This window comes from Dyadobacter sp. CY327, assembly GCF_021390415.1.
Classification (GTDB): Bacteria; Bacteroidota; Bacteroidia; order Cytophagales; family Spirosomataceae; genus Dyadobacter; species Dyadobacter chenhuakuii.
The window spans coordinates 922,743-980,413 of record NZ_JAJUXJ010000001.1 but is presented as its reverse complement, the minus strand read 5'-3'; the positions used below and the strand labels follow the sequence as shown (position 1 = coordinate 980,413).

At 45.3% G+C, this 57,671-nt stretch carries 49 protein-coding genes and 3 tRNA genes (2 of these 52 cut by a window edge); 36 read left to right on the top strand and 16 right to left on the bottom strand.

Annotated features, from left to right (window positions below):
* From LZG74_RS04190 to LZG74_RS04180, 3 genes are all read left to right on the top strand, one after another.
* Positions 1-178, top strand: partial view of a capsule assembly Wzi family protein gene (locus tag LZG74_RS04190; RefSeq protein WP_233795345.1) — the end only. It extends 1,238 nt beyond the left edge of the window; the window shows 178 of its 1,416 coding nt (coding positions 1,239-1,416); its start codon lies beyond the left edge, outside the window; its stop codon occupies positions 176-178.
* 155 nt (positions 179-333) lie between these two features.
* On the top strand, positions 334-1,668 hold the full coding sequence (locus LZG74_RS04185) for a capsule assembly Wzi family protein (protein WP_233795344.1): 1,335 nt from the start codon (positions 334-336) through the stop codon (positions 1,666-1,668).
* A gap of 112 nt (positions 1,669-1,780) precedes the next feature.
* On the top strand, positions 1,781-3,253 hold the full coding sequence (locus LZG74_RS04180) for a capsule assembly Wzi family protein (protein WP_233795343.1): 1,473 nt from the start codon (positions 1,781-1,783) through the stop codon (positions 3,251-3,253).
* Between the two features lie 23 nt (positions 3,254-3,276).
* On the opposite strand, the gene LZG74_RS04175 is transcribed toward LZG74_RS04180, so the two are convergent.
* The gene (locus LZG74_RS04175; RefSeq protein WP_233795342.1) at positions 3,277-3,669 is read right to left on the bottom strand and encodes an HIT family protein; all 393 of its coding nucleotides are present in this window, start codon (positions 3,667-3,669) and stop codon (positions 3,277-3,279) included.
* Between the two features lie 128 nt (positions 3,670-3,797).
* On the opposite strand from LZG74_RS04175, the gene LZG74_RS04170 reads away from it, so the two are divergent.
* Entirely contained in the window at positions 3,798-4,508 is a 711-nt protein-coding gene (locus tag LZG74_RS04170; RefSeq protein WP_233795341.1) for a DUF1080 domain-containing protein, read from the top strand.
* Here LZG74_RS04170 and LZG74_RS04165 read toward each other — a convergent pair.
* Together LZG74_RS04165 and LZG74_RS04160 are read right to left on the bottom strand one after the other, a co-directional pair.
* Positions 4,503-8,495, bottom strand: coding sequence for an AAA domain-containing protein (locus LZG74_RS04165; RefSeq protein ID WP_233795340.1), 3,993 nt, complete (start codon positions 8,493-8,495; stop codon positions 4,503-4,505). The two genes, LZG74_RS04170 and LZG74_RS04165, sit on opposite strands and share 6 nt — an antisense overlap.
* Before the next feature lie 28 nt (positions 8,496-8,523).
* Positions 8,524-9,588 (bottom strand): TerC/Alx family metal homeostasis membrane protein, encoded by a 1,065-nt coding sequence (locus tag LZG74_RS04160; protein ID WP_233795339.1) that lies wholly within the window; start codon positions 9,586-9,588, stop codon positions 8,524-8,526.
* Positions 9,589-9,950: 362 nt separating this feature from the next.
* On the opposite strand from LZG74_RS04160, the gene LZG74_RS04155 reads away from it, so the two are divergent.
* The 7 genes from LZG74_RS04155 (at position 9,951) to LZG74_RS04125 (ending at position 16,990) form a co-directional block, all read left to right on the top strand.
* A tRNA-Gly gene (locus LZG74_RS04155) sits at positions 9,951-10,023 on the top strand.
* Positions 10,024-10,088: 65 nt separating this feature from the next.
* Positions 10,089-10,174, top strand: a tRNA-Leu gene (locus LZG74_RS04150).
* Positions 10,175-10,281: 107 nt separating this feature from the next.
* Positions 10,282-10,980: a response regulator transcription factor gene (locus LZG74_RS04145; protein WP_233795338.1), complete on the top strand. Its 699-nt coding sequence runs from the start codon at positions 10,282-10,284 to the stop codon at positions 10,978-10,980.
* Positions 10,964-12,340 carry a sensor histidine kinase gene (locus LZG74_RS04140; protein ID WP_233795337.1) on the top strand — a complete coding sequence of 459 codons (1,377 nt, stop codon included), beginning with the start codon at positions 10,964-10,966 and terminating at the stop codon, positions 12,338-12,340. The genes LZG74_RS04145 and LZG74_RS04140 overlap by 17 nt, the downstream gene beginning before the upstream one ends.
* 142 nt (positions 12,341-12,482) lie before the next feature.
* Positions 12,483-12,941: a hypothetical protein gene (locus LZG74_RS04135; protein WP_233795336.1), complete on the top strand. Its 459-nt coding sequence runs from the start codon at positions 12,483-12,485 to the stop codon at positions 12,939-12,941.
* Positions 12,932-13,843, top strand: coding sequence for a bestrophin family protein (locus tag LZG74_RS04130; protein ID WP_233795335.1), 912 nt, complete (start codon positions 12,932-12,934; stop codon positions 13,841-13,843). Before LZG74_RS04135 ends, LZG74_RS04130 begins: the two co-directional genes overlap by 10 nt.
* 207 nt (positions 13,844-14,050) lie before the next feature.
* Positions 14,051-16,990, top strand: coding sequence for a DEAD/DEAH box helicase (locus LZG74_RS04125; RefSeq protein WP_233795334.1), 2,940 nt, complete (start codon positions 14,051-14,053; stop codon positions 16,988-16,990).
* A 257-nt stretch (positions 16,991-17,247) separates the two neighbouring features.
* Here LZG74_RS04125 and LZG74_RS04120 read toward each other — a convergent pair whose 3' ends face one another.
* The 3 genes from LZG74_RS04120 to LZG74_RS04110 form a co-directional block, all read right to left on the bottom strand.
* Positions 17,248-18,543: an adenylosuccinate synthase gene (locus LZG74_RS04120; protein WP_233795333.1), complete on the bottom strand. Its 1,296-nt coding sequence runs from the start codon at positions 18,541-18,543 to the stop codon at positions 17,248-17,250.
* Positions 18,544-18,618: 75 nt separating this feature from the next.
* Positions 18,619-19,119, bottom strand: coding sequence for a Fur family transcriptional regulator (locus LZG74_RS04115; RefSeq protein WP_026630576.1), 501 nt, complete (start codon positions 19,117-19,119; stop codon positions 18,619-18,621).
* Between the two features lie 117 nt (positions 19,120-19,236).
* Positions 19,237-21,528: a bifunctional (p)ppGpp synthetase/guanosine-3',5'-bis(diphosphate) 3'-pyrophosphohydrolase gene (locus tag LZG74_RS04110; protein WP_233795332.1), complete on the bottom strand. Its 2,292-nt coding sequence runs from the start codon at positions 21,526-21,528 to the stop codon at positions 19,237-19,239.
* Positions 21,529-21,699: 171 nt separating this feature from the next.
* Here LZG74_RS04110 and LZG74_RS04105 point away from each other — a divergent pair.
* Positions 21,700-21,781 (top strand) — tRNA-Leu (locus LZG74_RS04105).
* 163 nt (positions 21,782-21,944) lie between these two features.
* Positions 21,945-23,294, top strand: a complete 1,350-nt coding sequence (tig, locus tag LZG74_RS04100; protein ID WP_233795331.1) for a trigger factor — start codon at positions 21,945-21,947, stop codon at positions 23,292-23,294.
* Between the two features lie 56 nt (positions 23,295-23,350).
* Here the strand turns inward: tig and LZG74_RS04095 are convergent, their stop codons facing one another.
* The gene (locus tag LZG74_RS04095; RefSeq protein ID WP_233795330.1) at positions 23,351-23,731 is read right to left on the bottom strand and encodes a helix-turn-helix domain-containing protein; all 381 of its coding nucleotides are present in this window, start codon (positions 23,729-23,731) and stop codon (positions 23,351-23,353) included.
* A 247-nt stretch (positions 23,732-23,978) separates the two neighbouring features.
* Here LZG74_RS04095 and LZG74_RS04090 point away from each other — a divergent pair, with 247 nt between their 5' ends.
* From LZG74_RS04090 to LZG74_RS04070, 5 genes are all read left to right on the top strand, one after another.
* Positions 23,979-24,653 carry a ClpP family protease gene (locus LZG74_RS04090; RefSeq protein ID WP_026630572.1) on the top strand — a complete coding sequence of 225 codons (675 nt, stop codon included), beginning with the start codon at positions 23,979-23,981 and terminating at the stop codon, positions 24,651-24,653.
* A gap of 255 nt (positions 24,654-24,908) precedes the next feature.
* The gene (gene clpX, locus LZG74_RS04085; protein ID WP_233795329.1) at positions 24,909-26,153 is read left to right on the top strand and encodes an ATP-dependent Clp protease ATP-binding subunit ClpX; all 1,245 of its coding nucleotides are present in this window, start codon (positions 24,909-24,911) and stop codon (positions 26,151-26,153) included.
* 106 nt (positions 26,154-26,259) lie between these two features.
* Positions 26,260-27,036, top strand: coding sequence for an SDR family NAD(P)-dependent oxidoreductase (locus LZG74_RS04080; protein ID WP_233795328.1), 777 nt, complete (start codon positions 26,260-26,262; stop codon positions 27,034-27,036).
* 134 nt (positions 27,037-27,170) lie between these two features.
* Positions 27,171-28,130, top strand: a complete 960-nt coding sequence (locus LZG74_RS04075) for a 1-phosphofructokinase family hexose kinase (RefSeq protein WP_233795327.1) — start codon at positions 27,171-27,173, stop codon at positions 28,128-28,130.
* Positions 28,131-28,198: 68 nt separating this feature from the next.
* The gene (locus LZG74_RS04070) at positions 28,199-29,260 is read left to right on the top strand and encodes a 6-bladed beta-propeller (RefSeq protein WP_233795326.1); all 1,062 of its coding nucleotides are present in this window, start codon (positions 28,199-28,201) and stop codon (positions 29,258-29,260) included.
* Positions 29,261-29,287: 27 nt separating this feature from the next.
* Here LZG74_RS04070 and LZG74_RS04065 read toward each other — a convergent pair whose 3' ends face one another.
* Complete coding sequence (locus tag LZG74_RS04065; RefSeq protein WP_233795324.1) at positions 29,288-30,013, bottom strand: hypothetical protein; 726 nt, start codon at positions 30,011-30,013, stop codon at positions 29,288-29,290.
* A gap of 207 nt (positions 30,014-30,220) precedes the next feature.
* On the opposite strand from LZG74_RS04065, the gene LZG74_RS04060 reads away from it, so the two are divergent.
* Entirely contained in the window at positions 30,221-32,542 is a 2,322-nt protein-coding gene (locus LZG74_RS04060; RefSeq protein ID WP_233795323.1) for a TonB-dependent receptor, read from the top strand.
* Between the two features lie 37 nt (positions 32,543-32,579).
* Positions 32,580-33,134 (top strand): hypothetical protein, encoded by a 555-nt coding sequence (locus LZG74_RS04055; protein WP_233795322.1) that lies wholly within the window; start codon positions 32,580-32,582, stop codon positions 33,132-33,134.
* A gap of 1 nt (position 33,135) precedes the next feature.
* Here LZG74_RS04055 and LZG74_RS04050 read toward each other — a convergent pair whose 3' ends face one another.
* Positions 33,136-33,546, bottom strand: a complete 411-nt coding sequence (locus LZG74_RS04050) for a Fur family transcriptional regulator (protein WP_233795321.1) — start codon at positions 33,544-33,546, stop codon at positions 33,136-33,138.
* A 265-nt stretch (positions 33,547-33,811) separates the two neighbouring features.
* Between LZG74_RS04050 and LZG74_RS04045 the strand changes: the two genes are divergently transcribed.
* Positions 33,812-34,204, top strand: a complete 393-nt coding sequence (locus LZG74_RS04045) for a MerC domain-containing protein (protein ID WP_233795320.1) — start codon at positions 33,812-33,814, stop codon at positions 34,202-34,204.
* 3 nt (positions 34,205-34,207) lie between these two features.
* On the opposite strand, the gene LZG74_RS04040 is transcribed toward LZG74_RS04045, so the two are convergent.
* Positions 34,208-35,422: a serine hydrolase gene (locus LZG74_RS04040; RefSeq protein WP_233795319.1), complete on the bottom strand. Its 1,215-nt coding sequence runs from the start codon at positions 35,420-35,422 to the stop codon at positions 34,208-34,210.
* Between the two features lie 151 nt (positions 35,423-35,573).
* On the opposite strand from LZG74_RS04040, the gene LZG74_RS04035 reads away from it, so the two are divergent.
* Both LZG74_RS04035 and LZG74_RS04030 read left to right on the top strand, forming a co-directional pair.
* Positions 35,574-37,292, top strand: coding sequence for an IlvD/Edd family dehydratase (locus tag LZG74_RS04035; protein ID WP_233795318.1), 1,719 nt, complete (start codon positions 35,574-35,576; stop codon positions 37,290-37,292).
* Between the two features lie 41 nt (positions 37,293-37,333).
* A complete protein-coding gene (locus LZG74_RS04030; protein WP_233795317.1) occupies positions 37,334-38,131 on the top strand; it encodes an SDR family NAD(P)-dependent oxidoreductase in 798 nt (265 codons plus the stop codon).
* Here LZG74_RS04030 and LZG74_RS04025 read toward each other — a convergent pair.
* The 4 genes from LZG74_RS04025 to LZG74_RS04010 all read right to left on the bottom strand — a co-directional run bounded on the left by LZG74_RS04025 (position 38,128) and on the right by LZG74_RS04010 (position 42,507).
* Entirely contained in the window at positions 38,128-38,844 is a 717-nt protein-coding gene (locus LZG74_RS04025; RefSeq protein WP_233795316.1) for a hypothetical protein, read from the bottom strand. The genes LZG74_RS04030 and LZG74_RS04025 overlap by 4 nt on opposite strands.
* A 73-nt stretch (positions 38,845-38,917) precedes the next feature.
* Positions 38,918-39,502 carry a gliding motility lipoprotein GldD gene (gldD, locus tag LZG74_RS04020; RefSeq protein ID WP_233795315.1) on the bottom strand — a complete coding sequence of 195 codons (585 nt, stop codon included), beginning with the start codon at positions 39,500-39,502 and terminating at the stop codon, positions 38,918-38,920.
* Between the two features lie 138 nt (positions 39,503-39,640).
* Positions 39,641-41,479 carry a glutamine--fructose-6-phosphate transaminase (isomerizing) gene (gene glmS / locus LZG74_RS04015; protein WP_233795314.1) on the bottom strand — a complete coding sequence of 613 codons (1,839 nt, stop codon included), beginning with the start codon at positions 41,477-41,479 and terminating at the stop codon, positions 39,641-39,643.
* Positions 41,480-41,700: 221 nt separating this feature from the next.
* Positions 41,701-42,507, bottom strand: a complete 807-nt coding sequence (locus LZG74_RS04010; protein WP_026630556.1) for a glycogen/starch synthase — start codon at positions 42,505-42,507, stop codon at positions 41,701-41,703.
* 205 nt (positions 42,508-42,712) lie between these two features.
* Here LZG74_RS04010 and panC point away from each other — a divergent pair, with 205 nt between their 5' ends.
* On the top strand, positions 42,713-43,555 hold the full coding sequence (gene panC / locus LZG74_RS04005; RefSeq protein WP_233795313.1) for a pantoate--beta-alanine ligase: 843 nt from the start codon (positions 42,713-42,715) through the stop codon (positions 43,553-43,555).
* Between the two features lie 203 nt (positions 43,556-43,758).
* Here the strand turns inward: panC and LZG74_RS04000 are convergent, their stop codons facing one another.
* Positions 43,759-45,231 (bottom strand): Gfo/Idh/MocA family protein, encoded by a 1,473-nt coding sequence (locus tag LZG74_RS04000; RefSeq protein ID WP_233795312.1) that lies wholly within the window; start codon positions 45,229-45,231, stop codon positions 43,759-43,761.
* Between the two features lie 192 nt (positions 45,232-45,423).
* Between LZG74_RS04000 and panD the strand changes: the two genes are divergently transcribed.
* The 4 genes from panD (at position 45,424) to LZG74_RS03980 (ending at position 48,117) form a co-directional block, all read left to right on the top strand.
* The gene (gene panD, locus LZG74_RS03995; RefSeq protein ID WP_233795310.1) at positions 45,424-45,774 is read left to right on the top strand and encodes an aspartate 1-decarboxylase; all 351 of its coding nucleotides are present in this window, start codon (positions 45,424-45,426) and stop codon (positions 45,772-45,774) included.
* Between the two features lie 46 nt (positions 45,775-45,820).
* Positions 45,821-46,858 carry a lysylphosphatidylglycerol synthase transmembrane domain-containing protein gene (locus tag LZG74_RS03990; protein ID WP_233795308.1) on the top strand — a complete coding sequence of 346 codons (1,038 nt, stop codon included), beginning with the start codon at positions 45,821-45,823 and terminating at the stop codon, positions 46,856-46,858.
* 82 nt (positions 46,859-46,940) lie between these two features.
* Entirely contained in the window at positions 46,941-47,429 is a 489-nt protein-coding gene (gene rfaE2 / locus LZG74_RS03985) for a D-glycero-beta-D-manno-heptose 1-phosphate adenylyltransferase (protein ID WP_026630551.1), read from the top strand.
* A gap of 7 nt (positions 47,430-47,436) precedes the next feature.
* Positions 47,437-48,117, top strand: a complete 681-nt coding sequence (locus tag LZG74_RS03980; RefSeq protein ID WP_026630550.1) for a zinc metallopeptidase — start codon at positions 47,437-47,439, stop codon at positions 48,115-48,117.
* Positions 48,118-48,279: 162 nt separating this feature from the next.
* On the opposite strand, the gene LZG74_RS03975 is transcribed toward LZG74_RS03980, so the two are convergent.
* Entirely contained in the window at positions 48,280-49,449 is a 1,170-nt protein-coding gene (locus tag LZG74_RS03975) for an FG-GAP and VCBS repeat-containing protein (RefSeq protein WP_233795307.1), read from the bottom strand.
* A gap of 158 nt (positions 49,450-49,607) precedes the next feature.
* Here LZG74_RS03975 and gcvT point away from each other — a divergent pair, with 158 nt between their 5' ends.
* From gcvT to LZG74_RS26480, 8 genes are all read left to right on the top strand, one after another.
* Complete coding sequence (gene gcvT, locus LZG74_RS03970; protein WP_233795306.1) at positions 49,608-50,690, top strand: glycine cleavage system aminomethyltransferase GcvT; 1,083 nt, start codon at positions 49,608-49,610, stop codon at positions 50,688-50,690.
* Between the two features lie 41 nt (positions 50,691-50,731).
* The gene (locus tag LZG74_RS03965; RefSeq protein ID WP_026630547.1) at positions 50,732-51,442 is read left to right on the top strand and encodes a 2-phosphosulfolactate phosphatase; all 711 of its coding nucleotides are present in this window, start codon (positions 50,732-50,734) and stop codon (positions 51,440-51,442) included.
* Between the two features lie 22 nt (positions 51,443-51,464).
* Positions 51,465-53,474, top strand: coding sequence for a hypothetical protein (locus LZG74_RS03960; RefSeq protein WP_233795305.1), 2,010 nt, complete (start codon positions 51,465-51,467; stop codon positions 53,472-53,474).
* Between the two features lie 39 nt (positions 53,475-53,513).
* Positions 53,514-55,331 carry a T9SS type A sorting domain-containing protein gene (locus tag LZG74_RS03955; protein WP_233795304.1) on the top strand — a complete coding sequence of 606 codons (1,818 nt, stop codon included), beginning with the start codon at positions 53,514-53,516 and terminating at the stop codon, positions 55,329-55,331.
* 51 nt (positions 55,332-55,382) lie between these two features.
* The gene (locus LZG74_RS03950; protein WP_233795303.1) at positions 55,383-56,030 is read left to right on the top strand and encodes a uridine kinase; all 648 of its coding nucleotides are present in this window, start codon (positions 55,383-55,385) and stop codon (positions 56,028-56,030) included.
* A gap of 121 nt (positions 56,031-56,151) precedes the next feature.
* Positions 56,152-56,652: a hypothetical protein gene (locus LZG74_RS03945; RefSeq protein WP_233795302.1), complete on the top strand. Its 501-nt coding sequence runs from the start codon at positions 56,152-56,154 to the stop codon at positions 56,650-56,652.
* Positions 56,653-56,735: 83 nt separating this feature from the next.
* A complete protein-coding gene (locus tag LZG74_RS03940; protein WP_233795301.1) occupies positions 56,736-57,434 on the top strand; it encodes a hypothetical protein in 699 nt (232 codons plus the stop codon).
* Positions 57,435-57,542: 108 nt separating this feature from the next.
* Positions 57,543-57,671, top strand: the 5' portion of a protein-coding gene (locus tag LZG74_RS26480; protein ID WP_157486698.1) for a lasso RiPP family leader peptide-containing protein. 33 nt of this gene lie beyond the right edge of the window; 129 of the gene's 162 nt are visible here — the first part of the coding sequence; its start codon is at positions 57,543-57,545; its stop codon lies off the right edge, out of view.

Below are 57,671 nucleotides of genomic sequence, written 5' to 3'. Positions count from 1 at the left end.
TAATAAGCCTTTCAAATCCCGCGTTAACCAGACTTCCCTCCTAGCGCGTGTGGAAATGCCGCTGAAACTTATGAATGAAAGCCATTTGAGCGCTTCTCTTGGCACGGATTTTGGACAATTTTACCCAAACAACACTGCTATTTTGATTGGATGGAGAAAATCCGGTTTTATCAGATAACTTTGGGAAGTCAACTCAACCCCTTAATGAGTAATTTTTACATTTAAATGCCGGTCCCAATCTCTCAGATACGAGTCTGCCTTTTTGCCGTCTTGACATGTTTCGCGATACATTCTAACGCCCAAGACTCAACGATTTATTACCGAGCCAGCCTAATGTTGTCTGGTGCTACTGATAATACTCCTTTTTGGGCCCACGCGAACCAGAATGGCAATGTGCCGATGGATGGAAATTTTGGTCTGGCTAATGTCGGCGTTTACAAAGTGTATAATCCACACAACCCCAGAACATTCCAGTGGAGCGCTGGTCTTCAGGGAATTGCCAGCTATGGTAAATCGGGTAAGGCGTTTCTTTCAGATGCGTACATCGCTGCAAGGATAGGAAAGTTGGAAATCCTGGCCGGACAAAAAAACAATGTAGTCGGGTTAATGGACACAACTATGACTTCGGGTTCTCTGTCAGTTTCCGGCAATTCCCGACCCTTTCCCCGGCTGCAAATTTCACTTCCCGAATATCTGCCGTTGTATTTCACAAAAAATTTTTTGGCTCTCAAATTTTCTTATTCCGAAGGTTATTTGGGAAGCAGCAGGCTGAATTATGGCGTGGAACGGAACATTTCATACACCTACTTTCATCAGAAATCGCTGTATTTCAGGTTCGGACCGGAACACAGCCGTTTAAAAATTCATGCTGGTGCTAACCATCAGGCTATGTGGGGCGGCGAGGATAAGATCACGCCGCTGTACGAACTGGAACCATTGAATGCTTACTGGCATACGATCTCTGGTAAAACATTAAACTACAATAAAGTAGGCTACCACTTCGGAACCGTTGATATCGGTGCCGAATGGCGAGGTAGCACGTGGTCTTACTTTGCGTACAGACAAAATATTTACGAGACTGGCTCCCTGTTTCACATTATCAATTTTGAAGATGGTCTGAACGGGATAAGGATGAAGAGGATCAAGCCTTTACCAGCCGGATCAACCGCTTTTGCGTTTCAAAGCTTCCTGCTCGAGGCAGTAGGGACCAATAACCAGACAAATAAATCTCCTTTGTCCGGTCTGGCTATTTATGAAAAAGGAAATTATTACAACAGTTACATTTATCAACGTGGCTGGTCTTATTTCAACCGCGGCATAGGCACGCCACTGGCGCCATCTTCGGGCATGACCAGGCCATCTTTACCGGTTACTGGATCAGAGTTTACTAATAATAACCGGTTCTGGGCGTTTCATACTGGTGTTACTGCTACTTGGCAAAAGACTTATTTTGGGCTGAGAGGCACATATTCGAGAAATTCAGGGTCTTTATTAAGTCCTTTCGAAACACTGAAAGAGCAGGTGTCCTTGTCTCTTACAGCTGAAAAGAATATAAAGTTATTAAACGGTTGCAGTGTCTTTTCCAACCTTACAACTGATTTCGGACAACTTTATCCTACTTCTCATGGCCTGATCATAGGACTTAGGAAAAGTGGATTCCTGGATTAACGTTGCTTTTTCACGTTGCCTGATATGTCCAATATGAATAGCAAAAAGTTATACTTATTTTTGTCAAAATGTCACATTATACACATTGAAGAAAAAGCTTGAGGGCACGCCTATGAAAATCTTTCCCATACTGACATTACTGTTATGCATTTCCATAGCCGGCTTTTCCCAATCTGAGACTGCCGAGACTACTGAATTCCCGGATTCTACAAATAATTTTATTGAGATTGCCGGTTTTGGCAGCAACAATACGCATACACCATTCTGGATTCAGGCCAATCAGTTCGGCACCGTTCCTTTGGACGTTCCCGCCGGAAGTGCGCGTATTTCCCTTGAAAATTACTGGCCGCTCAACTCATCCTGGCGTGTGGGTGCCGGCGTAGAAGCGGTAGGGAACTTCAATGAACACCCTAAAATGCTTGTGCCGCAGCTGCACGCAACCGTAAAATTCAAAAATTGGCAGCTTTTTATCGGACGAAAAAAGCAGAATGTCGGCCTGGCTGATTCCACACTCGGTACCGGCTCTTATGCATGGTCGGGCAATGCGTTGCCAGTGCCCAAAATATTTTTCGGAACCAGTGGTTTTGTTGCTGTCCCTTTTACAAAAGGCTGGATCTCATTCAATGCATTCTTTTCCGACGGACTTTTCGAAAAACACCGTCCCGCCACGACAAACCTAAAATTTCATCAGAAGGCTTTTTACGCGCGACTGGGAAAAGTTAATTCCCGGCTTAAATTATACGGTGGATTTAATCACCAAGTGCAGTGGGGCGGAAAATCAAAATATCTTGTTAAAGATCCAGAAAGTGGAAAGCTGCCCGATGGTTTCTCTAATTATGTCTATGCCGTTTTTGGAACCATTGGCGGAACCGGGACTGACATATCACATTTTGATAGCACCAATCGCGTTGGAAATCATTTGGGATCGCTTGACTTGGCCGTTGAAGTGGAGACTTACGGAAGCACCATTTATCTATACAGGCAATTTATCTATGAAGATGGTTCACTATTCTATATGGAGGGCATCAAGGACGGGTTAACCGGATTGCGGATCAAGCGGAAAAACTCGTACGGTGCCAATTTTGAGATAACCGAAGGCGTTATTGAAATGCTTTTCACAAAAGATCAGGGAGGTCCGCTATTCGAAATGGGGAATGGCAAGAAACGTGGTAACGACAACTATTTCAACAATCAGCAGATCCGCGACGGATGGTCCTACTACGGGCGTGGAATCGGAACACCTTTTATTCCGCCTACCTCCCAGACAAATTGGAAATGGCCCGGCTACGCAGATAATTTTACCAGCAACAATCGCGTGTTAGTATGGCATGTAGGGTTAAGAGGAACACTTTTCAGACAGGTGCAGTGGCATACCAAATTATCTTTCTCAAGTAATTCGGGCGCTTACAATTCCCGCTTTGAAGGCTCCCCAAAACAATTCTCCGGCCTGATCGGCGCGCAAACCAATGTGAATGTGCTTGGCGGAATGACCATTAAAGGTTCTTATGCCAGCGATATTGGCGACCTATATCGCAAGACACACGGATTTATGTTGGGAATCAGAAAAGATTTTTCTTTTAACTGAGGACAATCCATTTTCTAAAAAACCTATCCGATTTCTGCACGAATCTTCGCTGCCAGCGCTGCCAATTCTTCTTGCGTAGTCTGTATTTTTTTCGAGAAGTCCACGTCGGCCATGCTATTTAAGGGAAGCAGGTGAATGTGCGTATGCGGCACCTCCAATCCTATGACTGTCAAGCCTATACGAAGGCAAGGAACTACTTTTTGGAGCGCAGGAACAATGCTTTTTGCAAAAAGAAACAGCTCAGAATATTCCTGATCATTCAGATCAAACACATAATCCACTTCTCTTTTCGGGATCACTAATGTATGCCCCGCGGCGATCGGAAAAGCGTCCAGGAAGGCAAGGAAATGATCCGTTTCTGCGATTTTATGACTAGGAATTTCACCCCTTACAATTTTTGAAAATATAGACGCCATCAGAATATCAATTAAATATCGTTTAGTTGCAGAGCAGCGCGACGGATCGCGCCATATCTTTACCCAAATAAGTAATTAAAAACTGAAAAGTACTTAATATTGCGTTCCAAAACTTTAACACTAAGAATATGAATTTTACGAATTGGCGTGCTTTCACTAAGGCAGGCGTGGTTGCATTATTTTCACTCGCTCTTATTTCAAACACCGCAGAAGCGCAGGAAAAAGGGAAATGGGTGAAATTATTCGACGGCAAAAGTTTGAACGGCTGGCATAGCTGGCAGTCGGATAATGTGTTACCACAATGGAAAGTGGAAGATGGCGCTATTGTTCTTGCGGAAAAAGGCGGCAAGGACCTTGTTACCGACAAAGAATATGGCGATTTCGAATTAGAACTGGAATGGAAAATTTCAGAATCAGGAAATAGCGGTATCATTTACCACGTCATTGAAGACAAAAAATATTGCTGCCCCTACTCTACCGGCCCTGAAATCCAGATTCTGGATGATGAAAAGCACCCGGATGCAAAAGCGGGAAAAGCTGGGAACCACAAATCAGGATCACTTTATGACATGATGCCACCAACTGACTTTGCTGCTGTAAAACCAGCCGGCCAGTGGAATAAAGCAAAAGTTGTGATCAAAGGCGGTCGTGGCGAAAGCTGGTTGAACGGCAAAAAAGTAGTTGACTTCCCTGCACAAGGCGGCGAATGGGATAAATTGGTTTCCGACAGCAAATTCAAAACCTGGGAAGGCTTTGGCGCCTCTTCCAAAGGCAAAATTGCTTTGCAAGATCACGGAAACAAAGTTTCTTTCAGAAATATCCGTATTAAGGAGTTATAGTAACTGCTGGTAGTCCACAGACTTGGTCCAGTATTCGCGGCTGTAAATCCGCCTGTAAGGCCAATTTTTCTGCTGCAAAAGAAGGGGTAAATAAGCGTGCGGTTCTTTTGACGATTTGCTGTAATGATAGAAATCATCGTCGGTCAGGATCAAACCCTTGTAAACCCCTTCTTTTTTTATGGTAATGTCGCCAAACGGTAACTCTTTCTCAAAATCCGGATGCTGCTTCACCAACTGGTCTTTCAGCAGCCAATCTGACCTGAATTTGCCGGTTGCCACCGGCGCCGGAACAAATTTTCCTTCCGACACATTCAGGGCATATTCAAGATAAGCTTTTAAGATTTTCGGGCCTGCATTTGCGGTCTGATCCGTTTGGAGTTGCGAAGGCCATAAGCTTGTTACGAAATAAATCCGCTCTCTTGCGCGTGTCACGGCCACATTAAGCCTGTTTTCGCCACCCTGCATATTCAGGCTGCCAAATTGCATGGAAACTCTCCCGTTCTCATCCGGCGCATATCCCATTGAAAAGATAATAATGTCGCGCTCGTCGCCCTGCACGTTCTCAATGTTTTTAACGAATAGGTCCTTGAAGAACACATTTTCCCTTTCAAGCGCGTCCTGAATCGCATTTTGCTGGTAAAAGTTAAATGTCACAACACCAATGCTCCTGCCGGTTTCTCCAAGCTCTTTGATCAATGAAACAACCTGCTCAATTTCAACGAGGTTAATGTTGTTCTTCCAAACCCCATCCGTCTTAATATATTGAATGCCAGGCTCATCATTATTGATTCGCAGGAAATCAGGAAGCAGTCTTAATGTGTTCTTATAAAAATTCCTGTTGGAAAAATCAATCAAATCAAGCGATAGGCTGCGATAATGTCCCGTAAGCTGGTATTGATCAAGCGATTGTGCTGCCAGGTCCAGTAATGATTCGATTTCTATGGCAGCTGTATATTCTTTCTCGTCTGCCTTTTCTTCATATCGTATTTTATATAAATCACTCGGAGACAGCTGCTTGCTATCCCCTGTTACTACAACCTGCGCCCCCCGAAATGCCGCGGGCAAGCCATATTCAGCATAACATTGCGAGGCTTCATCAAAAATTACGAGATCAAACAATGCACGCTGCATAGGAAACACTGCAGAAACAGCTTCCGGCGAAGCCATCCAGCAGGGAATTAAAGAAAAAACCTCATCTGTGTAGTTTTCAAGCAATTTCCTGATTGGCCAGATCATTCTTTTCTTAGTCACCTGATGCCCTAGCTCGCGATAAGTGACGCGGTTACCAAGGCGGTTCTTCTCGATATCCTCATAAGTCGCCTCCCTGAGTTTTATCCCGGTAATGTCCGTGCTCAGCTGCTGTTTTTCCGTAATGCTTTCTTGTAAACTGGTCTCCCATTGCTTCATTTTCAATGAGGTAACCGCTTTCAGATCCGGAAATTTGCTCTCTATATGCTCAATCCAAGCTAGCCGGATGCTATTTTCAAAAAGATTGACAAGCTCTTCCGAACTGGTATGCCCACGATTTTTACTTTTTTCAACGATGATTTTGGTAACCGCCTGTTCCGGCACAGTCATACTTTCCGTGAGGTTGTCCATATCAACCATTGAATCAAAATCCCTGGCTAATGCTGCTGACAACTGCTGGCTGAAAAGGTCCGGATCTTTAAGCAATTTCCGGATTTGCTGCGGCAGCAAATAGGGTAACATAGCAGCTTCCAATTTGCTCCATACTATAATCCAGGCTTTCAGCTCATGGATACGCTCATTGAATGTCGCGTAATCTGTACTTTCAGAAGCAATGTGCCTCAAAGTCAGCAACCAGGGATCCAATGCAGCCCTTACCGCCCCATCGGCGGCTGATTCTGCTTTTTGGAAAAAAGAAATGTATTCCGCACCTGCATTTAGCTCATTCTGATCAATGTAGGAAACGTCGAAATTCAAATGCTTACTCGTAAGCCAACCTTCTAGTTCGATCCTGTTTTTGACTTTAATTTCAAGCATTGAAAGATCGTCCAGTGCAGTTGAAAGCCCATTTGCCTTCGCAACCTCTTCCACCTCCTTCTTTTCTTTCCCAAACATGTTCCACCAAAGACCCGAAACCGTCGAGCTGTTTGCTTCAATGGATTTTCTCAGTGATTGAAGGAATGACTGTAATTTTGAAGCTGGTAAGGAAAATTCAATGCCATCTTCTGCCAAAAATCCTTCAAGTGCATCCGTGGTTTGCCGGATGAATGCAAGCCGTTCGTGGCCACCTGAGGAATTGATATATTTCTTAAACAGCGTAAATGTTGTATTGTCTGCTATAAGCCCGGCAATGTCGGTGAGCCGTTCGGTGATCTCGCCTTTCTTTTCCAGATAGTCAAGCGAAAAGGGCTGGCTGGTTAAATGCTCGAATTTTTGTTTTTGTCTGGAAAACACTTTCGGCCATTCTGCAAGCATCTCTTCCATGTTTCGCAATTCGCTCATGCCAAACTTTGAGAAGCTTCTGCGCTCTGCCCAGACATGACCGGCAGGAAAATGCAAAACATATGCACTATACGTTTTCAACTTCCTCCTGAAATGATCCAGATTGTCCATACGAAAAGACCGGTAATGATCTTTCATCTCCACTTTCGGAGCCGTTTGGTTACTTTTCAGGTAAAGCTCTTTGATACTCACACCACATTCCGTTTCATCAAACAATGCTTCCCGAAACGCATTTAAATCTTGAACCGTACGGTCGATGGCCCGACTTTGCTGGGTAAACTGCCTTTCAAGAAAAACTGCATCCAGGCTGTAATTTTGTTGTTTGTATGCTTCAACCTTGTCAATCTGTGACGCCAGCTGTCTGTATAATGCCGAGCGATCGTTCTTGAAATCGTGGATCAGGCCCACAAAATCGGTCATTCCAATGGTTTGCAGCCTTTGATACACAACATCCAGCGCCACACGTTTCTGGCATACCAGCAAAACACGCTTTCCTCTGGCTGCAAAATCAGCCATCAGATTACAAATAAGCTGTGATTTCCCGCTCCCCGGCGGGCCCTGCACCACAACCGATTTCCCGGATTTCACAGCCAAAATGATTTCCTCCTGTGACTGATCCACCGGAAACGGCGTCAGGATCTCCTCTTCTCTGACTGTTTTAGCATTAATAATTGCATCGGGGATATCTTTTAGCGCTTCTGATCCCGAAGATTCTCCTTCGAGCAAGGGAATGGAGAAATTTGCATCCAGGGCGTTTTCCAGCAGCAAATTATAGTCCGGAACAAGATAAGAACCGGCTTGGGGAAAAATGCCGAGAACGGCCTCAGCGAAAAGTTTTAGCTCTCCGTTTCGCTCACTAGCAGCCAGTTCTGAACTTTTCAGCGCATTAAATGCAATGAGCTTGTCTTCAAAAAGATCCTGATTGAAATTAATTTTGAGCGGCGTGGTCTTTAACCATTCATATAAATGCGTCCGGAATTCCAGGAAATCCTTTGGAAAATCTTCAAACGACTTTTCAAGAATGTCGTCCGTTATAACCGACTCATTGAAATGTGCATAAGCCAGCGCAAAACTGGAATTAAGGACCACATTGCTTTCCGGCACTTCAAACAGGCACCATTGCTCCCGGTCCATTTTTAGAGTAACCGGAAAAAACAAAAGCGGCGCATGAATGGGTGTTCCATCGGAAAGCTTTCCTTTTACAAACGGAAACCCTACATACAAATCCCGCGAGCCTCTTTCCTCTTCGATAAACCGTTCTGTACGAGCAATCTTTCGGAGCTTCTTGCTGGCTTCGTTAACCTTTTCAAAACGGGAATCGGCAACATCACAAAGGGCAATGCGTGATTTCCCGGAAACGAGCTGCCTGATAAGTTCTACTGCAGGCTTTTCCAGCAAAAAATCAGTTTCATGAAGATCCAGGAACTGCTCCGAAGGCAGCCCTGGCAACAATAACGATTTATTACGCGTACTAAGGTTGGTAAGTCGTTTTAAGTAAGCTTTAAGAATGCGATCCATAGATACTCAAACGATCCTGATTGCTTAACTATTGGATTTGGCGTGTTTCTACCTTTTTCTCCGGAAAAAGAACAGAGGCGAGCACGCTTATCGCCAAAATGCCGAGGATTACGTAAAGTGAATAAACCGTCTCAAATCCAAGCTCTTCCAGTTTTGAATGGAACAGCATTTTTCCACCAATAAATACAAGCAGAACTCCTAACCCGTATTTCAGGAAGCGGAAAAGGCCCATAATGTTGCTCAGGAAAAAGAACATGGAACGAAGCCCCATGATGGCGAAGATATTGGAAAAGAAGACAACATATGGATCCTTCGTAACAGAGAAAACCGCAGGCACCGAGTCAACAGCAAAAATCAAATCGGTGAATTCGACGATCAAAACAACCACAAAAAGCGGTGTTACCAGCCATTTTCCTTTTTTCAAGACAAAGAAATGCTCACGGACATATCTTGGGAAAACAGGTAAGTATTTGGATGCAAATTTCACAACCGGATGCTTGGCCGGATCAATTTTTTCATCATCGCCAGCTTCGAAGAAGATCTTACCACCCTGGTAAACCAGCAGCAAACCGAAGATATAAATGATCCATTCAAAACGCTGCATTAATGCCGATCCCAGGAAGATAAAAATGAAACGCATGATAATTGCGCCCAAAACGCCCCAGAAAAGCACTTTTTTATAATACTGCGGACGAACGCCAAACGAAGAAAATATCAGGATAATAACGAAAATATTGTCAACAGAGAGCGCATATTCAAGCAGATAGCCCGTGATAAATTCCAGGGACATATTCTTCCGGTAAATTTCAAGGCTTCCCTCAAAATCTCCGGGAATGAGCTTCAAATGCGGTGCATACTTGTCTTTGACTGCTGCCAGATCAGCGTAGTTCTCCATGCCATGCACCAGATCGCCATGCGTGTTGATGATAACGTAAAAAACGAGTGCAAGAAAGATCCAGGCAACAGTCCATGCAGCGGCTTCGCCGAATTTTACAACATGGTCTTTTTTATTAAATACGCCAAGGTCTAAAAGCAGCATGACGCTGATCACCAATATAAACCCGCCAAAAAACAGAACTTCGTTGGAAAACATGAATAAATATATTTACTATTTAAAATCAGCCACAGACAGGATCATGCAATAAAACATCAATCTATGCAATCCTGTCAAAGGAGGCAAAGGTAATTAAAATATAAAGTGCTAAAATTAAATAGGACGGACGGCATTAAAATTATGCGAGGCGAGGCCAGCCCAAGCAAGAAGCAGAAACTGCACATTGCACCGGCAACGCACATTCATTTTAATATTTTTTTGAAAAAAAATGCGTCCAGTATCAATTGAGTAACAATTTGTTAATAAAATGTTGCGTTTTTTTTTCTAAATATTTTTTACAAAAACTTGCGTCACATACTCCCTGTGCCTACATTTGCACCACCATAATCAAAAACGGTTATGCGAAAGTAGCTCAGCTGGTAGAGCGCGACCTTGCCAAGGTCGAGGTCGCGGGTTCGAACCCCGTCTTTCGCTCAGAGGTTAAAGCACCGGAAACGGTGCTTTTTTTCTCTATATGCCATCCTAATCGCATGGATGATGCCGGGGTGGTGGAACTGGTAGACACGCAGGACTTAAAATCCTGTGAGCCGAAACGCTCGTACGGGTTCGATTCCCGTCCCCGGTACAAAGCCTCTGGAACCTCACCAGAGGCTTTTTTCTTTTCAGGCATGCTTTATTTAAGCAATACTTTTCTACATTTATCTTCCTGACGATTTTTCAATATCTGCCTGCATGAAGCTTTTGCTTATCGAAGACGAACCCAGCGTAATTTCCCTCATTCAAAGAAGCCTATCCGCTTCCGGGCACGAAATAACGGTGGCTATGGACGGTAAATCGGGCCTGGAAATGGCTACGAACCACACCTTCGATATGATCATACTGGACCTGATGCTTCCCGTCATCAATGGCATGGAAGTATGCAGGAAAATCCGCAGCGCTGGCAATGCAACGCCTATTCTCATGCTGACAGCGCTGGGCACAACAGAGAATATCGTATCGGGATTAGATGCCGGAGCAGACGATTATATGACCAAGCCCTTCAAACTGGCAGAACTTGAAGCCCGCATTCGCACGCTCACCCGTCGAGGAAAGGAAGTTGAAAAAGAGAAAAACGGGACGAAGCTTGAAATTGCAGATCTGGTGCTGAATACAGAGACGAAGATTGTGCAAAGAAACGGCCACACCATTGACCTAACCGCCACGGAATTCCGCCTGCTGGAATTTCTGATCCATAACCGGAACAAAGTGCTCAACCGAATGGAGATCCTGGAAAATGTATGGGACATTAACTTTAACCTCGGCACCAATGTCGTGGATGTTTACATTAATTATCTCCGCAAAAAAGTTGATAAAAATCAAAAAAATAAGCTGATACACACCGTTTTCGGCATGGGATACGTGATGCGACAGTCTTATGAAGATACAAACTAAAATTGCCCTTCTCTTCACGATTCTCACGTCGGGCATTATCGTGGCGCTGAGCGTATTTATTTACACATTCGGGTCGGAAAGCGTTTCAAACAGCTTCTATCACCGGCTGGAAGTACGGGCAGACATTGTCGGGCACGCAGCATTGCAGGAAAGTAAATCGACTACTTCTATTTACTACGACATTAAGGAACGACACCTGGGTGACCTGCCTTTTGAGCAGCACCATATTATCAAGAACGGCGAGATTGAAAAGGCAAGACAACTGAAAGAACGGCTGCCGATGCCTTCTGCTTTTTACGATAATATTGTTAGAAAAGAACCTGCCCGCTTTTTCAAGAATGATACTTCTTATGTTGGATTGAACATTAACCAGTCCGGTAAAACCATAATCATATTGTCATCCGCGGTGGATCTTTACGGTCTGGAAGAAATTGAAAACCTTAAAAAACTGCTGATCGTAGGCTTTTTCATCTCCATGATCTTCGTTTTCACATTTGGAAAACTGTTTTCTACACAAATTTTCAATCCCATCCGACGCATTATTCGCAATGTAAAAGGGATTAGTGCGCATAACCTGCACCAGCGCCTTGAAGTTGCCGGCAGTAAGGACGAAATCGATGATCTCACGCATACTTTCAATGATATGCTGAACCGCCTCGAAATTACATTTGAAATACAAAACAACTTTGTCAGTAACGCCTCCCACGAGTTTAGAACGCCCCTTACCGTGATCAGCGGCGAAGCGCAACTGGGCCTTTCCCTTGAAGAAATCCCTCCTGCCGCGAAGACCTCGTTTGAAGTTATTTACAAGGAAGCGGGAAAGCTCGAACATCTGGCCAACAGCATGCTAAAGCTGGCGCAAACCGGTTTCGATGGAACAAAGGAACAATGGTCGCCGATACGGGTGGACGAGCTGGTGTTGTCTGTCAAAGAAGCGGTGGACAAAATTATTCCCGATAATCAGGTGGATATCGATTTTAATCATTTACCAGAAGACGAAGCTAAGCTGACAATTAACGGGAATCAGACCCTCCTCACGGCAGCATTGTCAAACATTGTTCTTAATAGTTGCAAGTATTCTGATAATAAACCGGTTACCATTATCATTTCTTCTGATGGAACCCATTCTATTGTGGAGATTCAGGATATAGGGATCGGCATTCCTGATCGGGAGATTGCTCAGATCTATGTTCCATTCTTCCGGGCCTCTAATACGGAGCGTTACAAAGGCTTCGGGATCGGGCTTCCTTTGGCTAATAACATTATCAAGAAGCATAATGGAACCATTGCCGTTGATAGTCAGGTTGGTGCGGGAACGAGCTTCAAAATTCACTTGCCCTGCTCAAAAGCATCCTTCTAATGTCATTTTAATAATCTAATCCCCTTCTAATAAGTCTCACATTGTATTATAACACCGCTTTTAAGTGGTGCTAACAACCTCGCCGTAACATTGCATTATCAATTTAATTCAATGGATCAATCAACAAAACAAGCGAGAAAATATGAAGACTGTAATTATCCCGGCCGACTTTACTACTGACAGCCTGCAAGTTGCACACATTCTGGCACGAAATGCCCAACAGAAGTTCTCCATCGTCTTTACACATCTTTTCCACGTTGCAGACGACATTCAGGACCTTCTTTTTTCAACTTATAGAAAGAAAGAATACGACTTCGTTTCAGAGGATTTCTGGAAAGAATGTCATGCTATTAAAGATGTATACAGCAACAAGGTGCACAGTATCAAAGTAGAATTCTTTTACGGCAACAAGCTTGCCGCATTCAAGAATTTCCTGGACGCCAATAACGCGGACTTCATTGCATTTTCGGAAAGCAATGGCATTCCAAAGCTATCGAAGAGCAGCCTAGACGCATTGCCGATCATCAAAAAAGCAGGTGTAGAATTGATTAATGTGGACAAGATTGAGGAACCAGCTAACACACAGGAAATATGCTTCTGAAAAAAAACATCCCCATCAGATACATTTTTGGCAAGATCAAATACGAAATACTGTTTGTTGCCATTTATGGATTTGCAATTGAAGTGATTTACAAAAACTTCAACATTACAGACATTTCAATTCCAATGACCGTCCCAACGGTGCTCGGGACAATCATCTCACTGCTGCTCGCATTCCGGTCCAACCAGGCTTACGACCGCTGGTGGGAAGCGCGCCAGATCTGGGGTGCGATCGTTAATGATTCGAGGACATTAGCACGTCAGGTCATGTTTTTAATCGACGATCCTTACGATCCGGATCAGATAGAAGGTTTTAAAAACCGCATTATCAAACGACAAATAGCCTGGTGTTATGCATTAGCGCATGGCTTGCGGAAAGAAGATCCTATGCCAGACATTGAAAAATATGTTTCGCCGGAAGAGAGCGAATCCCTGCAAGATTATGATAATAAGCACGTTGGCCTTATCCAGTTGCATGCTCGTGATTATAACAATGCATTGAAGCAAGGGTGGGTGAATCCGTATCAGCAAATCGAAATGGACGCAACATTGACGCGCCTAGTAGATTCGATGGGAAAATGTGAACGTATCAAAAACACCGTTTTTCCATCTACATATAGTTTGTACATTCATCTGGCATTGCACTTCTTTATACTATTGCTCCCGTTCGGACTTGTTGAACTCTTTGGTTTTCTGATGGTGCCTGTGCTGATCGTCATTACAGGCTGCTTTTTCCTGATTGAAAAAATGGCCATTCATTTACAGGATCCGTTTGAAAATAAGCCGACAGATACGCCAATGCTGACTATTTCAAGGAACATTGAGCGCGATCTGAAACAAATGATGCGCGATAAACAAATGCCGGTAGCAGTTCAGCAGCCATCGCATTTCTATGTCCTTTAATCATTACGGAAGCCTCCTATTTTTGCCTTAAATTATTTGATAATTAACTAGGAACTTGTTCTATGACTTTAAAAAAGACTTCCGCCTGGAAGTCTTTTTTATTGATCCCTTTTCGCTTATATTTGAAGTTTTCCAAATTGTTAAGAGCCTGTTAAATCGAATTAGCGGCTCTTTACCAGCACTTCACGCCTACCCAACCATAACAGAATGAAAGTTTCTCCCACCGAGCCGTTTAAAATTGTTTATTCCATTCTCAATCATGAATTTTTGGGATACATTTTTGAATCCTTTGTGGTCCAACTGAACAATCAGGGCGATTTTTCATTCCAGATCCAGAACATTTCATCCAAGAATATCAAAGAGTTCCGTACCGGTATTGACCAGCGTGATGTGGAACTCGTAGGGTTGATCGACGACATTCAGCAAGATGTTATTCTTCGAAAATTCAATCCCAAAAAACTGAATGCCGTAGACTTTTTCCTGAAAGTTTATGACGCGCAAAAAGGCGATAAGGCGACTCAGGAAACCATTGCGGCTTATCTTGAAAATTGTAAAGCCAAGATACTCGAAAGGCTTAGCGGCAAAGAGATTTTTATCATGGGAAGCGATGGAAACCCATTGTGGAAACCGGTTTTCTGGGAGCCGGAAAAAGCTACGATCCGCTTTCACTTTATTCGAAACGAGGATAACACACATTATTTCCCTACAATCCGTCACAAATATCAAAAGGTTGATTTTCAATATAAAAATGCCTTCCTGATTTGCGAAGAACCCGCCTGGCTCGTTGTGGACGGACATTTGCTGCATTTTGAAGGTCACGTGGATGGCAAAAAGATCAAACCATTCCTCGCCAAAAAATTCATTGCCATTCCCGGACAGGTGGAAGAACAATATTATGGCAGGTTTGTGGCTCCACTGATAGCGTCCTATGATGTGGTGGCCAGAGGTTTTGAGATCAGAAATGTCTCATCAACGCCTAAAACCGTCCTGACAATCTCGGAATATAGCTCAAATAAAAAGGCTCCGGTCATTTTCCAGGATGGGGATGTGGATGTGATGGAAGAAGAAGAGGACAATGATGTGGCATTCGATTTGTCATTTCAATATGCCAATTTCTCCTTCCACTACGACAGTTTTGCGCATGCGTCGAGCGTGCATATGGAGAAGAAGGATAATGATTATGTTTTTAATAAGGTTAAACGCAGCATAGAAGCAGAAAGCCAGCATGTGGCCCTGCTGAAAGACTGGGGCCTCAATATCCGAAATGGCAATATCCAGATGCCAAAGTCACAGGCTTTTGGCTGGCTGCAAAGCAATGCAAATACACTGGCTGAAAATGGCATTTCCGTCCGTCAGAATACGAGTGACGCTAAGCGCTATTTTCTGGGCTATTCCTCCATTGATATTTCCATTCAGGAAGGCCGGGATTGGTTTGATATCAATGCAAAAGTAAAATTCGGTGAGTTTGAAATTCCTTTTATTCAGCTAAGAAGCTATATACTCAACCGTAAGAAGGAATTTTTGCTTCCTAACGGTGAAATTGCGGTGATCCCTGAATGGTGGTTTACCAAATATTCAGAATTTTTCTCTTTTACGGAGCACGATGGCGATGACGATCCTTTGCGGCTGCGTATGCACCATCTTGCATTGGTCCAGGAGCTAAAAGAAGAGAACCTTGCCACAGCCACGATCAGCCGGAAACTTGAAAATCTGCGGGATTTCAATCAAATTGAGGCAGTTGAGCCACCATTACATTTCGAAGGAACATTGCGTCCTTACCAAAAGACCGGTTATGACTGGTTAAGGTTTTTGAAACAATATCGCTTCGGCGGATGTCTTGCGGATGATATGGGTTTGGGAAAAACCGTGCAAACGCTGGCATTGCTTCAGGCCGAAAAGGAAACAGGCGTAAAAGAGCCTTCCATGCTCATTATGCCCACTTCGCTGCTCTATAACTGGCAGTTAGAGGCAAAACGCTTTACGCCGGACATGAAAGTGTTGCTATATACCGGCACAAACCGTGAAAAAGACACCGCCCAGTTCAATCATTACGACTTGATCCTGACATCCTACGGAATTGTCCGGCTGGACATTGACTTCATTCAGTCTTACCGTTTCAATTACGTGATCCTGGACGAGTCCCAGGCCATTAAAAACCCTGCTTCCATCATTACTAAGGCGGTTAAGAAGCTCAATGCAGCAAACAGGCTGGTTTTGACGGGCACGCCGATTGAGAATAATACATTGGATCTCTGGTCTCAAATGTCATTCGTGAACCCGGGTTTGCTGGGCAGCCAATCGTTTTTCAGGGATGAATTTCAGGTTCCAATTGAAAAGCGCGGGGATGAGGAGAAGACAAAAAGGCTGTACAATCTCATTAAGCCATTCATATTAAGGAGGTTAAAATCGCAGGTTGCTACCGATTTACCAGAAAAGGTTGAAAGCATTCAATACTGCGATATGTCCGATGAGCAGGAAAAAGCTTACGAAGAAGCAAAAGCATACTATCGCAACCTGATCCTGCAAAGCATTGATAATGATGGCATTTCAAAATCACAACTCGTTGTTTTGCAGGGCCTGACCAAACTCCGGCAGCTGGCCAATCATCCATTAATGGTTGATCCGGAATATTCACACGGCTCCGGCAAGTTTGAAGATGTGCTTTACAAGATGCAAACCGCTATCAGCGAAAATCACAAAATATTGATTTTCAGCCAATACATTAAGCACCTCGATCTGTTCCGCCAGTTTTTGAACGAAAAAGAGATCACCTACGCTTACCTCGACGGCTCAACCAAAAACCGCCAGGAGCAAGTGGAACTCTTCCAAAACAACAACGACATTAAAATATTCCTGATCTCACTAAAAGCCGGAGGCTTAGGCCTCAATCTCACAGCCGCAGATTACGTTTTCATCCTCGACCCCTGGTGGAACCCCGCCATAGAAGCCCAAGCCGTAGACCGCGCCCACCGCATCGGCCAGGACCGCACTGTCTTTACTTACAAGTTTATTACGAAAAATTCGGTTGAGGAGAAGATTCTAGCGCTTCAACGAACTAAGAAGCAGCTGGCGGATGATTTAATTTCGAATGAGGAAGGGTTTATTAAGTCGCTGAGCCGGGAGGATGTATTGAATTTGTTGGCTTAGTGCTTGGGTAGCGTTAGTCGTAGGACCTGGCAGCACAGGGAGTATTAGCCCACGCACAATGCCTTGTCATCCTCAACCTTAAAGCCTTGTCATCCTCAACCTTAAAGCCTTGTCATCCTCAACCTTAAAGCCCTGTCAGCCTGAGCGGAGTCGAAGGCACGCTACTGGCAAGTAACGCGCCTTCGACCGCCCGGCGGCCCGGTCCGCTCAGGCTGACAGAAGCCCTGTTCGGGCCGACAAGCTATATAACTCTCCTACTAAACCGACAACGCCGAAGCCTCCCTACTAATCAACGCCTCTCTATCCGGCCCGGTCGAAATAAAGGTAATCGGCAGCTTCAACTCTTCTTCCAAAAACTTCACGTAAGCCAGCAACTCCTCTGGAATGGCATCGAAATCGTGAATTCCGTCTAATGACTGCTGCCATCCTTTGAAATCTTTGTAAACCGGCTCAACCGTTTCGTCACACAGGTCGTATGGCAAATGGTCGGTTAATGTGCCGTCTGGCAGGCGGTAATTGGTGCAGACGCGGATGTTGTCAAAAATGGTTAACACATCCACTTTCATCATAATCAACTGCGTAACGCCGTTGATCATGATCGCGTATTTCAATGCAGGCAAATCGAGCCAGCCGCAGCGGCGTGGGCGTCCGGTTGTGGCGCCGAATTCGCGGCCTTCCTGACGCATTTTTTCACCTGTTTCTTCTAATAATTCTGTTGGGAATGGGCCGCTTCCTACGCGTGTACAGTAAGCTTTGAAAATCCCGAAAACCTCTCCAATCTGGCTTGGCGCGATACCCAAACCTGTGCAGGCACCAGCCGTCATTGTAGTAGAGCTTGTTACAAAGGGATAAGAACCGAAATCGATATCCAGCAATGAACCTTGTGCGCCCTCTGCCAAGACAGTTTTCGAAGCTGCTAATGCTTCATTGACAACATATTCGCTATCAACCAACGTGAATTGCTTCATGAATTCGATCGCACCGAAGAAGTTCTCTTCCGACTTTGGAAGCACTTCTGAGTAATCGAATGCATAAAAATCAAGGATGGTTTTATGTGCGTCAACCAGTCTTTTATATTTATCAGCAAAGTTTGGAGAAAGCACATCGCCTACGCGAAGGCCCAATCTTGCCACTTTATCCTGATAAGCAGGACCAATTCCTCTTAATGTTGAACCGATCTTGGAATCACCTTTCGAGCGCTCATAAGCAGCGTCAAGCAGCGAGTGGGTAGGAACAATAATCGATGCTTTTTTGGAAACAAAAAGATTACTGATCAGGTCCAGATTGTATTTGGCAAGATTTTCAATTTCTCTTTTGAAAACGATAGGGTCTAAAACGACTCCGTTTCCGATAATGTTCTGGATATCGCTGCGGAAAATGCCTGATGGAATCTGGTGCAAAACATGCTTAATGCCGTCAAATTCCAATGTATGACCCGCATTAGGTCCTCCCTGAAAACGGGCAACAACCTGATAACGTGGCGCGAGAACGTCCACAATCTTACCTTTTCCCTCGTCTCCCCATTGAAGACCAAGTAATACGTCAACTTTCATTCAATTTATGATTACTGAAACTAATATGGTGTAAGGTTGGCCAGGCAAACGAATGCTGCCCGGCCCTATGTTTTATTATCTGTCTTCGTAAACAGCAGAAGTTTCCCGAACCTCGTTCCGGTTCTGGCAGTTTTCTTTTGTGCAATTCCCATAAAAAATAAGCGAGTGGTGCATGACACTGAAATTCAGCATTTCACCCACCATATTCTGGATCGACTGAATGCGCGGATCGCAGAATTCCATCACTTTATGGCAATCCGTGCAGATCAGGTGATCGTGCTGCTTGTTACCATAGGATTTTTCAAACTGCGCCAGATTTTTACCGAACTGATGCTTGGTAACCAGGTCACAATCCACGAGAACATCCAATGTATTGTAAACAGTCGCGCGGCTCACCCGGTAACGCTTGTTTTTCATGCTGATGTAAAGCTCGTCTACATCGAAGTGATCTTCCCTGGTGTAAATCTCTTCCAGGATCGCGAAACGCTCAGGCGTTTTGCGCAGTCCTTTATTTTCCAGGTAAGCCGTTAAGATTTTCTTTGCGGCTTCAAAATTCGGTTTGCTGGCTTGTGGCATATCTCTGATATTCTTGCGCGAAAATACGCTTTTTTACTTAAATCACAGTCACTTTCACAGTCTTAGTTCTGACCATCCAGTTTTATAACACCTTAGTATGTGAATGGTTCCTTGCGGCTATTTGCCGTTCAGGTTGGTGTCAAAACGCTGCACATTGTACACACCCTCCACCTGCTCCAACTTCCCGATCAGAATGTCCAAATGCTTGGTATCCTGCACATAAAGCTTAATATCCCCATTAAAAACGCCATCCTTTGTGTCAATGGTCAGGCCTCTCATGTTAATGTGCAGCTCGTTGGAAATGATCCTGGTTACGTCGTTAACCAAGCCCACGCGGTCGGTTCCGGACAGATATAGACCTGCCAGGAACGCTTCATCCTTACCCGATTCCCACTTGGCCTTAATGATGCGGTTTCCGTGCTTGGACATCAGTTCCGCGGCATTCGGGCAGGTCGTCCTGTGAATCTTGATGCCTTCATTAATCGTTACAAAACCAAAAACGTCATCTCCGGCGATCGGATTGCAGCATATGGCAAGTTTGTAATCGATTTTATCCATGTCGTCGCCGATCAGGAGCGTGTCGCTGTCTGCGCGGTCGCCATGAATGTGTTTGAGAAATTTGGTAAGCGTTTTGCCGTCGCCCGCATTTGTTGCCGGTGAAGGAGCCGCCGGATTGCTGTCCGTTGCTTTGCGCTCTTTTGCTTCCTTATCTCTTTTAAACCGCTTTAATTCATCCAGATGAATGTATCCTTTCCCGATCCGGTAGAAGAAATCACTTGTCGTTTTACATTCAAAAAATGCTCTCAATTGATTCACAACCTCAGCCGTAAGCTCCATTCCCAGGATTTTCAGCTTTTTCTCGACCATTTGCCGCCCGTCTGTTTCATAACGGCGGTTGTCTTCTTTCAGAAAATCCTTGATCCTGGCCCTCGCTTTCGAAGTCACTACGATCCGCAGCCAGTCCTCATTCGGTTTCTGTTTGCTGGATGTAATAATCTCGATCTGATCCCCATTATTAAGCACATAACTAATCGGAACGAGGATCCCTCCTACTTTCGCCGCCATGCAATGCACGCCTACTTCCGAGTGTATATCAAATGCAAAATCCAGCGCCGTGGCACCGCTTTGCAGCACTTTCAGTTCTCCTTTTGGTGTAAAAACAAAAACTTCCTCATTGAATAAATTGCTCCTGAACTCATCCAGAAATTCGATAGCGGCCGTTTTATCCCCAAAACCATTCTCCAATGTCTCCCTCACCTGGGTGATCCACTGCTCAATGTTACCGCGGACTTTGGTATCATTGCCCTTGTATTTCCAGTGCGCCGCATATCCTTTTTCCGCAATTTCGTCCATCCGCGAAGTCCGGATCTGCACTTCCACCCACTGTCCGCTTTTGCTCATCACCGTCGAGTGGAGCGACTGGTAACCATTGGCACGCGGCGTGCTCAAAAAGTCTTTCAGACGATCCGGGTTGGGCTTATAATGGTCGGTAACAATGGAATACGCCTGCCAGCAGATCGCTTTCTCCCTGTCATTCTCGGCCGAAGATTCCAGGACAATGCGAATGGCAAAAAGGTCATAGATTTCCTCAAAAGGCTTGTTCTGCTTTTTCATTTTGTTCCAAATCGAATAAATCGATTTGGGGCGGCCTTTCAGGATAAAATTTAACCCCGCAGATTCCAGATCCTGCGCAATCGGCTCCATAAACTTCGAGATAAACCGATCACGGATGCCTTTGGTTTCTCTCAGTTTCCGGGCAATAGCACGGTATTCCTGGGGTTCGGTATATTTCAGGTAAAGCTCTTCCAGCTCCGACTTAATGCTGTAAAGTCCAAGCCGGTGCGCCAGCGGTGCGTAAATGAAAATGGTTTCAGAAGCAATTTTCAGCTGTTTGTCGCGCGGCATGCTATCCAGCGTCCGCATGTTATGCAGCCTGTCGGCAAGTTTCACGAGAATTACGCGCACATCGTCAGACAATGTGAGCAGCATTTTCCGGAAGTTTTCAGCTTGTTGGGAGCTGCCGTACTCGAACCTTCCCGAAATTTTGGTCAGTCCGTCGATGATTTTTGCTACTTTTTTGCCAAAAAGCCGCTCAATGTCTTCGATACGCATATCCGTATCCTCCACTACATCGTGCAGCAAGGCGGCCACAATGCCCGTCGTACCCAATCCGATCTCTTCAACTACGATCTGGGCAACGGCAAGCGGGTGGTAAATATAGGGTTCTCCCGAGCGGCGACGCATGTCCTTATGCGCGTCCACGGAAGTGTAAAAGGCTTTTTTGATTAGTTTGGCATCATTATCCTTTAAGAAGGGCTTGGCTGTTCGTAATAACCTCCGGTATTTTTTGAGAATATCCTTCCGCTCCTGTTCCAGATCAATGGTGAGGGGTTCAACGAGTTGCTCCACTGCTATATTTTAATTGGTATGCTTCACCAAAATAACAAATTCCGGCGACATTTTTCAATTTAATTTTACCCAAAGATAAAATTTTCAAAAAAGTTTGCATCTATCTAAAAAATAAGAATACCTTTGCACTCCCAATTCGACAAAAGGCGTCGAAAACGGGAAAATAAGTGAGCGGGCGTGGCGGAACTGGTAGACGTGCTAGACTTAGGATCTAGTGCCGCAAGGCGTGGGGGTTCGATTCCCTCCGCCCGTACGATTAACAAGGGAATGACGGGGCGTCAGGATTCCTATCTCGATAAGAAAAATGAGCTGCTCCGAAGTAAACCCGTCAAATGCCCTCAGGACTTAGTTTTGAGGGCATTTTTGTTTTTCTTTTCTATTTAATCTAAAAGTTTTACCCATAGCATAAGCGACACATGGAAGTTGTATTAGAACAAAATTCGCCGACATTAGCCTCTCTTAAAGTAACGTTGACGAAAGACGATTATCAGCCTAAAATTGATAAGACGATCAAGGATTACTCAAAAAAGGTTAACCTGAAAGGCTTTCGTCCTGGCAAAGTGCCATCCCATGTGATTCAGCGCATGTATGGTAAAAGCATTCTGGTTGACGAGGTGAACAACCTGTTGAGCACTGCCGTAAGCAGCTATATCAGAGAAAATAAATTACAGGTTGTTGGCGACCCTGTTCCCAACCGCGAAAAAGCTGCCGAAGTTAATTGGGACAGCCCAAGCGAGCTGGAATTCATTTATGACCTGGGTGTTGCTACGGATTTCGAAATCAACTTTTCCGAGCTTCCAGCAGTAAAACGTTACACGATTAATGTTGACGATACAGAATTGTCTAAAACAATCGAAAACCTGCGTGAGCGCTTTGCAGAAAACATTCATCCGGAAGTGAGCGAAGAAGGTGATATGATCTTCGGAGAGCTGAAACAAGAATCTTCTGAATTCACAACCCGCACTGCGATCCCTACCAAACAAGTGAAAGGAGACGCACTGGCGAAGTTCATCGGTGTTAAAAAAGGTGACGAAGTCGTTTTCGACATTCAAAATACATTTGCCGACGAAGCAGCGATTGCACACGTTACCGGCAAGAAAAAAGAAGATGTAGCAACGCTTTCCGGCGACTATACATTGGTTGTTGAAGATGTAACGCGTTCAGCAGCATCGGAACTGAACCAGGATCTTTTTGACAAAGTTTTGGGACCAGGCCAGGTTGAAAACGAAGAGCAGTTCAACGAAAAGCTTCTGGAAATCATCAAAGGAAACTACGAGCGCGAAACAGAAGCATTGCTTCGTCGCGATATCGAGAATGCTTTGCTGGACAGCATTGCCATCGAACTTCCGGGCGACTTCTTGAAAGACTGGTTGGAACGCACGAACGAAGGCAAATTCACCCGCGAGCAGATCGAAGAGCAATTCGAAGATTTCAAAAAATCATTGAAACTGAGCTTGATCAAAAATAAAGTGGCTGACAAAGAAAGCGTTAAAGTAGAGTATCCTGAAATCCTTGAATTTACCCGCAACATGGTAAAAGGACAGTTTGGAATCTACGGAGACGATGACAACATGAAAGAAACCATAGACCGCGTGGCTCAGGGTTACCTTGCTGATAAAGAGCGTGACAACTACACACAGGTTTTCAATCAGGTTTTTGATAACAAAGTAATGGAGATCATCCGCAGCCAGGTTTCTACGGACGAGCAGACCATTGAAGTAAGCGAATTTGAAAAACTGGCAAAAGGCGAAGAAGTAGCTGCGTAACCACTTCTGATAATATTTTTTTTTCACCGTTCATTGCATTTGCATGAACGGTGTTTTTATTTAAAACCAATGCGTTCGCGTTCTTCTCCATTACGCCGAATGATGCCGTCGCCGAACCATTGCTTGAATTTCATTTTCCACTGGTCAAGTTCGTTCTGCATTCGGCGGTTTTCCGAGAGTAACCGTGTATTTTCCTGACGTAGCCATTCAGTTTCCGACATGGTCAATCCGTCGAAGCCCAGTAATTCCGGGAGCGGAACGTCGAGCAGTTTGGCAATGTTTTCGACTCTGGAAACAGAAAGCTCAGTCCGGCCACGTTCCAGATCGCCGTATGCCGTTGTGGAAAGGCCAAGCATATCAGCCATATTTTCCTGAGAAAGCCCTTTTTGCAGCCGGATCAGGCGAATTTTTTCAGACAAGTTTGATGCAACATTCATAGCCACCGTGTTTTTCATGCCGATTTATCATTTGTTATGCAATGTAATAAAGACCTTCTTCGCTGACTCTCGCAATTTTCGATAATTTATCGCTTGAATAGACGAGGATTATTCAATGAAATAATCAATTTTGTGAAATCCAAAGAATAAAGAGGCGGGATTATTAACAGAAACTAACAGATAGCGCTTTTTGTTCTTTTACTTATTTGCCCTTTAATATTACTTCAATTAAAATTTAAATTGATCGATGAACCACGGAAATGAATTTAGAAAATACGCCGTTCACCACCTTGGAATGAATGGTCTTACAGTTGACGGCTACGTAAACCACACAGTTGAAAATATGACGCGTTCAGTAATTGAAGAGCGTCCGATGAACTTCCGTGAAGTAGATGTTTTCTCGCGCCTGATGGCCGACCGCATTATTTTTATGGGAACCGGTGTTGATGACAACATTGCCAACATTATCGTTGCCCAGCTTTTGTTCCTTGAATCGGCTGATGCGAAAAAAGATATTTTAATGTATATCAACAGCCCGGGCGGTTCTGTGTACGCAGGTTTGGGAATTTATGACACGATGCAATATGTGCGTCCGGATGTGGCAACGGTTTGTACGAGCCTTGCAGCTTCTATGGGTGCAGTGCTTCTGGCAGGCGGCGCGGCAGGAAAAAGATCCGCACTTCCACATGCCCGTGTAATGATTCACCAGCCATCAGGCGGTGCGCAGGGAACGTCGGTTGACATTGAAATCACCACGCGTGAAATTGTAAAACTGCGTCACGAGTTGTACGAAATCCTGGCAAATCACACAGGTCAGACACCTGAGCAAATCGCTATCGATTCCGATCGCGATAAGTGGCTAAAAGCTTTGGAAGCAAAGGATTACGGTCTGATTGATGAAGTGTTGACAAGAGACAAATAAGGTCTGAATGCTTTAATTTTAACCGCCCGGATAGGTTCCCTGTCCGGGCGGTTCTTATTATAAGGGCCGGGGCCGATTTGGTAACCCCGACAAAAAACCGGAAATTTGTAATATTGTCTCTACACAGGTCAACATCGGTAAGATTTTTTGAAACATTAATTTCAGTCTTCTTGTTAATGTGGCTCCTGGTTTGTAATCATACAGCAAGTTCAAGTTGGCGACAAACCTGCAATTATTTAAAATACAGCGAAATCAATGGCACAAGTTAGTTGTTCGTTCTGCGGACGTAAGAAAAACGAAGTAGATTTATTACTTTCCGGAATCGATGCACATATATGTAATCACTGCATCGCGCAGGGACATCAGGTAATAACAGAGGAGTTGGGATCCAAAGAAGATAAAAAGGAAAAAAAGACCAAGTTACCCAAGCTGAAACCCATTCCCCCGCAAGAAATTAAGCATTTCCTCGAACAATATGTGATTGGCCAGGACGAAGCAAAACGCTCATTGGCAGTTGCCGTTTATAATCACTACAAGCGCCTTAACCAGCCGACTTCCGAAGATGATGTTGTGATCGAAAAGTCGAACATTATAATGGTAGGCGAAACAGGAACCGGCAAAACCTATTTGGCCAAATCCATCGCACGCATTCTCCAAGTTCCTTTCTGCGTGGCGGATGCAACCGTTGTTACAGAAGCGGGTTATGTTGGTGAAGATGTTGAAACGATTTTAACCAGGCTGCTGCAAGCGGCTGATTACAATGTGGAAGCTGCCGAGCGTGGGATTGTTTATATTGATGAAATTGATAAAATCGCGCGCAAATCGGATAATCCTTCTATTACACGGGATGTCAGCGGCGAAGGCGTTCAGCAGGCCCTTTTGAAATTACTTGAAGGCTCATCTGTGAATGTTCCACCACAAGGCGGACGCAAGCACCCCGACCAGAAAATGATCACTTTGAACACGGAAAACATCCTGTTCATTTGCGGCGGCGCATTCGACGGCATTGAAAGGCACATTGGAAAACGCATTAATACGCGCCCGATCGGCTTTTCGGGAGATAACCGCATTATCGAGATATTTGATAAAGGAAATCTGATGCGTTATGTGACTGCTATGGACCTTAAATCATTCGGTCTGATTCCTGAATTGATCGGCCGTCTGCCGGTTTTGACGCATTTGAATCCATTGGACCGCGAAACATTGCGCAGGATTTTAACAGAGCCTAAAAATGCATTGGTAAAACAATATGCAAAATTGTTCTCCATGGAGGGCATCACACTTCATGTTGAAGACGAAGTGCTGGACTTTATCGTTGACCAGGCCATGACTTACAAACTGGGAGCACGTGGTCTCCGCGCGATATGCGAGTCGATCATGACGGACGCGATGTTTGATCTGCCTTCCCAAAAAGATGTTAAAGAATTCACACTTTCGCTGGATTACGCAAAAGACAAGTTCGAGAAATCTTCCATGTCATTACTTCGCTCAGTGGCTTAAACAAGCGATTGGCAATATTGAAAACGCTCTGCTTTCCTCATCGGAATTCAGAGCGTTTTACTTTTTATGGCAATAGTCCTATTTTGCATTAAAATTAAATTTTGAAATGGAAAATTGGTTAGCAAATAAGTCTATTGTAATTATTGGAGGAACAACAGGGCTGGGCTTTTCCGCTGCTAAGGCATTTGTGAGAAATGGTGCCAATGTGGTGGTCGTAGGCCGCAATCCGGAGAACTGTCTCGTGGCCGAGCTGCACCTGGGCAACACGGCCCGCGCCAAGCAAGGCGACGCCACACATCCGCAAACCGCATTGGACGCCATTCAGCTTTGTATCCGGGAATTCGGTAGTTTTGATGGACTATACCACGTTGCCGGCGGAAGCGGTGAAAAATTCGGCGACGGCCCTTTGCACGAACTCTCGCTCGAAGGCTGGAATAAGACACTGGACCTTAATTTAACTTCGCTCATGCTCTCAAACCAGGCTGCTATCCGCACATTTATGGGCATGAACAAAGGTGGCAGCATTCTTAATATGAGCTCAGTGCTGGCGCATGCTCCGGCTTCACAGCATTTTGCCAATCATGCTTATGCCACAGCGAAATCAGCCGTGATTGGTTTTTCAAAATCCATCGCAGCCTCCTATGCCTCCAAAAATATCCGCGTAAATGTGTTGACGCCCGGCATCATTGAGGGCGTCGAGAACAGCTCGGAGGCCTCAGACCGGTATATCAAAAGCAAACAACCCCTCGATGGCGGCCGCTACGGCTTCGCAGGCGACCTGGATGGTGCTTCGGTTTACTTTATGTCTGATTATGCGCGCTTTACGACCGGGCAAATCTTCACCGTGGATGGCGGCTGGGAAATTACGGATGGCCAATTCTAAGCGTTATCTGGTCATACTTGTGTGAAGAAATTATGCAGGCTGTACCACAGATCGCTTTTTTGCTTTTATTCGCGTAAATTCGTTTAATAAGTTCTTTCGGACTTGTTGGTTTTTAACTTACGCAATAGAAATATATGGCAACCGGCCCCATTGTAACGCTTACAATTAATCCAGCCCTTGATAAAAGCTCAAATGTCTCACGCATTGTGCCTGACAATAAACTGCGCTGCGACGCCCCGAACTTTGAAGCGGGTGGCGGCGGTATCAATGTGGCCAAAGCGGTGCATAGGTTGGGCGGAAACCCCATCGCCATCTTTACGATAGGCGGGCCAACAGGCCAGCGTTTGCACAAACTGGTGAAAGCGGAAGGCGTGGAAACAATGGTGATCGAAACGAAGCAATGGACCAGGGAAAACTTCCACGTGCTGGAAACGAGCACGGGGTTTCAATATCGTTTCGGGATGCCGGGAACGGAAATGATGCCTACCGAAGTGAGGTCCATTCTGGAAACATTGGAAGAACTGGATCCAAAACCATCCTACATTATCGCCAGCGGAAGCCTGCCTCCCGGCGTTCCGGCGGACTTTTACGGACAAATTGCCAAGATTGCCAATCAGCAGGGCGCCAAATTTATCGCTGATACATCTGGCGATGCCCTTCGTTATGCGACAGAAGCAGGCATTTATTTGTTAAAACCAAACATTGACGAGCTAAGTGAGCTGGTAGGCGTTGAAAAACTGGAACTGGACGAGGTGGACGACGCCGCCAGGGCATTGATCATCCGCGGTCAATGTGAAATAGTTGTCGTTTCAATGGGCGCAATGGGTGCAATGCTCGTTACCGAAGATCAGGTGGAACATATCCCGGCTCCTCCCGTGGAACCCAAAAGTACAGTCGGCGCGGGCGATAGCATGCTTGCGGGCATTATATGGACATTATCCCAGGGGAAATCCGTGCGCGAAGCGGTGAGAATGGGCGTTGCCTGCGGAACCGCGGCTACGATGAACTCCGGAAGCGAACTGTTTAAGATGCAGGACGTAAACCGCCTCATGGATTGGCTGAACCGTTACGGCAAACGTTATTCTGCGAGTTGATTTTTATGTAAAAAAGGTGAGATAGTAAGATTTCCTTGCATTCGCCTTTTGCATAGAAAACAATCGTTATGCCTGAACAACATACCCGCCGTGATTTTGCCAAATTAACAGCATTAACTGCCGCTGCCATTACATTCAAGCCGTTCTATATTCTTCATGCCAAGCCAAAAGTGGATGGGGAAGTGATCGGCCACGGATCCTATAAATACAAGGTGCAACAAAGCTGGGGCAATCTGGATGCTGCAAAGTTTCCGGTTAACAATTGCCACGAAATGGTGCAGGACAGCAAAGGCAGGCTGATTATGGTTGGGGATGAGGTCAAAAACAACATTCTTATTTACGACAGATCGGGCAAATTGCTGGAAACCTGGGGACATGAATTTCCAGGCGGACATGGCCTCACGTTATGGAATGCAAACGGTGAAGAGTTCCTGTTTATCAGCGATCCCAACCTGGGTAAGGTCTTCAAAACAGATTTAAAAGGAAAAACCCTGCTGACCATTGAACACCCTTCAAAAGTTGGCGCCTATAAAGAAGCCGATCCATTCAAACCCACAGAAACAGCCATCGGGCCCGACGGAACGATTTATGTTGCAGACGGTTACGGCTCGCAATGGATTTTAAGATACAATCAGAAAGGTGAATTCATTGATAAATTTGGTGGATCGGGAGACGGCGACGCGCAGTTTTCAACAGCCCACGGCATAGCGATCGATTACCGTGACAAAGCGAATCCAACATTGCTCATCACCTCCCGCGCGCACAATGCTTTCAAAAGATTTACATTAGACGGAAAATACCTGAGCACATTGTTCCTGCCCGGCGCATTCGTTTGTCGTCCCGTATTTCACGGCGACACCCTTTTTGCAGGTGTTTGCTGGTCGAGATTGCGTTATCTGAACCAGACACCAAACTCAGGTTTTGTGACTATTATTGACAAAAACAACAAGGTTATTTCCAATCCCGGCGGAACTGCACCAGTTTACCAAAAGGGAGAATTGCAGTTAATGTTGCAGGAAAAACCCATCTTCATGCATTGCCACGACGTGTGCGTAGACCAGGATGAGAATATTTATGTTTGCCAGTGGAACGCCAAGAAAACGTATCCGGTGAAACTGGAAAGAGTTTAGAATAAGCATTCGGGCTGGTTCGGTTCCTCAGCGGATCAGCTTGATTGTGATCCCATTGATCACCATTGTGCCTACGGTCAAAATCCCATAGGCCGCGCCAACGGACATTTGCGGCACCAGCATTGCCACACCCACGAGGAATGCTACAAACCCATAACCTGCCAAAAGCAACCCGTAAAGAATCCGCACGGCCGCGTCTGATCCTTGCTGCGAATGTGTAAAAACGGCCAATGTGGAGGTCATGATCGGGAAAGGAGTCAAGATCCCGCTCCAGGTGGGCCCAAGATAATCCGCGGCCTGAGTTAGTAACACTACGAAAAACGTCGCAACGAGCATACGCAACGGAATGTCGTAAACCGGCTGCTTCCTGACCTCCCCTTTCCCTTTTGGTTTAGGAAAAAAATACAAAACTGCCGTTAACACAACGAGATTCAAAATCACGGCTGATACCAATGATATGGTGCTTCCCAATGATAAGATCGCCACGATAAAGAAAACCACGTAACTGATCAGAACGGTGGGCAACCATGACAGTCGGGACGAGAGGACGGAATAGACCAATGCGAACAATATGGTCCCAACCGAGCCCAGCAATGCAGAAGTGATCGTGGAAGCGGCGAATAACGGGCCGTGTTCCAACGCGATAAAAAAGGAAATAGGCCCGGCAACCCATGGAAATCCGCCGATCCAGCCACCTAAGCCTTCACCCCATTTTCTGACGGCAAGTGTAACGCCCGCAATCAGGGGAGGCATAAGCAGTATTTTGGCAAGAAGCAGATCAGACAAAGCAACAGGGCATAAAATGTGACGCAAATTTACGTTTCAGCTATTAAATCGCCGTTAAAATCACAAAATTGTTAAAGCTTTTATTTGCAACGCAGTTGCAAAACGCATATTTTTGCAACATGGTAACAGTTTAATGTTACGCAAACTTCTCTTTTAAGGCATAAAGTGCTGACAATGAAACGGATTGCCATTAGTCTCCTTCTCTTTTTTACCTCCTTCATTGCACATGCCCAAACCGCGGATTGCGCTTGTTTTGTAAAGGGAGTGGTGAAGGATCAGCACACCGGGCAGCCGATCGTTGGTGCGACGGTTTTGGTAGTTGGACAAAACAGTGGTGTTTTTACAGATGAAAACGGGCGTTACGAGCTGCGGAATCTCTGCCCTGGCGCTTATACATTGGAATGCAGGATCATTGGTTACAATCCTTTCCGTGAAAAGCTGGATTTAACTGCTGGTCATGAAGAAAACTTCAATTTGCTGGAACAGGAAGTGCATTTAAAGGATGTTGAGATCACGGCACACAGGACCGACGCGCCAAGCTCGCAACCGTTATCGACCATTACAGGAGCCGATCTTGACAAAACGCGCGGGCAAAATCTGGCAGAAAGTTTGAAAGGAATGACCGGCGTTACATCCCTGCAAACGGGCTCTTCGATATCAAAACCTGTCATTCATGGCCTCCATAGCAACAGGATCCTGATCATGAACAATGGTGTGCGGCAGGAAGGCCAGCAATGGGGTTCCGAGCACGCACCCGAAATTGACCCTTTCATAGCGACCCGGTTATCGGTTGTAAAAGGCGCTGCGGGCGTGCGTTACGGCTCAGATGCGATCGGCGGCGTAATTCTCGTGGAACCGGAAGAGCTTCCTTTTGATAAAGCATTGAGCGGTGAAGTGAATGCAGTTGGTTTTATCAATGGCCGTCAAGGCGTTTTATCAGGAACATTGCAAGGCAGTATCAAGGGCTTCAAAGGCTTTGGATGGCGGGCGCAGGGAACGATGAAAAGAGGCGGGAACATCAGAACGCCCGATTATTTCCTGGATAATACGGGCATCAGCGAGAAAAACTTCTCATTGGCAGCAGGTTACCGCAACAAAGGCTTGGGAATTGATGTCTTTTACAGCCGTTTTGATACGAAAATCGGGATATTTTCCGGCTCCCACATTGGCAGCGTTACGGATTTACTGAATGTGATTGAAAACGGCGAGCCGTTTGTAAAATCGGGTTTCAGTTACAACATTGGCCGGCCTAACCAGAATGTGAGCCACGAGCTCATGAAGGCGGAGACACATTATCATTTTCAAAATGGGAACCGATTTCAATGGACCATTGCGCGGCAATTGAACGATAGGAACGAATTTGATCTGCACCGCCCCAGAAATGACTCCATAGCAGCCCTGAACCATCCCGAACTAACATTTAAACTGACCACATTAACCAATGATGTAGTCTGGGATCATAAGCCTATTGCCGGAAAACTTGCCGGGCAGCTTGGAATCAGCACATTATATCAGTTTAACCTGATGGATGGCAGGCCGCTGATCCCTAATTTCAATCAGTTCAACATTGGGTTTTTCTGGATGGAGCGATATGTGACCAATGGCTGGGAACTGGAAGCGGGCGCGCGTTACGATTATCGCTCGCTGACGTCTTTCCGGATCGTGAACCGTGAAAAAGTATCGCAGGATTTCACATTTGCCAATTTCTCGGGAACATTGGGAGCAACCCGAAATTTCTCTGAAAAATTCTCGGCAAGACTGAATTTTGGAACTGCATGGCGTGCGCCTAATGTAAGTGAACTGTTCAGCGACGGCGTGCATCATGGCGCAGCTGCTTTTGAGAAAGGCGATGCCACATTAAAGGCAGAAAAGGCGCTTAATAGCATTGCCAGCGTAAAATATGCCAGCCCGAAGTTTACAGCTGAGATCGGCGGTTACTACAACATTATCTCTGATTTTATTTACCTGAAACCACAAGCCGAACCCATTTTGACAGTTCGCGGCGCCTTTCCATATTTTAAATACACCCAAACAGACGCCAGTTTTAAAGGCATAGACCTTTCGGCGACCTGGGAGTTTATGAAATACACCAGCGTTTCGAGCAAGTTGAGCTATCTGCGTGTTTATGACCGGCGGAACGACAATTATCTGGTATTAATTCCTGCCAACAGGATCGATAATCAGATCAAATATGAACTGCCGGAAGATGCGAAATGGCACAAAGCTTATTTTTCAATTGGAAATTTATTTGTAGCACAGCAAAAGCGTGTGCCGCCGGCTAGTGACTTTCTGGCGCCTCCCAAGGCCTATTCGTTGTGGAATGTACAAATGGGAACGACATTCAATATTTCAGAAAAACAGCAGCTCGAAGTCGGATTGTCTGTTCAAAATCTCTTCAATGTGGCTTACCGCGACTATCTGAATCGGTTCAGATACTACGCGGATGACATGGGCCGCAATGCATCATTACGCCTGAAATGGAAGTTTGGTGCGTGAGATTGCTTTTTTACTCAATTACATAAATACTTTACCTATGAAAATGAACCGTAAACTTTCCTGGATGTTGCTTTTGGCTGCAACCGTTTCCTTTACCCAATGCAAAGATGCCGGCGATGATGTTCAGATCGACGATGAAAACGAATTGATCACTTCCGTGACATTGAAATTTACAGAAGACGGAACGACCAATGTTCAATCATTTTCGTATAAAGATGCAGATGGGGACGGCGGGAATGCACCAACTCAATTCGACACCGTTGCATTGAAACCCAACAAAACATATGCGGTGACCATTGAGTTACTGGACGAAAGCAAAACGCCTGCGGATAACATTACGGAGGAAGTTGCTGAGGAGTCGGACGAGCATTTATTTGTGTACACGCCTTCACCATCCGCATTGCTTACTTATACTTATGGTGATAAGGATGAGAATAATTTCCCAATAGGACTAATCGGAAAGGCGGTGACTACTGCCGCAGGATTAGGGAAATTGAAGGTTCAGCTGCGTCACCAGCCGGATACTAAAAATGGAACGCCAGGACCTGGAAGCGACGATGTAAATCTTGATTTTAACCTGAAAGTGCAGTAAATCAACCGCACTTCGGGCAAACTCCCTGGATCAACAAGTTGAAATTTTCGGGGTGATAACCCTTTGGCAGCTGAACGGCAGGAATGTGTAGATTCTCAAGACAATTGGTTTCTCCACATTCACTGCATTTAAAGTGGATATGGTCGTGATGATGTTTTTCCTCCGAGCAATTGTGCGAGCATAATGCATAGCGCAATCCCTCATCGTCCAGCACCTTATGAATGATGCCTTTTTCAAGAAAGGTTTTCAATGTTCGGTAAATGGTCACCCGATCATAGTTTTCGCCAAGCGCCCCTTCCAGATCACCATGGGACAACGCATTTTTCCTACTTATAAATGTCGAAAGCACATCTTCACGGCATGTTGTCGTACGCAGATGATGCCCTTTCAATGTTTCTCTTAACTGATCCATTGTTTCCAATAATTGATTTTCGGAATCCTGTTACGGTTTATTCCATACTGGGTATTCCATACCAGGAATTCCATGCCGGGTATGGAATACCCGGAATACTTTTTATAAAACCTTTCCCGTCAAAGTTAAGTTCTAAGTGTAACAATTTCAAAAGGGATTTGGGTATTGCAAAAAGTGAAGAACCTACTGATCACAAAAATAATTGTGCAACTCTGTTGCAAGTGATGCCAGATAGGTTTATTTTTGCAACATTATTGTATATAGCATGAAAGCAGAACACTCACATAGCAAAGCAGATTATATCGGAATCCTGGGTTCTGTGTTGTGCATCGTGCATTGCCTGCTGATGCCTGCACTGGCATTCGGCACCACGATGTCTTCGCATCACCACCACGTCGGATTGGTTTCCCTTGATTATCTTTTTATTCTAATTAACGGCGTTGCCGTCTTTTACGCAACGAAAAACCATAAATCAATTGCTGTAAGAACGATCTTATGGGGAGCATTGGCGTTGTTTTCAGTATCGTTGATTTTCGAAGCAGCGCATCCTGTATTCACCTGGCTAGGTTACATTGGCTCGGGATTGCTGATCGTAGGACATTTGACCAATCTGTACATCTGCCAGATCGCTCCCAAAATGAAGTGGAAAGTTTCTTAGCTTTTATTTGTCGTATTCAACTTCAAACCGGCTCAGATCGGGCCTGTTAGCCCTTTTCCGGTTTACCTCATACTCAAAAATAGTCTTGCCGAGATTGGTCATAAAGGGAAACCCAACCGTGTCGTAATCATACTTATCGTCATTGAAGACCTGGTCTTCGTTGCAATAGATAACAGCAGTCAGCATAAATTCAATTCCCTTCTCAAAGTCTGCGATATAGGCATTATCCAGCAGGAAGCCATACGCATCACCTACCTTATTAAAAAGCCGGATATGCCTTGGTAACCGCGTTTTAGTCGCCCCAAACAGCAGAAATTTCGCATAACCGTCGTAGTAATCGTCCGTATAATGTTCCGGAAAGCTTGTTTCAACCGGGAACTGGGACATATACTGATACATAAAACGGTAATCATCGGGAGTAAGATTAAACCGTTGGCTGGCGGGCACTTGCTCCGGAAAGAATAGGGTTTTCAACAACCGATGCTGATCTTCCAGTGCAAAGTAGTTTTTTGTTGAAAAGTCAAAAGGCTCATTCACCAGCACATTGTCCTTCATATAACCCTTCCCTATCAGAATTGGCGTCGGCGATTTCAATTCTTTTGCCGCATATTTCGCCGGCTGCTCAAAAACCACCTTGCCATCCTTTTCGAACCGGATCGGATTGGTATATCTGTTGTTTTCAGGGCCTATGGGTGAATCCAGCCGGTGCGTGATCCTTACATTGGTGAAGCCCTTTTTATGCAGAGAATCGTTGAACTCTTCCTGTCCAATAAACTCGTACAGCCGGTTAAATGCATCATTGTCGCTTACCAGGAGGATTTTCTTGGCATAATGTGCAACGGATGGTAACTTATTTTCAGAAGTTGAATCTGATTTTACAGCAATCTGCTCGGGTCGCTCTGCTCCTGTCAACATGGGCGTATCCTTATCAATGCCCAGTTTATTCAGCTTTTCAAAAGCCAGCGCAACAGCCGGAAGCTTGACGGTGCTTGCCGGATAAAAGTATTTTGAATTGTCAACCTGGTAGCGGTGCGTGGTGAAATGCGGCTCGTTTTTGCGGTTTCTGTCAATCTTTGTGTAAAGGATCTGGATCTGGTATTTATCCGGATCTTTAAGGAGCTCGGCAAATCTTTCCGGATGCTTTTTCAGTAATTTTTCAATGAAGTTATCGGCCTGAAATTGTGCGGTTGAAGGTAACGAAACCAATGGTAAGAGCAAGTATAGCAACAATTTATAACCTCGTAACAAAATCATGGAAATCCCTGGGCACGTGTAAAACGAAGATACAATATTTATTTTAAAGGGTTAATGGAATTATATTTTACTGCCAACGGCCTTTACTTATTTGAATATAAACATGGGCGAAATAATGGAGGAAAATAAATTGCGCAGCCGCGGATGGTTCGGAAAGTCCGGTAAGGATGGATTTATATACAGGGCCTGGATGAAAAATCAGGGTTACCCGGCAGATGAATTCGACGGACGACCGGTGATCGGAATTTGCAATACATTTTCGGAATTAACGCCTTGTAATGGTCATTTTCGGGAACTGGCAGAATCGGTAAAACGGGGCGTATGGGAAGCAGGGGGCTTCCCGGTTGAATTTCCCGTTATGTCTCTGGGCGAAACATTGATGAAACCCACGGCCATGCTCTACCGCAACCTGGCGAGCATGGATGTGGAAGAATCGATCCGCGCCAATCCGGTTGACGGCGTTGTGCTGCTTTGTGGCTGTGACAAAACCACGCCATCACTGGTCATGGGCGCTGCCAGCGTGAACATTCCCACAATCGTCGTTTCAGGCGGGCCAATGCTCACAGGTCGTTACAGGGGCAAAAGCATTGGCACGAGTGACATCTGGCGGTTCAGTGAAATGTACCGCAAAGGTGAACTTTCACAGGAAGAGTTTACGACCTCCGAAGCTTGCATGTGCCGCAGCAACGGACATTGTGCCGTAATGGGAACAGCTTCTACAATGGCTTGTATGGTGGAGTCGCTGGGCCTTACCTTGCCCGAAAATGCGGCTATCCCGGCAGCGGATTCGCGCAGAAAAGTGCTTGCTCATCTGTCGGGCCGCAGGATTGTGCAGATGGTGCACGAGGATCTGCGCCTGTCCCAGATATTGACGAAAGAAGCTTTTGAAAACGCTATTATGCTTAATGCGGCCATTGGCGGCTCGACGAATTTTGTCATACACCTTCTTGCCATTGCAGGTCGGATCGGTGTTGATCTTTCATTGGATGACTTCAATGCGCTTTGCGCGAAAGTGCCCCTATTGCTCAATTTGCAGCCTTCTGGCGGCTATTTTATGGAAGACTTTTACTATGCAGGCGGCTTACCGGTTGTAATAAAAGAAATGCTCGGGTTGCTGCATCAGAATGTGATCACAGCGAACGGGAAAACAATGGCGGAGAACTGTGCCACGGCCGAATGCTTCGATCCGGAAGTGATCGCTACGCTGGCAGAGCCCGTTAAAGACCTTACCGGATTGGCTGTTGTACGTGGTAATCTTTGCGTAAATGGTGCGGTGATCAAACCCTCGGCATCATTGAAACCGGAACTGATGCAACACCGCGGACGGGCAATCGTATTTGAAGATATTGACGATTATAAAGCACGCCTCGACGATCCGGACCTGGATGTGGATGAAAACAGTATTCTGGTTCTTAAAAATGTAGGCCCGAAAGGCTATCCTGGAATGCCGGAAGTAGGAAATATGTCGTTACCGAAAAAACTGCTTGCTCAGGGGGTGATCGATATGGTGCGGATTTCGGATGGACGCATGAGCGGGACCGGATTTGGAACGGTTGTTTTGCACATTTCACCCGAAGCGGCCGTGGGCGGAACGCTCGCATTGGTCAGGGACGGCGACTACATTGAGCTGGACGTTGAAAACAGGAAACTCAATCTGGAAGTGTCGGACGAGGAGCTTGCAGAACGCGCAAAATCCTGGAAACCACTGGAAATGGGCTATAACCGGGGTTATGTGAATTTGCATATCAATCACGTCATGCAGGCGCACGAAGGTGCTGATCTCGATTTCCTGGTTGGAGGATCGGGAGATAAAGTATCAAGAGATTCGCATTAAGTCGGGGCTGAGCAGAGCCCTTTCAAATCATAACATGTATAATGAGCAGCCAATTATTTGATAATCAAGTAGCGATCGTAACGGGAGCGGGACAGGGAATCGGGTTTGAGATAGCAAAACAACTCGCGTCACAAGGAGCTTGCGTGATTTTGAATGACTTTGACGAGGCCCTCGCCAAAGAAGCTGCGAGTAAAATACGGAGTATGGAAGGCGAATGTGTTGCATTTGCAGGCGATGCTTCCAAAGTTGAGGTGATCGATGGAATGGTGGAAGAGGCTGTTAAATGCTTTGGAAAACTTTCCATTGTGGTTGCAAATGCAGGCATTACGCTCTTCGGCGACTTTTTTACTTATCCGGAAGAAAATTTAAGAAAGGTCCTGGAAGTGAATCTGATGGGATCTTTCTTACTTACACAAGCCGCAGCCCGCCAAATGCGTGCGCAAAAAGCGGGCGGCAGAATATTGCTGATGTCTTCGGTTGTAGGCCATCAGGCGCACCAGTTTCTGGGTGCATATGCGATGACGAAGGCAGGATTGGAAATGTTGGCAAAAAATCTTGTGCTGGAATTATCCCCGCACGGCATCACCATTAACACAGTGGCCCCCGGGGCAACATTGACCGAAAGGACACTGGCCGAAGATCCGACTTACCCAAAAATGTGGTCTGCGATCACGCCTATGGGCCGTCCGGCGATTTGTGAAGACATTGCTAATGCTGCTTTATTCCTGCTATCCCCGCATTCCGGGCACATTACAGGGCAAAGCCTCGTCGTAGATGGCGGATGGACTTCGGTAAGCCCCCTACCCGACCTGAGTAACCTGCATGTAAATAAGGATTAATCTTCCATTCCCTGGGAAAACAGCTGTGCTTCCAGGTCATCAATGTTTCCATCCGGCGAAACGAAAAGTTCGCGCGGCTTGGAGGAGGCGACGGGAACAACCGTCATGAACGTGCGATACTGCGCATCTGAAATGATTTTCAATGTCAATGCTCTTTTCAGCACCATCGGGAATGGGACTTTGAAGAAATTGGCTATATCAGCAGCCAGGAAATCAGGTATTTTTGAAATGTCATTTCTGAAAAAGCTTTCTACTTCTTCAAAAGGAAGCAAGGCCTCAAATATCAATCGCTCAGAACGTGCTGCCAGCGAGGTTGTATTCGTATATAGTGTATGCAAACCCAGTGACACGGTCAGCAAATGAATGTGATAATTACGTTCATTTATCTCCGAAGCTGCATTGACAAACACCCATCCTTTTTGACGATATATTGCAGAAAATCCTTTGAAATTCGGATCAACATTATGCAGTTGGGCGATTTTAATTCCCTCAGGATATGGAAGTTTATGGCCGATCTGATGTACAATGTCCTGCGCATAAGAAATGTCTGCAACCGCGCCCGCAGGCTCGATCATCCAATCCCCATTCACTAATCCCTCAAAAAGCGCGTCAGCCAACCGCTGGCTCTCCACCTGACCAAGATGCAGGACGATCCGGTTACCACGCACCGAAAAATCGAGAAGTAGCTGGTTCTTGGGTTGCTTTTTAGCCATAGTGTTTCAGTTGTTGAGGTCCGAACTTCAAAGATACAGCCTTGCACATTCAGCAACAAAGCCTTTCAGATTTTTATCTCCAGTTCAATGTGTTCAAAAGCTGGATCATGTCCTTTTGCAAATAATCGATGACAGGAGCCAGCGAATCGTTTTTTGTGGCAGTCGGAAAGTATATGGCGCCGCGCATGAAGTGTTTTGTACTGTCCGTAGTATAAAACTGGTAAGGGCTGGGCACGTCGCCTTCGATTTTAAACAAAATGGCCGTTTTCCCGGTCTTACTTAAAACCCGCTGTTCCTGAATGGCCGAAGCGCGGATCTGGTGCTTGCTGGCCAGCTTATAGGAATCGTCAATATATGCTTTCAGCAGTGCAGGATTATTCCCGACCTCTTTGTAAGTGATTTGAATGTTGGCCTTGAACTGCGGATAATTGATGAAAATCCAATGCTTGCCTGCCGTTGCAAATGTATCGGGGACAGCCTCTGCGTATTTAGAAAATTCAAATGTATAGGGATGCTCCTGAGTCAGTTTCTGATAAGTATGCGGCGGCAGGTCCACCCTGTTAAAACCCTTGGGTTTGGGGACATAACTGGCTTCTTTTTTACTGCATGCGGCTGATATAATGCATATGACAGAGAAAAGCAGTATTTTTTTATACATTGAAATGATCTCTTTTATAAAACTAAACGCGCAAACTTAACGAAAACAACATTACATTATTTCCTGCAAAAGTTTATGCAAAATAAAAAGCGAAACTGCCATTGAGACAACTTCGCTTTTTAAGATTATAACCAAATATTACTCTACTGTCACTGATTTCGCAAGATTCCGGGGCTGATCCACATTCCTGCCGCGCATAACGGCAATGTAATAAGAAAGCAGCTGCAACGGAATTACAGAAACCAGAGGCGTAAGTAATTCGTGCACTTTGGGAACCTCAATCACAAAATCCACCATGCCCGGGATAAGCGTATCGCCCTCAGTAACAATGGCAATCACCCTTCCCTTCCGTGCCTTCACTTCCTGAATGTTGGAAACGATTTTCTCGTAAGAACCATCTTTCGTTGCCAGGAAAACCACCGGCATATCTTCATCGATGAGCGCGATAGGCCCATGCTTCATTTCTGCGGCGGGGTAACCTTCGGCGTGGATATAGGAAATCTCTTTCAATTTGAGAGCTCCTTCCAATGCCACCGGGAAATTCAAACCTCTTCCCAGATAAATAAAGTTGCGTGCATAGGTGAATATAAATGCGATTTCCTTGATCTTATTAGCGTTCTCGAACACCTTTTCCACCTTCGCCGGAATCGTTTCCAGCTCAATGAGCAGTTGGCGGTAAGTTTCTTCGGATATCGTGCCTTTGCGCTTCGCAGTAGCAATAGCGATCAAAGTCAGCACTGTCACCTGAGCCGTAAATGCTTTCGTACTCGCCACCCCTATTTCAGGGCCAGCGTGCGTGTAAGCGCCTGCATGCGTTGCGCGGGCGATGGAAGAACCCACCACATTGCAAACACCGAATATCGTCGCACCTTTTGACTTAGCCAGCTCAATGGCAGCCAGTGTATCCGCAGTCTCGCCGGATTGTGAAATGGCGATAACAATGTCCTTTTCATTGATAACCGGATTCCGGTAACGGAATTCGGAAGCATATTCGACCTCTACGTTCACTCTCGCCAATTCTTCGAAAAGATATTCCGCTACGAGACCTGCATGCCATGAAGTGCCGCAGCCTACGATCACAATGCGGTCGGCTTCGGCCAGTTTATCCAGATAATTTGCCAGCCCGCCTAATTGCAAATGTGCATCGTCCGCACGCAATCTTCCGCGCATACTGTCGGCGATGGAACGCGGTTGTTCAAAAATTTCTTTGATCATGAAATGGTCATAACCACCTTTTTCGATGGTTTCCAACTCCATTTCCAGCTTTTGGATATAAGGAATGGTTTCCGTGTTATCCAGATTTTGAATGCTTAACCGCCCGTCACTGATCACAGCAACTTCATAATCATCCAGGTAAACCACATCTTTGGTATACTCGATGATCGGCGTGGCGTCGGAAGCGAAGAAAAATTCATCTTCCCCGATGCCAATTACCAGCGGGCTCCCTTTTCTGGCAGCAATAAGTTGTCCCGGATGATCCAGCGACATCACCACTATCGCATAAGCGCCTACGACTTCTTTCAGCGCGTGTTTCACGGCAGATTCCAGCGAACCGCCCGTCTCCTGCTGAATGTCTTCTATAAAATGAATAAGAACTTCTGTGTCTGTATCGCTTAGAAACTTATGCCCTTTTGTGACCAGATTTTGTTTGATCGAAGCATAATTCTCTATAATGCCGTTGTGAATGATGGAAAGCCGGCGGTTATTGGAGTAATGCGGGTGTGCATTTACGTCATTTGGCTCTCCGTGTGTGGCCCAGCGCGTGTGCCCGATGCCGATTGTGGCGGTTAAATGTTTGGAAGCAAGCTCACTTTCGAGGTCGGATACCTTGCCTTTTTTCTTATAAATATCCAATTTGTCATTTTCCAGCAAGGCAATTCCCGAGCTGTCATAACCCCGATATTCTAATCTTTTAAGACCTTTGAGAATTAGGGGATAAGCTTCTCTGCTTCCTACGTAAGCTACAATTCCACACATATTTTAAGAATTTAAATTGAGTGTATGTTAAATGATACGGTGCAAATAAATAGCAATCAGGAATGCTTAACAAGCTATATTATAATTAATTACTAAAAATTATCCAATTTCATAAGAGTGCTCGAACACATCGTAAATATCCTATTCCGTGATTTTTACGATTAGTACAAAAAAAATGGCGACCATTATGGCCGCCATCATTTTCAGTGATATATCCGGGATCAGTTCATCAGATCCGTATAAAGATTGTAATATGATTCCGAGAACTTCTCATCCTGTTCGTCAAGCTCAACACGTTTCGGCGCATTGTTGAAAATCTGGTTCAGACTTTCGCTACAATGATCGTCCGCCTTCAAAACCGCGTCCGCATATGCACAGCCAATTTTAACAAATCCTTCAAAGTCGTTAGAGCGCAAATGAGCCAAAGCTTCATCGCTTACATCCATTGCTTTCGCCTTGTTATGTAAATCTGCGTCAAATTTATAGTCAAAAGCGTTGTTATGCACCGTAAACACACTTTTCGTATCCTTAAACATCGGATCGTTGCGGTAAGTAGTTTTCAGATACAATGGAATCAAAGCAGTCATCCAGTCGTTGCAATGCACCACGTCAGGAGCCCAACCCAATTTTTTTACCGTTTCCAATACACCTTTGCAGAAGAAGATCGCGCGCTCGTCATTGTCATCGTAAAAGTTATTCTCTTTATCAAAGAACACCGATTTGCGGTGAAAATAATCATCATTGTCAATAAAATAGACTTGCAACTTCGCATTAGGGATAGAAGCCACTTTGATAATCAAAGGCTTTTCTTCATCTCCTACGGTAATATTTATTCCTGACAGTCGAACTACTTCATGAAGCCGGTTTTTGCGTTCATTGATAAGACCAAAACGGGGAACAAGAATTCTGATTTCTGCACCTCGTTCCTGCATTGCCTGAGGAAGTTTCCTTACGTAATCGGCAACATCGGTGGTTTGGAGGAAAGGATTGATTTCACTGGCTACATACAAAATTCGTAGTTTCTCCATAGATGTTTCAGCAGTTTGTGAAAAAAAGTTTTGCAAAATTATACAAAAAAAATGGCAAAATCAAAAAATATTCCAAACTAAATGTCATATTGCGCTCAGTTTGGGAATTCCCATTCCAAATTTTTTCATCGCCCACGGATAGTTGCTCACATGAAAGAAAAGCATCCGCTGCGGTTTGATTACTCCCTCTGATTCCACTTTTTCAATGGAAGTATTTACTTCAATCAAAGGCCTGCGCAGTTTCCTCGATCAACAACTTTCAGAGCAAAAAACCATTGGGCTAATTCCCACCATGGGCGCATTGCACGAAGGCCACATTTCACTCGTTGACGCTTCCATTAAAGATAACGACGTCACAGTCGCCAGCATTTTCGTCAATCCGACCCAGTTTAATAACCCCGAAGATCTGCTGAAATATCCACGTACGTTAGAAGCAGATTGTGCTATGCTGGAACAAGCAGGCTGCACAGCCGTCTTCGCGCCATCCGTGGAGGAAATGTATCCTGAAAAATCATCCCTAATCATCAACTTCGGCACATTAGAAAGTGTGATGGAAGGGGCTTCAAGACCGGGTCACTTTAATGGTGTCGGCATAGTCGTTTCCAAGCTCTTTCACATTGTAAGCCCGCACCGCGCTTATTTTGGTCAAAAGGATTTGCAGCAGGTTTCTATCATCAAAAGGCTGGTCTCGGACCTTGCGTTTAACCTGGAACTGATCGTCTGCCCTACTATTAGAGAAACGGATGGCCTGGCCATGTCGTCCCGCAACCGCAGGCTCAATGACGCTGAACGCAACATTGCTCCGCATATTTATCGGATATTGGAAGAGGCAAAGCAAAGTTTGCTGGCAGGGAAAGGCATTACAGAAACCGTTTCCGCCGCTAGCGATGAATTTAATGCTATTCCGGAGTTTAAGCTGGATTACTTTGAAGTGGCAGATGTGAAGACATTGCAGCCGATTCCCAGCCTCGGCGCTGCCGGAACGAATGCTATTTGCGTGGCTGCGTTTTTAGGGCCTGTGAGGCTGATTGATAATGTTGTGTTTTAGAAGGCTTGTCAGCAGCTACCAAGCCCTGTCAGCCTGAGCGGAGACGAAGGCGCGTTACCAAGGAAGTAGCGCGCCTTCGTCTCCGCTCAGGCTGACAGGGCTTGATTGGCTTAGGCTGACAGGGTGTGGTTGACACAAGCTAACAAGGCAGGCCTGCTCAGGCTAACCGGGTCAGCCCAGCCGACATAAAACTCCTCCCCGCTTTAAGACAACTTCCAATCCCCTCTATACTTCCTCTTCACAAACTGGTTCGCCTCATCAAAGTTGGTAATCTTCATATTATTACCATCCCAAAGCAATTTCTTGCGACCTGGATAGTCAAATCCTTTGCCGTCTGCTTTCGCTGTGCGGAGGTTGTAGCTGCGGATTCCGAGGTTACCCATGATTACGGTTTCGGTCAATGGGCCGGCGTAGTCGAATGATGAGGTTAATGCTTTGTGTTCCTTGCTGTTGAAACCGGCTTTGCAGGCGTCGGTCCAGGAGACGTGGTGACCGAATTCTGGCATTGGTGTGTATTTGTTTCCAAAATCACCTTGCTTGTATTCGAGCTTCGTGCCGTCGTTCAGGTAAACTTTCGGGTTAATACCATAAGTCCCGCAAGTCATAACGCCTTTTTGCCCTATCAACAATACACCATTGCTGCTGTCTGGCTCGCCTAGCGGATCGTTGGCAGGGATAATGTCCGGATGGAAAGGACGTAGGCCGCCGTCGTGCCAGGTTAATGTTACTTCGGATTTGTTGATCTTGTTCGCAGGGAATTTAAGCTGAACCCTCGATGATGGCGGGCAGCCTTCGGGAATGTATTCGGGCGTCCAGTCTTTGATGAAAACTTGTCCTACGCTACATTCCAGTTCGGTTGGATAGCCTAGTCCTAATGTGCGGAAAGCAGGGTCGATCAGGTGGCAGCCCATGTCGCCTAATGCGCCTGTTCCGAAATTCCACCAGCCTCTCCATTTGAATGGATGCCATGCCGGATTATAATCAACCCATTCAGCCGATCCTACCCAAAGTTCCCAGTCAATGTCAGCAGGGACAGGGAATTTTTCGGTTGGAACGGGGATTCCTTGCGGCCACACCGGACGGTTGGTCCAAACGTGCGCTTCGTGCACATTACCGATCAGACCTTTGGAAAACCATTCTTTCATCTGTGTTTGCGCAGGGTTAGAAGCGCCCTGGTTGCCCATTTGGGTTACCACTTTATATTTCCGGGCTGCTTCTGTAAGCATACGCGCTTCATAAATGTCGTGCGTCAATGGCTTTTGCACATATACGTGCTTGCCGCGCTGCATGGCTGCCATCGCGATAATGGCGTGCATATGGTCGGTTGTGGAAACGGTTACGGCGTCGATGTCCTTTTCCATTTCATCAAACATCTTCCTGAAATCCTTGTATTTTTTCGCAGTCGGATGCAGCTCAAAATTCTTTTTGGCCTGGTTCCAATCCACGTCACAAAGTGCTACGAGATTTTCGGCACCTTTATTCCAAGCATTATTTGTATCCGAAAAACCCTTTCCGCCAACCCCTATTCCCGCAATGTTCAATTTGTCACTTGGTGCCACGAAGCCTTTGCCCAGCACGTGCCGTGGGACAATAAAAAAGCTTCCAATCGCTGCTGCCGTCGTTTTTTGCAAAAACTCCCGGCGCTTCACATCCTTCGGTTTATTTTCTGAACGCATCTGATTTGATAGTGAAAAGATAAAGTGGATAATATTGTTTAAAGCATACTTGTCATAATAATTACTTGCAGTGTCCGCATTTGTGAACGGGAACCGTAACCATAACGCCGATGTTTTGAAGGCTGTATATTATTCCCTTAACTTTGGGGTGAATAAGGACATTAATAAATTCCCGACTTACATTACCTGGTAATGCAAATAACACTCATGAAATCGAAGATTCACCGGGTTAAGGTGACTCAGGCGGAGTTGAATTACGTAGGCAGCATCACCATCGACGAAGATCTTATCGACGCTGCCGGATTGGTTGAAAATGAACAGGTTCACATTGTCAATAATAATAACGGAGAGCGCTTTGTGACGTACGTTATCAAGGGCGAAAGAGGGTCCGGAATGATCTGCCTGAATGGCGCCGCGGCACGCAGGGTTCAGATCGGCGACATCATCATTATCATTGCATACGGCTCCATGAGCCAGGAAGAGGCCAAGACATTCAAGCCAATGGTCGTGTTTCCGGATCATAATAATCATCTTGTGGTGTAGGCCAAACTTCTTTTCTTTGCGGGTTCTCAAAATTCTTTAAACAGCTATGAAAAGCGCTTTACGTTACATCATTTCGCTTGCGCTGGCAGGCGGCCTGATCTGGTTTGTCTTTAAAGACATCAACTTCGCAGAAATGCTGGACAGGTTTGCCAAATCGGACTGGCGATGGATAGCATTATCCTGCTTTTTACTGCTTTGCGCACACGTAACGAGAGCCTGGCGCTGGGGCATGCTAATGGAACCGCTGGGTCACAAGCCCGGGCTTTTCAATAGTTCTATTTCCGTATTAACCGGTTATTTTGCCAATTACATTGTGCCCAGAATGGGCGAAGTAACGCGTTGCGGCACGTTATACAGGCTGGAACGCATTCCCGTCAACCTCAGCTTCGGAACCGTTGTCGCGGAACGTATATTTGACGTGCTGATCCTGCTCATCATGATCGGCTTGAATTTTATTCTCGAATTTGATCGCCTCAGCAAATTTTTCACTGATTTTTTCCAAAATAAAGTCTCAGGCGGCGAAGGCGGCAGCACAGGCACTGGAATCCTGGCGGGGATTTTGGTAACGGGCATGGTCGTTGTGGTTGCGGCGGGCATTGCAGTTTATAAAAATGTTGCATTAAGGGACCGTTTGCAGCAGAATGCATTGATCCAGAAGATCGTCACGTTCGCAAAAGGAATGCTTGATGGGTTTTTGAGCATCCGTAAATTAAAGAGTCCGGGATTGTTTATTCTGAGCACAATCGGCATTTGGGTGTTCTACTATTTCGTGTCCTATGTGCTGTTTTTCTGCATTCCTGAAACTTCCAACCTCGGACCATTGGCTGGCTTGACATTGTTGGTTGTAGGCGCCATTGGTATGACCGCACCCACACAAGGCGGAATAGGAGCTTATCATTTGCTGGTTGGTAATGTGATGATTTTATATGGATTATCTCAAAACGATGGCATTACATTGGCTACGTTTATTCATGGTGCGCAAATGATTTTTATGCTTATTATCGGCGCACTGGCATTCCTATACGTTTTAGTTCAAAACAAAAAATCGGTTTCCGAAAACAATCAGGTTCCGATTGAAAATTAATGGCTGTTTTGTAGTCCGGTTATATCAAAAGCGCGTATGACATCGTACTAACATTACAAAAATCCTTACACCGATTCATTCCATGAACCTCACCGAAAGCAAGATTTTAAGACTCGAAGAAGCCATTCCAACCATTGAAGACTGGCAGCGCGCCGGGCAAAAAGTGGTTTTTACCAATGGCTGTTTCGACATTGTTCACTTAGGACACATTGATTATCTCGAAAAAGCGCGTGCATTGGGCGACAGGCTTGTTTTAGGCTTGAACACTGATGCCTCCGTAAGCCGCCTCAAAGGACCATTAAGACCCGTCGTCAATGAGTATGCTAGAGCAAGATTAATGGCAGCGCTTTCCTTCATAGATGCTGTCATTTTGTTCGACGAACCGACGCCTAGTCAGTTGATTGAGGCTGTAAAACCTGACATTTTGGTCAAAGGAGACGATTATACCGTTGAAACTATTGCTGGCGCGGATTTTGTTTTAGGTAAAGGAGGTGAGGTAAAAACGATCGCTCTTGTAAAGGGTTACTCGACTACCGCACTGATTGAGAAAATAAAACAAGGATATAACTAACACAAATATGGCTGGTGCATATGTAATTGGTATTTTGGTGATGCTTATTAGCCTTTATGTGCAATGGCGTCTCAAAAGTAAATTTGAAGAATACTCGCAAGTAGGGCTGAGTAATGGCATGAGCGGAAAAGAAATCGCTGAAACCATGCTGCGCGAAAGCGGAATATACGATGTAAGGGTTTTGTCTGTTGAAGGACGCCTTACTGACCATTATAACCCTCAGGATAAAACCGTTAACCTGAGCCCCGACGTTTATCACGGAAGAAGTGTCTCCGCTGCCGCTGTCGCTTCCCACGAATGCGGGCACGCAGTGCAACACGCTACTGCCTATAAATGGTTACAGTTCAGATCACAAATGGTGCCTTTCTTGAGCATTGCCTCGTCTTACATGCAATGGATCATCCTGGGCGGAATCGTTTTGTTAAACACAACGCCAATTCCATTGGCAATCGGTGTAGCATTATTTGCTGCAACAACAATATTCAGTTTTATCACATTGCCTGTTGAATACGACGCAAGTAACAGAGCACTTGCCTGGATCAAGAACAACAGGATTGTGAATGAGAGAGAATATGTTATGTCTGCCGATGCACTGAAATGGGCTGCCAGGACTTATCTGGTTGCTGCGATTGGTTCACTTGCTACGTTGCTTTATTATGTGAGTCTTTTGATGGGGAGACGGGACTAAGGGAAGTTACTAGTCAACCATAATGTTGACTTGCCTGTCAGCCTGAGCGGAGCCGAAGGCCCGCTACTCCTTGGTGAACGCGCCTTCGTCTCCGCTCAGGCTGACAGGCAAGTCAACACCAACAACTAAAAAGGTCTGAGAGACAAGCTCTCAGACCTTTTTTCATTTCTTCTTCTGATTCCAATACACAACAACATTATGCGTCGATCTTCCGGACGCCAGGATATCCAGATCCCCATCGCCATCCAGATCCGCAGCCGTAATGTCTTCACAAGCGATCTTGATTTTATCATCGAGCGCATATTCCTGCCACTTTTTTCCTTCGGGATCTGATCCTACGAAAATTCTTACGCCTGTTTCACCGGTAACATTCGGGTTGCGCCAGCCCATTACGACCTGGTCGCGGCCCTGGCCGAAGAAATCGGCGCAGACTAATGCGTGGCCTTCTTTGATTTTGTCTGTTAAAACTGTTCTGTTGTCTTTGGAATAAACGACTAATGTGTTGCCATGCATGGGCTCGATGGTGGCGGTGAAAAGCTGGTTTTTGCCCAGACTTCCTGTTCTAACCTCTCCTACTCCCGTTTGCGGAACCATCCAGGTGCCTGATGCCGCCAAACCTTCGGCTCCGTCCAGAAAAACTTGCACACCTTCTTTACCAGCAACAGCTAAGCCTAGCATTCTGCCGGGCACTTCCATTGGGTGCATATTGTGGGTCATGTGCATGCCGGTTTCTACCAGATCAAATCCCCAGATTCCTGTTTTATTTTGAGGAACATCAAATGCAATAAGTTTTACGCCAGCACCTTCGCCACCCGAATTTCCTTCACCGTGTAAGGGAAGCACGGCAAGCTGGAATGTGCCGTCCGCTTTCTTCAACCATTGCATGCGGTGAATGGTCACTTCGTGATGCAGGCGGACTGGCTCCCAAAGCTGCGTCCTGTCACTGGGGGCCGATAAATAGTAAACCGCTCCCGATTGTTTCAAATTCTTTGTTTCCGAAGGGTTCCACTGCGCACCCACGGCCACTTCTACCTTTCCATCGCCATCAATGTCCCTCGCAGCAATGCATACATTGTCCTGCTCGGTCAGGTCTCTCGCAATAACATAGCGCGTCCACTTTTCTGCCTTTTTTCCTGGATTTTTATACCAAACAATTTCCTTTTTATCTGCCAGTAAAATGTCCGGCTTGTCGTCTCCGTCCACGTCGCCGGACGTGACGCCATAACCTATACTGATCTTATCATCAATAACCTCCCCTACAAAAGTCGCTGTCTGAGCAACCGTTTTCGCTGCAACCAATGTGAGGGCAAAAAGTAAAAATTTTCTCTTCATAGTCTCCGTTTCGGGGCAGTTGCCCTTCTAATTATTTAAGCATATTTTTTCCCAATATACTTCAAAAGTGCGCAACAGCATTTGAAAAAAGACTTTTTTGTGTCGCTTTGATCGGCTTTACCTACTTTTGTAAATTATTGTGAACCAATTTACCATTCATGAAAACTGTCCCTTTACACCAGGTCCATATTGATTTGGGTGCCAAAATGGTCCCATTTGCAGGTTTTGAAATGCCTGTGCGTTATTCCTCGGATCTGGATGAACACCACACTGTAAGAAATAATGTCGGCGTATTTGATGTGTCCCATATGGGCGAATTCAGCATTAAGGGGCCGAAGGCTTTGGATTTGATACAAAAAGTTACTTCCAATGATGCTGCTGCTTTGTTCGATGGAAAAGTGCAGTACAGTTATTTGCCTAATGGAAAAGGCGGTGTGGTGGACGATTTATTGGTTTACAGAATTAAAGAAGACGAATATTTCCTGGTTGTGAACGCATCCAACATTGAAAAGGACTGGAACTGGATTCAAAGCCACAATGCAGAAGGGGTTACGATGGAAAATCTTTCCGATGACTTGTGCCTGTTTGCAGTCCAGGGGCCGAATGCGACGCCAACTTTGCAAAAGCTTACTGCGGTAGATCTGAGTGCAATGGATTATTATACATTCAAAATCGGTGAAATGGCTGGGATTCCGGATGTGATCATCTCGGCAACAGGTTACACCGGTGCAGGCGGATTTGAAATATATGTTAAAAACGCCGACGCAGTAAACATGTGGAAAGCCATATTTGCGGCCGGAGCGGAATTTGGAATAAAACCTGTGGGACTAGGCGCCCGTGATACATTGCGACTTGAAAAAGGCTTCTGTCTTTACGGAAACGACATTGACGATAACACTTCACCGCTGGAAGCTGGCTTAGGCTGGGTTACCAAATTCACCAAAGACTTTATCGACGCAAAGGAATTGAAAGAGCAGAAAGAAGCAGGTTTGCGGAAAAAATTGGTGGGCTTCGAAATGATCGACCGGGGAATCCCGCGCGGACATTATGAGCTTTGCGATGAATCCGGCACCAGATTGGGCGAAGTGACTTCGGGAACACAATCACCAACATTACAAAAAGGGATTGGCCTGGGCTACGTCCCTGCGGCATTTGCCAAGCCTGAAACAGAAATTTTCGTAAAAGTGCGCGACAGGTTGTTGAAAGCCAAAGTTGTCAAACTGCCTTTTGTAAAAAACTAAATATCTCCCCCCAATTTACTCCATAGTATCGATTGCATTTTATGAAACAACTTGATGTTTGCCTTACACCCGACCTGCTTCATTTACACAAACTGGATAATTCAATTGTAGTTGTAGCAGACGTTTTCAGGGCTACTTCGTGCATGGTTACCGGCCTCGCTTATGGTGTCAAGAGCATTACGCCTGTTGCCAGTATTGAAGAATGTAAATTGTTACAGGATAAGGGTTTCATTGCAGCTGCGGAACGCGACGCACGGAAAGTAGAAGGTTTTGATCTGGACAATTCGCCTTTCAGTTATATGAATGAGCGGCTGATCGGCTCGCAGATCGCAATGACAACCACAAACGGAACGTTATCAATCGCTAAGGCAAAGGCATCGGCAGTGAAAGTAATGATCGGATCGTTCCTGAACCTGGGTGCATTGACGAATCATTTGCGTTCAGAGCCTTATGACATACTGGTGCTTTGCGCAGGCTGGAAAGGACGGCCCAATCTGGAAGATACATTATTTGCAGGTGCGCTTGCCGACGCGCTGAAAGACCAGTTTATGCTTTTGGAAGATGGCACATTGATGGCGCAACGACTTTACGATCAGAGCCGTAACAACTTGCTGGCCAGCGTTTCCAATTCGTCCCACGTGCGCAGGTTGCAGCGTTTGGGAATCCAGAAAGATATATCTTATTGCTTGCAAAAAGACCTTTATGATGTTGTGCCTGTTTTGCGTGGAAGCACTTTGGTAGCAATGAATTAAGTTAAATACTAACAACTTTTACATGTTCAGATTCGTCTTTATTATCTTTTGCGGGTTGTTGATTTTTTCAAACCAGGCCAATGCCCAGCGAAGAACCAGCACACCTAAAAGACAAATTTTTGCGCCAAAGAAAAAGCCACCTGTCCCTACCAGGCCAGCCGTAACGCCCAAAGCTGACACGGCCATCGCGCCACGGGCAACGCAGGCAGCGCCCGTAACTGCTCCCGCAGCGGACGCAACAGCAGTTCGCGACGCCGTCCGAGACACCATTATCACGCAGGATAGCAGCAATGTTGAAATCTCTTCGGACACGCTCACGGAAAAAGAAGCAGAAGAAAGGCTTGCTAAAACAGAACCGGCCGCAGACAGCGTACGGTCCTTCAAAATCATCATTGACAATATTTCTTATCTGTCCGTTTGTCCGGGAACAACCATTAACATCCCGTTTAAAACGGTAGGGCCTTATGACGAAGGCAACACGTTCATTGCACATCTGATTGACGCGAGTGGCAAATCGGTTCCTATCTCGCTGCCGGTGAGTAAAAGTCCGGTTAAGGCAGTAATTCCATCTTACAAAATAGGCGGCGAGGTTTACCGGATACAAATTGTAGCTTCTATCCCGGTGGTAAGGAGCCAGGAAGTGCCAATCCGCCTGCTACAAATGGCCAGTGCGAGACTGGAAGTGATCGACGGAACTCAGTCTGTGCGCATTATGCCGGGTCAGGAAGTTAATCTTAAAGTGAATTTTACGGGTGCTGCGCCATGGTCGTTTCTTATGTCGGACAGCACAGTTGTATATCAGACAATGTCTAATCCACATTATCTTACCGTAAAACCAAACGATGTAAAAGCTTACAGACTAACCGGCGTTGCCAATGCGTGTGGAAGTGGGAATGTTTCAGGAGAAGCCATTGTGAATGTGAATAACAATCCCGAGCCGAAACTGGAATTGAAAGAAGTGGAAAAAATTGCAAAGCTTTGCAGCGGCATTCCATTCCAGGTTCCTTTCAATGCAACAGGGAAATATAAGGATGGAAACAAATTTGTGGTGCAGATCGCAGAACGGACGGGTGCTTTCAAAACCATTTCCACCCCCGACACAACGGGTTACATTACCACCCAGATTCCGACCGATTACAAGCCTGGCGAGTACAAACTGCGCGTTGTTTCTTCTGCTCCCTACCTGGTAAGCCAGACAACCAACATTACCATTGTTTCGCCTACTGTTGCCACTTTGCAGCGGGATTCCCTCAGACTGGGCGAAAATGAAACAGGAGAACTGACAGTAAAATTTACCGGCGGTGGCCCTTGGTTTGTGCTGCTTTCCGACGGCACGTATGAGAATAACATTCAGGAATCTCCTTACAAAGTGAAGGTTAAACCTGTTTTTGACACAAATTATCAGATCACTTCCGCGGGAGGTTTGTGCGGAGTAGGTAAATTTTCAGGATCTGCAAAAGTTTCGGTGAAGAGCCCTCCTGCCAGCATTACATTGGAAAAGCTGCCTCAGAATATGGTCTGCGCCGGTTCTACCATTGAAATACCATACAAAACAGAAGGCCGTTACAATCCTAACAACAAATTCAGTGTCCAGATTACGGACAAATCGGGCCGGTTTGTGAGTCTGCCAACCACCGTCACGGCTGCAACCATGAAAGTAAAACTGAGCAGTGCAGCGCAAGGCGATACCATCAGGACGCAGAAAATAAGGATCATTTCCTCATCGCCTGCCGTGTCAAGCGCCATTGAAGAGCTGGATATTGTCGCGCCTGACAAGGCAATTGCAGAAGTTTCGGGCAAAGGCACCATTACCGCCGGAAGAACCACACGTATTCAATTGAAATTCAAAAACGGATTACCGCCCTGGTCGTTCACATTATCGGACGGAACCGCCATCAACGGCACATTCCTGAACCCATATCTGATTTCCGTTTCTCCCAAGACGACGACGGAATACACAATCAGCTCACTGAAAAGTAGCTGCGGCACGGGAACAGGAAAAGGATCGGCATTGGTTACGGTTTCCAATTAACACGCAAAAGGCAGCTTATCGCCGTAAAAGGATGTGATCATGAAGCGGCTGGTTTTATTTGTGCTTCTTTGCGGCGCGCTTTCCCGGATGAGTTGGGGGCAAAATGTGGCGTTGGGCCAGTGGGAAACGCATTTCAACTATCTTTCCGCAAAGCACATTGTACAGGTTAATGATCATATTTTCTGCGCCTCGCATAATGGCCTTTTCAGCATTCATACTGCTGACAAACAGATCAAAATCTGGTCAAAATCGGATGGCCTGACCAGCACCGGAATCGCAAGCATGGCTTTCGACGAAGAGCAGAATCTTTTGCTTTTAGCTTATCGGGATGGCCATGTCGATCTGGTGTATCTGGATGAATCTGCTCAGGCAGAACAAATTAAACCCTGGCCTGTTTTTTCTCAAAATCCCGATTTACCAGAAAACAAGGACATCAAGCGCATCATTATCCGGGAAAACCTGGCTTACCTCTGCACCAGCTTTGGTATTGTGGTTTTGGACACCAAAAATCAACAAGTTGATGAAACTTACCGCTACATAGGCCCAAACGGAATGCAGGTTTCAGTCAGTGACATTGCATTTGCTTCGGACTCGCTCTACGCCATAACACCGCAAGGAATGATCGGCACATCCATGTCGCCCGCTGTTAACCGCCAGTATTTTGCCAATTGGAAAACCATTACTACGCCGGGAAAAACGGTGGCCGTTGCGTCAAATGCTTCGCAGTTATATATAGGTTGTGCGGGTAAGGGTTTGTATGTAAAAGAAAAAGGGAACTGGAAGTCCGTCTTATCATCAGGCAGTCAGGCTTATTTTATATCTGCATCCGAAAGCGGACTTACGGTCACATTAGATGATAAGGTCGTTTTATTGGATCCAAAAAACGGCGTAAGCACTTTTACAAGCCCTTTATTTAAGTCTCCTAAGGAATCTGTCCATACAAATAGTGAGAAAATCTGGGTGGCCGATTCGAAAAACGGCCTGCTCCACAACGAGGGGCAAGCATTTGAATCTTTCACACCATTGCAGGCTGACACCACCATTGTTGATAAGAAAGACTCTGTCATTACGGATCTGAACGGTTTGATCTGGACACGGCTTCCTGATTATCTGGGAGGAGGAATTTTGGTAAAAAATGCGCAAAACCACCAACGTGTACTTTCAACGAATGTTGGCAATGGGAGCCTGCCCTCTTCTATCATTAATAGTCTGGCCATGGATTTGGATGGAAACATTTGGTTTGCCAGCGACAGGGGCGTCGGGTATTTTGTATCGGAAAATATCCTGAATGCAGCCAGGGTTGATGCGGTTTTGCCAATATACGGTCAGAGGAAGCTTTTTGCCAACGAGAAATGTACAGCCCTTGCCATTGAGCCGGGTAACCGGAAGTGGATCGGGACGCGAGATGGCCTTTATCTTTTTAATGCTGATGGCACGGAGCTTGTCCAAAAATTCACATCAGCAGACAGTCCTTTGTCATCAGCTTCAATCCGTGCTTTAGAATTTGATTCAGAAACGGGCAATTTGTTTATTGATACCCCGAATGGAATGGTGTCTTACCGCAGCAATGCGACAACCTCAGCTGAAAATTTTTCGAATGTTAAAATTTTCCCAAATCCGGTACATCCTGGTTATGGCGGGACTGTTGGAGTAACAGGTTTGAAAAATGAATCCATTGTAAAAATCACCGAACTTTCCGGCCGCCTGATCTATGAAACAAGATCACAAGGCGGCACTGCGACCTGGAATTTGAATGATTATACGGGCAAGCGTGCCAGAGGAGGGATTTATATGGTCCTGGTAGTAACGCCAGATGGCAGTGAAACATTTGCCGGAAAATTGGCAGTAATTGATTAATAATTAAAACAGAAATGCGATTTACGCCCTCGTAAATCAATAAACCTAACTATGACAACCCCAGAATTTGCACCCTATATTGTAGGCATCACCGGCGGAAGTGCTTCGGGAAAGACATTCTTTATGAAAAGTCTGATCGATTCATTTGAGAAAGAAGAGATTACCCGCATTTCCCAGGACAATTATTACCGCCCCATTCACGAGATTCCCCGGGACGAAAACGGCGTCGAAAACTTTGATTTGCCTGAAACCATTGACCACCATTTATTTGCCGAACACATTGCCGTGCTGCGGGCAGGGCGGGAAGTGCATCAAAAAGAGTATACATTCAACAATCCATTGATCAAACCCGAAATTTTGGTCTTCGAACCACGGCCTATCATCATTGTAGAAGGTATTTTTGTCTTCTACTTCCCGGAAATAGCCAGATTGATCGATTTAAAAATTTTTGTAGATGCAAAGGAGCACGTTAAAATAAAACGCAGAATTATTCGTGATAATAACGAGCGCGGTTACGACCTGGACGATGTGCTCTACCGCTGGGAACACCACGTAGCGCCGACTTACGATAAATTTATATTGCCCCTGCGCTCGGAGGCGGATATGATCATCAACAACAACACCCGCTTCGACATCGGCCTGGAAGTGTTAAAAGGTTTTTTAAAAGGAAAGCTGGCAGAGAGGAAAAATAATCTCTAAATTGCAATGCATATACGTCGGGCTGCGTTAAATACATCACGTACTGATATAGAGTCCCGCGTTGGTACAATTTTTTTAGACACCAAAGGAATCATTTTTACCAATTCTACTAAGTTCCAATATGAAAACCACCTTGCTAACACCAAACTTATCTAATCATTTAGGCAAAATGAAAGCGTTGCTATTTATCTTCTTGTTTTCATTTGTGCTTTTAGGATGCAAAGAAGACGATGTTGATCCGGATCTGACAAAGGATTTTGTCGGAACCTGGAAAGGCGAAGTTAAACAAGAGAAAGGATACGAATATAGCTCCGACTGGGAAATTTCGAAGGCGTCTGAGAATGCTGTAAAGGTTGTGTCCACTTACAGATTTGTCTCCAAAGACCCGAAATACACATCGCAGACTGTTGTTACTCCCATAGAAAACATCACGCTTTCAACCACTTTGGCAAATAGCGTAGTTTTAAATTTAACTGATGAAGAAATCGTACCAGGTGATGTCCTGATGATTAAAGGGGTCGGAATCGTTTCTGGAAAAACACTAACGTTCTCTTCTACCGCAACGTCTAAAAAGACTGGCAGGGTAGAAACTCCACCAGTTCAAATATTCACAAAACAGTAGAATAACGCTGGTAGTGAAGTATTAGCATATATTTCACTACCAGCTATTGCTTAAATGTTTGCCACAACACTATAATACACTCTATGAAAAAACATTTAAACTGGGTTATAGTGCCCATGATTATACTTCTCGCTTCCTGCGAAAAGTCAGATCGCCCCTCCGTTGACCCCTATCAATATGTGCCTACGTCCTTGGGCCAGTTTGTAATTTCAGATATCGAAGAAAAGATTTATTCTGCCGGTAAAGATCAACCGGTAGTTAAAAAATGGCAGGAAAAAGACCAGGTTATAAAAAAATCGGTTGATAGTGAATCGATTACTACGCTTATTTTTTCGAGATCATTGCGAACTTCCGAAACCGCACCCTGGGAAAAATCGAAGGAATACAGCGTTAAAATATATCCGGATAAGGTTCTAACTACTGTTGACAATAGAACGGATATGAATTTGATTTTTCCTCTCAACGGACAAACTGAGTGGAACGGAAACACTTATCACAGTGCAGACCCGCAGAAATACCATTACGAATCCCTTAATAAGCCTGCAACAGTCTCTAAACTTTCGTTTGACAATTCAATAACGGTTGTCGAACGTGAGGACTCCTCAGCAATCAATCAATATATAGGCATCAAAAAGTATGCACTTGGAGTTGGCCTGATTTTTGATGATCAAATAGCCTATGAGTATTGTCAAACTGAAGAATGCTTCGCAAGTGACATCAAAAAAATTGAGTCAGGTTACCATAGAGTTAAAATGGTATCTCAGTTTGGTACAGTTAAGTAAGATTTACAACAGACATTAGCAGCTTATACTTTTTTTTATTATCTTTTTGAAAATTGACAAAAATACTTACCTTTACAACGGACTATTAAAAAATCTAACAAAACAGTTATGAAAACAGTTAATATGCACTCTACACAGACGAAAAAAAATTATGCTAAACCTAGCCTTAACAAGCTTGGAAGTGTAAGTAAACTGACGAAGGGTAAGTTGGGAAGCGGATTCGATGGATCAGGACAA

Coding starts and splice junctions, on each gene's coding strand:
- LZG74_RS04185 (WP_233795344.1), top strand. CDS start 334: ATGTTGTCTGGTGCTACTGATAATACTCCTTTTTGGGCCCACGCGAAC.
- LZG74_RS04180 (WP_233795343.1), top strand. CDS start 1,781: ATGAAAATCTTTCCCATACTGACATTACTGTTATGCATTTCCATAGCC.
- LZG74_RS04175 (WP_233795342.1), bottom strand. CDS start 3,669: ATGGCGTCTATATTTTCAAAAATTGTAAGGGGTGAAATTCCTAGTCAT.
- LZG74_RS04170 (WP_233795341.1), top strand. CDS start 3,798: ATGAATTTTACGAATTGGCGTGCTTTCACTAAGGCAGGCGTGGTTGCA.
- LZG74_RS04165 (WP_233795340.1), bottom strand. CDS start 8,495: ATGGATCGCATTCTTAAAGCTTACTTAAAACGACTTACCAACCTTAGT.
- LZG74_RS04160 (WP_233795339.1), bottom strand. CDS start 9,588: ATGTTTTCCAACGAAGTTCTGTTTTTTGGCGGGTTTATATTGGTGATC.
- LZG74_RS04145 (WP_233795338.1), top strand. CDS start 10,282: ATGAAGCTTTTGCTTATCGAAGACGAACCCAGCGTAATTTCCCTCATT.
- LZG74_RS04140 (WP_233795337.1), top strand. CDS start 10,964: ATGAAGATACAAACTAAAATTGCCCTTCTCTTCACGATTCTCACGTCG.
- LZG74_RS04135 (WP_233795336.1), top strand. CDS start 12,483: ATGAAGACTGTAATTATCCCGGCCGACTTTACTACTGACAGCCTGCAA.
- LZG74_RS04130 (WP_233795335.1), top strand. CDS start 12,932: ATGCTTCTGAAAAAAAACATCCCCATCAGATACATTTTTGGCAAGATC.
- LZG74_RS04125 (WP_233795334.1), top strand. CDS start 14,051: ATGAAAGTTTCTCCCACCGAGCCGTTTAAAATTGTTTATTCCATTCTC.
- LZG74_RS04120 (WP_233795333.1), bottom strand. CDS start 18,543: ATGAAAGTTGACGTATTACTTGGTCTTCAATGGGGAGACGAGGGAAAA.
- LZG74_RS04115 (WP_026630576.1), bottom strand. CDS start 19,119: ATGCCACAAGCCAGCAAACCGAATTTTGAAGCCGCAAAGAAAATCTTA.
- tig (WP_233795331.1), top strand. CDS start 21,945: ATGGAAGTTGTATTAGAACAAAATTCGCCGACATTAGCCTCTCTTAAA.
- LZG74_RS04095 (WP_233795330.1), bottom strand. CDS start 23,731: ATGAATGTTGCATCAAACTTGTCTGAAAAAATTCGCCTGATCCGGCTG.
- LZG74_RS04090 (WP_026630572.1), top strand. CDS start 23,979: ATGAACCACGGAAATGAATTTAGAAAATACGCCGTTCACCACCTTGGA.
- clpX (WP_233795329.1), top strand. CDS start 24,909: ATGGCACAAGTTAGTTGTTCGTTCTGCGGACGTAAGAAAAACGAAGTA.
- LZG74_RS04080 (WP_233795328.1), top strand. CDS start 26,260: ATGGAAAATTGGTTAGCAAATAAGTCTATTGTAATTATTGGAGGAACA.
- LZG74_RS04075 (WP_233795327.1), top strand. CDS start 27,171: ATGGCAACCGGCCCCATTGTAACGCTTACAATTAATCCAGCCCTTGAT.
- LZG74_RS04070 (WP_233795326.1), top strand. CDS start 28,199: ATGCCTGAACAACATACCCGCCGTGATTTTGCCAAATTAACAGCATTA.
- LZG74_RS04065 (WP_233795324.1), bottom strand. CDS start 30,013: ATGCCTCCCCTGATTGCGGGCGTTACACTTGCCGTCAGAAAATGGGGT.
- LZG74_RS04060 (WP_233795323.1), top strand. CDS start 30,221: ATGAAACGGATTGCCATTAGTCTCCTTCTCTTTTTTACCTCCTTCATT.
- LZG74_RS04055 (WP_233795322.1), top strand. CDS start 32,580: ATGAAAATGAACCGTAAACTTTCCTGGATGTTGCTTTTGGCTGCAACC.
- LZG74_RS04050 (WP_233795321.1), bottom strand. CDS start 33,546: ATGGATCAGTTAAGAGAAACATTGAAAGGGCATCATCTGCGTACGACA.
- LZG74_RS04045 (WP_233795320.1), top strand. CDS start 33,812: ATGAAAGCAGAACACTCACATAGCAAAGCAGATTATATCGGAATCCTG.
- LZG74_RS04035 (WP_233795318.1), top strand. CDS start 35,574: ATGGAGGAAAATAAATTGCGCAGCCGCGGATGGTTCGGAAAGTCCGGT.
- LZG74_RS04030 (WP_233795317.1), top strand. CDS start 37,334: ATGAGCAGCCAATTATTTGATAATCAAGTAGCGATCGTAACGGGAGCG.
- LZG74_RS04025 (WP_233795316.1), bottom strand. CDS start 38,844: ATGGCTAAAAAGCAACCCAAGAACCAGCTACTTCTCGATTTTTCGGTG.
- gldD (WP_233795315.1), bottom strand. CDS start 39,502: ATGTATAAAAAAATACTGCTTTTCTCTGTCATATGCATTATATCAGCC.
- glmS (WP_233795314.1), bottom strand. CDS start 41,479: ATGTGTGGAATTGTAGCTTACGTAGGAAGCAGAGAAGCTTATCCCCTA.
- LZG74_RS04010 (WP_026630556.1), bottom strand. CDS start 42,507: ATGGAGAAACTACGAATTTTGTATGTAGCCAGTGAAATCAATCCTTTC.
- panC (WP_233795313.1), top strand. CDS start 42,713: ATGGAAGTATTTACTTCAATCAAAGGCCTGCGCAGTTTCCTCGATCAA.
- LZG74_RS04000 (WP_233795312.1), bottom strand. CDS start 45,231: ATGCGTTCAGAAAATAAACCGAAGGATGTGAAGCGCCGGGAGTTTTTG.
- panD (WP_233795310.1), top strand. CDS start 45,424: ATGCAAATAACACTCATGAAATCGAAGATTCACCGGGTTAAGGTGACT.
- LZG74_RS03990 (WP_233795308.1), top strand. CDS start 45,821: ATGAAAAGCGCTTTACGTTACATCATTTCGCTTGCGCTGGCAGGCGGC.
- rfaE2 (WP_026630551.1), top strand. CDS start 46,941: ATGAACCTCACCGAAAGCAAGATTTTAAGACTCGAAGAAGCCATTCCA.
- LZG74_RS03980 (WP_026630550.1), top strand. CDS start 47,437: ATGGCTGGTGCATATGTAATTGGTATTTTGGTGATGCTTATTAGCCTT.
- LZG74_RS03975 (WP_233795307.1), bottom strand. CDS start 49,449: ATGAAGAGAAAATTTTTACTTTTTGCCCTCACATTGGTTGCAGCGAAA.
- gcvT (WP_233795306.1), top strand. CDS start 49,608: ATGAAAACTGTCCCTTTACACCAGGTCCATATTGATTTGGGTGCCAAA.
- LZG74_RS03965 (WP_026630547.1), top strand. CDS start 50,732: ATGAAACAACTTGATGTTTGCCTTACACCCGACCTGCTTCATTTACAC.
- LZG74_RS03960 (WP_233795305.1), top strand. CDS start 51,465: ATGTTCAGATTCGTCTTTATTATCTTTTGCGGGTTGTTGATTTTTTCA.
- LZG74_RS03955 (WP_233795304.1), top strand. CDS start 53,514: ATGAAGCGGCTGGTTTTATTTGTGCTTCTTTGCGGCGCGCTTTCCCGG.
- LZG74_RS03950 (WP_233795303.1), top strand. CDS start 55,383: ATGACAACCCCAGAATTTGCACCCTATATTGTAGGCATCACCGGCGGA.
- LZG74_RS03945 (WP_233795302.1), top strand. CDS start 56,152: ATGAAAACCACCTTGCTAACACCAAACTTATCTAATCATTTAGGCAAA.
- LZG74_RS03940 (WP_233795301.1), top strand. CDS start 56,736: ATGAAAAAACATTTAAACTGGGTTATAGTGCCCATGATTATACTTCTC.